Here is a 53,715-nt window from a genome sequence, read left to right on the forward strand (position 1 = left end):
AGTGCGTAATGCACTGAAAGTCTATCCATCGCGACGAGGAGGACGATTCATGAGCAGCCCGTATGAGGACATCAGCAGCACGGTTCTACGCCGCATGAAAGAAGGCGGTTTCGATTTTGCCCAGATCCATCCCATCGAGTTCTATGCGGTGTTCCCGGACGAGGAGCGGGCGCGCAGGGCCGCAGGCAAGTTTCGTGGTGAATCGATCAACACCCAGGTACGCGAAAGCGACGAGGGGTGGCAGCTGGAGTTGAGCAAACTGATGTTCGCCACCTATGGCGGCATCGGCGAGTTCGAGCATGACTTCGAGCTGGCAGTTTCCCCTTTGGGCGGCCAGATACAGGGCTGGGGCGTCAAGCAGGAGCGACTGCTCGCCTGAACCTGTGTATCCGCGGGGCGGCCATGCCGCCCCCATCCATTTTCAGGGTACTTCCACCCCGGACCGCTTGCGGCTGGCCATGTGCGCCAGGTACCCCAGCAACTGGTCCAGTTCTGCGTCGCTGATCACCGTTTCGGCAAAGCCGGGCATACGCGCCTGTGGCCACTGGCGCAGGCTTTGCGGGTTGCGGATGTAACGGCGCAAGAACGTCGGCTGGAAGTACTCGGTGGGGTTGAAGGGCAGGTTCAGGTCGGGCCCGAACTGCGCATCGCCGGCACCGTTGAGTCGGTGGCAGGCCAGGCAGTTTTTCTGAAACACGGCAAAGCCCAGGTTGACCGGGTCGTCCTCACGCAGTTGCGGGTCTGGCAGCAGTGCCGGGAAGCGCGATGCCACAGGGGCCAGGCGGCGAATGGTGGCAAGCTGGAAGGGCCATTGTTCGGGGCTGATCCGGCCTGCCTGCGGTTGGGTCCACACCAGGTAGAAGGGCCCGGCGCTGCCTTTGCCCTTGCTCAGGGCTGGCCATGGGTGGGCGGGGTCCTCGATGGCCAGCCAGGCGCGTGCCGGGCCGTTGCCGAGCAACGGGGCAGCGGGCAGTTCGGCGGCAAAGCCATCCAGCGCCACGGCCTGCAGATGATCGCCGGGGGCTACGCCCTCCAGCAGCGCCACCATGGGCACGGCGCGGTAGTGCATGGTCTTCTTGTAGGAAACGTCACCGTCGATGCGGATATCCTGCGCCTGCGGGTGAGCCAGCAGTTGAGCGGTGCTCCACTGGCGCTCGGCGCCGCCCAGGTTCAGGGTCAGCTGTGCGGCGTGCAGGGGCAGGCTCAACAGCAGGATCAGGGCAAGGCAATGACGCATCGGGTGCTCTCCAACCATTCAGGCCGGCAGGATACACCAGCGTTGCGATGATGCCTGGTTACAGAACGGGTGGGCTTCAGCCGAACAGTCGTGTGAGGTTGGGCACGATCAGCAGCAGCGTCGTGGCGAAGAGGATGAGGCCGGCTTGACGTACTTTGGAGTGCTTGAACATGGCGGTCTGCCTTTTTGTTGTTATTCCTGAATGCCGTGTGGCGTCCTTGGCCAGGGTCCGTGATAACCCGCGAGCGCTGTCGAAATGTCCGCGTTGCCCCCGCATCGGACCTGCTTTGCTTCGATATACAACTAACCTTAGGGTCAACGTCACCCGTGTTTTAGAACGCTTTCGTATTAAATGGTGGGTTCTAAGGCACTACGGCTATGAGGCCAAGGGCCATCCGGCGACCATCCCTTCAGCTAGACACGTGCGTGCGCTCCGGGGTATGGCCTGCGCAGTGTGACCGTTCGTCCGAGTGAACACTTGCCTCCGAGCGCCATTCGCGGCAGGCTCTAGCGACACTTTGTGCCTCATGTCGTTCGGGACTAAATCTATGTCGTTACGCATCTGCATCCTGGAAACCGATGTCCTGCGACCCGAGCTGGTCGATCAGTATCAGGGCTACGGACGGATGTTCGAGCACCTGTTCACCCATCAGCCGATTGCCGCCGAATTTCGCGTGTACAACGTGATGAACGGTGAATACCCCGACGACGACGAGGTGTTCGACGCCTACCTGGTGACCGGCAGCAAGGCCGACTCGTTTGGCGACGACCCGTGGATCGCCAGGCTCAAGACCTTTCTGCTGGACCGCTACAAGCGCGGCGACAAGCTGCTGGGCGTATGCTTCGGCCACCAGTTGCTGGCCCTGTTGCTGGGCGGGCGCAGCGAGCGCGCGCACCAGGGCTGGGGGGTGGGAACCCACCGCTACGTGATGGCGGCCAAGGCGCCGTGGATGAGCCCGCAGGTGGAGGAACTGACCCTGCTGATCAGCCACCAGGACCAGGTTACCCAGTTGCCCGAAAACGCCACGGTGATCGCCTCCAGCGACTTCTGCCCCTATGCCGCCTATCACATTGGCGACCAGGTGCTGTGCTTCCAGGGCCACCCCGAGTTCATCCACGACTATTCCCGTGCCTTGCTCGAGCTGCGCCAGCAGCACCTGGGCCCGGAGGTCTACAGCAAGGGCGTGGCCAGCCTCGACCAGCAACACCAGGGCACCACGGTGGCCGAGTGGATGATGCGCTTTGTCGCGCACAAGCCACAGGGCAGCGCCGCCTGAGGCCTACAGCCAGCCGGAGCGCTTGAAGCTGGCGAACAGTGCCGTGCAGCCCAGGGCGATGACCCCCAGCACGGTGAAGTAGCCGTAGTGCCAGCTCAGCTCCGGCATGTTCTGAAAGTTCATCCCGTAGATGCCCGCCACGGCGGTGGGGAAGGCCAGGATCGCCGCCCAGGCGGCGAACTTGCGCTGGGTGATGCTCTGGCGTGACGACTCCAGCAGCATGCCGATCTCGATGGTCTGGCTGGCGATGTCGCGGATGCTCGACAGGTCTTCCATCTGCCGCGTCACGTGGATCTGCACGTCGCGAAAATACGGGCGCATGTTCTTGTCGATGAAGGGGAAGGCCAGGCGCTGCAGCTCTTCGCTGATCTCGACCATCGGTGCCACATAGCGGCGCAGGCGCAGGATGTCGCGACGCAGGCCGTGCAGGCGGCGGATATCGTCTTCCTGCAGCGAACTGCTGAGTACGTTGTTTTCCAGCTCTTCGATCTCGCTGTGAATCGCCTCGCTCACCGGCTGGTAGTTTTCAGTGACGAAGTCGAGCAGTGCATACAGCACGAAGTCTTCGCCGTGCTCGAGCAGCAGCGGCCGGGCCTCGCAGCGCTGGCGTACCAGGGCATAGGATTTGGAGTGGCCGTTGCGGCAGGTGATGATGTAGCCGTTGCCGGCAAAGATATGCGTTTCGATGAACTCCAGCCTGCCGTCCTGGCGTACCGGCGAATAGGTCACGATGAACAAGGCATCGCCGAAGGTTTCAAGCTTGGGCCGGCTGTGCTTTTCCAGCGCATCCTCGATTGCCAGTTCATGCAGGTTGAACTGGCGCTGAAGATTGGCCAGTTCCTGCGCGGAGGGCTCTTCCAGCCCGATCCACACGAAGTGCCCCGGTTTGCTGGCCCACTCGGCGCCCTCGTCGAGGCTGATGTTGGTGACTTTTCTACCGGCGCTGTAGACCGCTGCCGCTACGACTCGACCCATGGTTGTGCCTTTCCCCCGTTGTCATGCCCCTAGCTTGGTATGACTACGACAAATCGGCAACTGCGCGGCTGGCCTGCAGTTCTTTTTCCATCAGGTCGATGCAGCGCTGCATCTGTTCGCGGCACTGCTCGGCCAGGGCGGGAACATCCTGGTGGGTCATGCCGGTGGTGGAGATCGGCGCCAGCGAGCGGATGATCACCTTCTGCTTGCGCCAGCCGTTGAGGTTCAGGCGCCTGGCGTAGCGGCTCACGCACACCGGCACGATGGGCACGCCGGCTTCGATGGCCATGTGGAACGCGCCTTTCTTGAAGGCCAGCAACCGATCGCCGGCGTTGCGCGTGCCCTCGGGGAATACCCAGATCGAGGTGTCCTGTTCCTGCAGGGTGCGGGTGGTGGTCTGCATGGCGCGTCGGGCCTGGTAGGCGTTGCTGCGATCGACCAGCACATTGCCGCCCAGCCAGAACAGCTGGCCGAACAGGGGGATCCATTTGAGGCTCTTCTTGCCGATGCACACCGTGCGCGGCGGCACCACGTGACCGAGCACGAACAGGTCATGGTTGGATTGGTGGTTGGCCACGATCACGCAGCCCGGGGGCTGGTCGAACAGCGGGCCGACTTCGGCCTGTACCTGCAGGCGCATCAGCCAGGTGGCGGGCCAGCCATACAGGCGCGCGAACACGCGGCTGTTGTCGGGGTTGAAAGGCCGACACAGGCCGATGAGCACACCCAGTATGCCTACCAGAACAAAATGCAGGCCCAGGAGGGGCATGCGGATCAGAAACAGCATTGTGGTTAACCCCGGACAAAACGCGGCGCAGTGTACGGTTGTGCACAGCCCGGGGCAAACTTAAAGCTTCGCCGGCAAGGCCGGCTCCTGCAACGGTTGCGTCCCCTGCAGGAGCCGGCCTTGCCGGCGAATGGCGCGACCCGCTATCAGACCGGGTGTTCCTGGTCGCGAATGATCGCGTCGTCCAGCAGGTCCAGCAGCGCCTTGCGCACCTTGAGCTTGGTCTTCTTGTGCGCGTTCATGTTGATGGTCTTGAGTTGCTGCGCCGCTGCCAGGGCGGTTGCGTGCAACTGCTCCACCGGCACCACCTTGTCGAGGAAGCCGGCATCCACGGCACTGGCCGGGTCGAACATCTCGGCATTGATGACCGAGCGGTGGAAGGCCGAGCGACGCAGGCGATCACGCGCCAGCTCGATGCCGGCGTGGTGCATGGTCATGCCGATCTGCACTTCATTCAGGCCGATGCGGAACGGGCCTTCGACGCCGATGCGGTAGTCGGCCGACAGCAGCAGGAATGCACCCTTGGCCACGGCGTGGCCAGGGCAGGCGACGATCACCGGGAACGGATGCGACAGCAGGCGCCGGGAGAGCGTCGAGCCGGCGGTCACCAGCGCGATGGAGGCCTGTGGCCCAGAGGTCATCACCTTGAGGTCGTAGCCACCGGAGAGGATGCCCGGCTGGCCGGTGAGGATGACGACGGCGCGATCCTGCACGGCACGGTCCAGTGCATCGTTGAAGGCTGCGATCACGTCCGGTGAAATGGCGTTGACCTTGCCGTTGTTCAGGGTCAGCGTCGCGATGCCGTCTTCCAGTTGGTAGGTAACCAGCTCACTCATGACAGAGTTCCTTTAGGTGGAGTGGGGCTGACGTTACCCAGCTGCCGCGGTCAGGTAAAGCACCAAGGCTGACCGATGAGTCAGGCGCAGCACGCCGGCCCAGGCACCACGGGCTTCGTGCATGGACCACAGCCGAACCACGCCAGAGATTGGCAGCTTTGCCACTGCTGGCTTAAGCGCATGAATATTCTGAAAAAAACCTTTGCCATTCAAAGTGCTTTCGACTACATTAGCGCGCCTCGACAGGCTGAACAGCTTGGCGAGAACCGGTGAAGTGTCCGAGTGGCTGAAGGAGCACGCCTGGAAAGTGTGTATACAGGAAACTGTATCAAGGGTTCGAATCCCTTCTTCACCGCCATATTCAGATACGCGAAGAGCCCCCGAACTTGAAAGAGTCCGGGGGCTTTTTGTTGGGCCATTGAAAAGGAAGTTTCAGATGCTTGCAGAGTGCTTTTCCGAACAGCAGATTCTTGCCGCCGAGCAATTGATTGCTCTTGTCAGCCCCACGCCCGAAATGGCCGCCGAGCATCTTCAGGCGTTTCGCGAGCTGGAGCTGGACGAGGATGACATCGAAGAGTTCGAGGACGATCCCAAGCAACTGATGTGGATGGTCAAGGACATCGCCGACTGGGAGTCGGTGTTCTACGTCGACTGGAAGGACACCGAGTCGTTCGTGCAAAGCGTCCAGCAACTGGCAGAAGCACGTGACGCCCAGGTGACCTTTGGCGTGGATGACCCGGAAGATGAAGACTTCCTGGAAAACCACAGCGTGTCGCAACTGATGGTGCTGGCCCATGCTGAGCTTCAGAAGCAGGGCCTGGTGCTGTGGAACTGGTCGACGCTGGAGGACTGCTACAGCGGCTTCATCACCACCCCGGCCGCGGCGGCCGACCTGAGCGAAATCGCCGGGATACTGGAAGTGCAGTTCCGCGAGGGTAGCGAGCCGTTCTGATCGGCGGCGCGCTGTTCGCCAGCCAGGCTGGCTCCTGCAGGCAAGGCGAACGCCTGTGCAGGAGCCGGCCTTGCCGGCGAACGCATTCTCAGAAGCTCACAGCAGCCGACACCCGCGCAGTTCGCGGCGCGCCCTGAAACAGGTAGCCGTCGCCCAGATACTCCCCCGCGTCCCTCCAGTAGCGCCGATCGAACACGTTATCCACTGTCAGGCGCAGCACCGTGTCATACCCGCCGATGCGCGTGCGATAGCGGCTGCCAATGTCGAACACCGCATAGCCACCCACCGCCACCGTACCTGCCTGGTTGGCATACTTGCTCGCGCTGTAGCGCGCCCCACCCAGCAGCGCCAACCCCGGTACTCCCGGGAGGCTGTAGTCGGCCTGCAGCGCCGCGCGCAGATTCGGCACGTTCAGCGCCTGATGGTCGTCGTACGCCCGCGTGCCGCTGCCGCCGACCCGTGCACGAATGGCCGCGGCACTGGCGTTGATCTGCAGGTTCGACGTTACCCAGCCGCTGGCCGCCAGCTCCAGGCCGGTGTTCTTCTGCTGCCCCTGCTGCACGTAGGTGAAGTCACCGCTGCCATCCGGCTGGGCGTACTGATACCCCTGGCGCAGCTGGAACAGCGCCGCGCTCAGGCTCATGCGCTGCCATTCACGCTTGATACCCAGTTCGAGCTGGCGTGACGTGGTGGGGGCCAGTATGTCCTGGCTGTTGAGCGCGAACAACGGCGCGGCATTGCCCGACGACAGCCCCTTGCTGTAGCTGGCGTACAGCGAAATGTCCGCGCGCGGCTTGTAGATCAGCGCGGCGTTGGGCAGCAGTTCATATTGCCGGGTATGCCGGCGCAGGTTGCCGTCTTCACCAAAGGCCTGCTCGTCCAGGCGTACAACGCGCGCACCGAGTACCGTCTGCCAGTGTTCGTCGAAGCTGATCCGGTCGCTGGCGAACAGGCCGTACTGGCGGCTGTCGAGGCGGCGTTCGCGGTGGCCCGGGCTGCCGTCGAAGGGCTCCAGTGCCGGCGTAGGCTGGTAGATGTTGCCGCTGCCGATCCACTCGTTGAACGTCGGTCGCTGGTCGACAGTGCGCCGTTGCGCGCTGCTGCCGACCGTCAGCTCGTGCTCTAGGCCCGCCAGGGCAAACTGGCCGTTGAGGGTGACCTGTGCCTCGTCGGTGCGCCGGGTATCGTCCGGGCTGCGGTAGTCGTAGATGTCGTAGTCGCCCTCGGGGCTGAAGTAGTTCGGCACCTTCGAGCCTGCGCAGCTGGCGGCGCCGTAGCAACCCCAGGCGAACGCGCTGTAGTCGTCGATCACCACGCGGCTGCGCGAAGCGCTCACGCTGCCGGTCCAGGTGTCGCTGAAGCGGTATTCGAAGCGACCGCCCAGGTTCAGCGAGTCGATCTGCACCGGCTTGGCCCAGTGCTGATAGGCCAGGCGATCGTCGGGGTCGATGCCGTGGGGCAGGCGGTTGCCGCCGAGCAACTGGTAGCCGGGCACCGAGCGCTGCTCGCGCTGCTGGTACTCGACATCCAGTTGCAGCAGCGCATCCGGGTTCACTTGCCAGTCGAAGGCCAGCGAAGCGAAGTCGCGCTGGCCGTCGGCATGGTCGACGTAGGAGCGGATATCTTCATGGGCCAGGTTTGCGCGCAGGCCGAACTGGCGTTCGCTGCCAAACCAGCCGCCCAGGTCGGTGGCGATGTAGCGCTCGCCCAAGGCCGTGCTCGATACCGTGAGCGAACGGATATCCTGCGGGCGCTTGGTCACATAGTTGATCAGCCCGCCGGGTTCGGCTACTCCGCTTTGCAGGCCCGACAGCCCCTTGAGCAACTCGACCTGCTGCTTGTTCTCCAGCGCCACGTTCTGCTCGCCGGCGATGGTCTGGCCGTTGATGGTGTAGCTGTGGGCGGCGTCCAGTTCGAAGCCGCGCACGTTGAAGTTCTCGTAGTAGCCGATGGGCGCATAGCTCTCGCCGACCGAGGCATCGCTTTGCAGCACCTCGCTGAGCAGGCGCACCTGGCGGTCCTGCAGCAACTGTTCGGTGAACACCGACACCGAGGCGGGGGTGTCGAGCAGCGGCGCCGCGCCAAAGCCGGTTACCGAGGCCTGGCGCGGCTGGTAGCCGTCCTCGAGCACATCGGACACGTTCAGGGGCGCGAGGGTGATGCCGCTGTCGGCCAGGGTGGTGGACGAGCTCAGGGCCAGGCCGAGGCTCAGCAGCCCCAGGGGCAGGCGAGGGTGGTGCAGGGTCATGCGCAGGTTCCTTGAGGGCCAGCAACAGGCGCGCCGGCAGGCGGGGCGCCATGTTACCTGAAGGGGGCCTGCGGGTAGGAGCCAGCCTTGCTGGCGAACGCCGTTACGCGGCCTTCACCTGAGCCGAGCGGCGCTCCACCCACAGCCACACCACCAGCGCCACGCCGCCGATCACCAGCCCCGCCACCACGATGCCGTTCCAGCCGTGGGCCTGGAACAACTGCGTACCCAACAGCGAGCCCAGTGCGCCACCGATGAAGTAGCAGGTGATGTACCCGGCATTGAGTCGGTTGCGCGCCTCGGGGCGCAGGGCGATCACCGCGTTCTGGTTGCTCACGTGCACCAGCTGTACCGCCAGGTCGAGCACCAGCACGCCAATCAGCAGGGCGGCGAGCGACACCTGGGCGAAGGCCAGCGGTACCCAGGCCAGCACCAGGGCCAGCAGCCCCACGGTGGTGCCCAGCGAGCCCTTGCCGCGGTCGGCCAGGCGCCCGGCCCAGTTGGCGGCCAGCGCGCCGGCAGCACCGGCCAGGCCGAACAGCCCGATCACCGCATCGGAGTAGTGGTAAGGCTCGGCTGCCAGCAGAAACGCCAGGGGTGTCCAGAACAGCGCGAACAGGCAGAACGACAGCAGCCCCAGCAACGAGCGCAGGCGCAGCACCGGCTCATCCACGAACAGGCGGAACACCGAACCGATCAGTGCGGGGTACTTGAGCCCGGCGTGCTGGTGGCGCTCGGGCAGGGCCCTGGCCAGGGCGATGGCGCTCAGGGCCATGAGCGCAGCGGCCAGCAGGTAGATGCTGCGCCAGTCACCCAGGGTCGCCATGAACCCGGCAGCGGTGCGCGCCAGCAGAATGCCCAGCAGCAGACCGCTCATCAGCGTGCCGACCACTCGCCCGCGCTCGGACGGGTCGCTCAGGCCGGCGGCCATCGGCACCAGTACCTGCGCCACCACCGAGAACAGCCCGGTCAGGGTGGTGCCGATCAGCAGCCACATCAGGCTGGGGGCGAAGGCGCTGATCAGCAGGCCGACCGTGGCGATGGCGATCATGCTGACGATCAGGCGGCGTTGTTCGAACAGGTCACCCAGCGGCGCCAGCAGCAACAGGCCGGCGCCGTAGCTCAGCTGGGCGGCAATCACGATGCTGCCGGCGGTGGCGGTGGTCAGGCCGAAATGCTGAGCGATGCTGTGCAGCAAGGGCTGCGCATAGTAGTTGCTGGCCACGGCCAGGCCGGTGGCGGTTGCCATCAGCAGAATCAGGGCGCGGCTCAGGTGAGTTGTGGCGGGGGCCATGGACCGTCTCGTTGTCAGGGGGGAAGGGGAGTGCATTATCGAAAATGCGCTAGCATGACGCCAATGAATCGTTTAGATCCCATCAATCTCTTGTACAGATGGAAAGATGAACCTCAAGCAGATCGAATACGCGCTGGCGGTGGCCGATACCGGTAGTTTCACCCGTGCGGCCGAACGTTGTCATGTGGTGCAGTCGGCTTTGAGTCATCAGGTGGCGCGCCTGGAGTCGCAACTGGGCACCTTGCTGTTCGAGCGCAGCTCGCGCCGGGTGCGCCTTACACCTGCCGGCGAAGCCTTCGTGCTCAGCGCACGCACGGCGCTGGAGGCCACCCGGCGCATCGCCGAGGACGTGGCCGCAGCCTGTGGCGAAGTGCGCGGGCGCTTGTCCATCGGCGAGATCAGCTCGCTGACCGAGCTGGACCTGGTGGACCTGCTGGCCGGTTTTCACGGGCAGTACCCGCAGGTGGACATTCGCTGGCTGATCGGCAAGAGCGAGCTGCTGATTGCCGATGTGCGTGAACGGCGCCTGGATGTGGCGTTCATCGGCGTCTGGCCGGGGGAGCCTCTGGCGGGGGTCGCGTCGCGCCTGCTGGCGGCCGAGGAGCTGGTGGCGGTGCTGCCGCTGCAGCACCCGCTGGCAGGCATCGGGCGTCTGGCGCTGGAGCAACTGGAAGACCAGCCCCTGGTGGACTTCCAGGCTGGCAGCGGCGCGCGTCGACAGACCGACGAGGCATTTGCCGCCGCAGGGGTGCGTCATCGGGTGCAGTTCGAGGTGGGCAGTATCGGCCTGATCGAGAAGTTCGTGCAGCGTGGCCTGGCCCTGGGGCTGGTACCGGCAAGGATCGCCGCAGGCTTCAAGGGCATTGCCGCAGTACCGGTGTGCGATGCCCCGGTGCGCCACCTGTACGCGATCTGGTCGACCACCCCGACGCCGGCGGCGCGGGCCTTCGTCCAGTTGCTGGAGCAGAACCTGGCGGCAAGGGCAAGCCATTAGCCGTGGCAGCCTCTTTGCTGGCAAGCCAGCGAAGTGCTTCAGAGCACTTCCACCAGTTCGTAGACCTGGCGCCCATTGCCCAGTACCAGCACCACCTCGTCGCCCTCGAGCTTGCCCATCAGGCTTTGCCCCAAAGGTGAGCGCGGGGTGATCACCGTGATCAGCGCCTGCCCTTCGCCGATTTTCAGCCCTGCCGCTTCCGGCCCCAGGAACACGCGCTGCTGGCGATCCTGTTCGTCGGCCAGCAGCACCAGGTTGCTCAGTTGCACGCCGGCCTCGGGGTCGTAGTCGCGCAGGGTCAGTTGCTGGTACGCCAGCCGTGCCTGGCGAATCTCCTCCATGCGCCGGGCCTGCCCGGTGGCCAGGTACGAGGCTTCCAGGCCGAGGGTGTCGTACTTGTTCTCGGCGATGTTCTCCTCGGCAGTGGCCGCTTCATACGCGGTCTGCGCAGCACGTTGCGCCACGTCGAGGTCGACGCCCAGGCGCTCGATGATGCGCGCCAGCAGGTCGGTCTTGTTCATCTCAGTTGCAGAACTCAAGGACATTGGCGCGGCTTTTCTCGGTGGGGGCGGTACGGTTCTGTTGCAGCCAGAACTGGCATCTGGGGTTGGACAGGTTGCGCGGGCTGCCCTGGGCCTGCTCCTCGGCCTGCTGCACCGCCTGATCGTGCAGGATCTGCTTGTACTGCTCGAACATGCGGTTCTGCTCCGGCGACTGCTGCGGCGCAAGGGCCGGCGCGGGCGGGGCGATCACCTCGTGCAGGGGCTGGCGCAGGTCGGGCAGGTACTGCCAGCCCAGCCACAGGGTCAACATGATGGCGACGAAACCCAGCCACAGGCCGATGGCCACGCACAGGATCAGTTGCAGCGGGTTTTGCGAAATTTTCAGTTCACGGCGACGCGCACGGTACGACATGGCAGCCTCCTGGCCAGGACAATGGCGGCGATTGTCGCATGCAGCGCGGGTTTTATTCAGCCTCGCTACTGTTGTCTGCAATGATTAACCCGGACAATCGGCGCTTTTTGTTTCCGGCTCAACGCGAGGTGCCTGCCATGAAACCGACCTGGGATATCTTCTGTTGCGTCGTCGACAACTACGGCGACATCGGCGTCACCTGGCGCCTGGCCCGGCAACTGGTGGCCGAACACGACGTGGCGGTGCGCCTGTGGGTGGATGAACTGGCGGCCTTCGTGCGCCTGTGCCCCGAGGCGGACGCCCAGGCCCGGCAGCAATGGCAGCAAGGCGTCGAGGTGTGCCTGTGGCCGGCCGACTGGCAGCCGACGGCAGTGCCGGACGTGGTGATCGGCGCCTTCGGCTGCCACTTGCCAGCGGCCTATGTCCAGGCCATGCAGGACCGCACCGTGCCGGCAGTGTGGCTGAACCTGGAGTACCTGAGCGCCGAGGACTGGGTGGAAGGCTGCCACGGCCTGCCGTCGCCCCAGGCCAATGGCCTGCGCAAGGTGTTCTTCTTTCCGGGGTTCACGCCCGGTACCGGCGGTTTGCTGCGCGAAGCCACGTTGCTGACGCGGCGCAAGGCGTTCGAAGACGACCCGCAGGCCCGTCAGGCATTCCTGCGCGGCCTGGGCGTGAGGGTGCATGAGGGTGCACGGCTGATCTCGTTGTTCGCCTATGAGAACCCGGGCCTGGCCAGTTGGCTCGATGTGCTGGCCGCCGACACCCGCCCCAGTCACCTGCTGGTGCCCGAGGGGCGCATCCTGGGGGATGTGCAGGCCTGGCTGGGCGAGAGCGGGCTGGGGGTGGGCAGTGTGACGCAGCGTGGGGCGCTGACGGTGCAGATCCTGCCCTTCGTCAGCCAGGATGACTATGATCGGCTGCTGTGGTGCTGCGAGTTCAATGCGGTGCGCGGCGAGGACTCGTTCGTGCGTGCTCAGTGGGCCGGGCGGCCACTGCTGTGGCATATCTATGTGCAGGAAGAGTACGCCCACTGGGAAAAGCTCGAGGCCTTTCTGGACCATTACACCCAGGGCCTGTCGGCCCCGGCAGCCGCCGCGCTGGTGGCGCTGTGGCGGGCCTGGAACATGGATCGCGACATGGGCCAGGCGTGGCGCGAGCTGCTGGCGCACTGGCCGGAACTGAGCGCCCACGCCGAGCGCTGGTGCGCCGCGCAGGCCGCTCAGCCGGACCTTGCCACGGCGCTGGTACAGTTTTGTCGAAATTCGCTATGATATGCGGCCTCGATTTTTGTAAATCCATCCAAATTCGGATATCTCGCAATGAAAACTGGTAAAGAGCTGAAACCCGGTACCGTGATCCGTATCGACAACGACCCTTGGCTGGTTCAGAAAGCTGAATTCACCAAATCGGGCCGTAACAGCGCGATCATGAAGACCAAGCTGAAAAACCTGCTGACCGGCTACAAGACCGAAACCGTCTACAGCGCCGACGACAAGCTGGACGACGTGATCCTCGACCGCAAAGAAGCGACCCTGTCCTTCATCAGCGGCGACACCTACACGTTCATGGACACCACCGACTACACCATGTACGAGCTGAACGCCGAAGACATCGAAAGCGTTCTGCCTTTCGTTGAAGAAGGCATGACCGATGTGTGCGAAGCCGTATTCTTCGAAGACCGCCTGGTTTCCGTAGAGCTGCCGACCACCATCGTGCGTCAGGTCGACTACACCGAAGGTTCCGCCCGTGGCGATACCTCCGGCAAGGTCATGAAGCCTGCCAAACTGAAGAACGGTACCGAGCTGTCGGTTGCCGACTTCATCGAGATCGGTGACTGGATCGAGATCGACACCCGCGAAGGTGGCTCCTACAAGGGCCGCGCCAAGGTTTAAGCCTGGCGATCTGCGCGAACACGAAAACCCGGCCAAGGCCGGGTTTTTTTATGCCCTGCGTGCGCGGCTGCGACGCCGTCAGAGGCTGTTCTGCAGGTTGTCGCGCAGCGCCAGCAGCTCGGCCTGCAAGCGTTGCAGGCGCTCCAGCGAGTGGCCGCTGGCGCCCAGGATGCACGGCGGGATCGAGCGTGCCTGCGCTTGCAGGGCACGCCCCTGGGCCGTCAGTTGCACGATCACCACGCGCTCGTCCTCGCGGCTGCGGGTGCGCTTGAGCAGGCCTTCGGCTTCCAGGCGCTTGAGCAAGGGCGTGAGCGAGCCGGGGTCGGTCAGCAGGCGATGGCTGATTTCGCCGACGGTCAGCCCGTCCTGCTCCCATAGCACCAGCATGGCCAGGTACTGCGGGTAGGTCAGGCCCAGTGCCTGCAGCAGTGGCTTGTACACCTTGGTCATGAGCAGTGACGTGGAGTGCAGGGCGAAGCACACCTGATTGTCGAGCAGCAGCTCATCGTAAACGGGCGCTTTGGAGGTGGCGTTCATGCGGCTCCTTTCTATCTATCTGGTCCATGAAATGGTGGCGCGCATGCTCTGCGCGCTATTGCCAGCGCAGCTCGCTCTGCAGTGCCAGGTCCCAGGGGGGGATGGGGCTGAAGCGGCTCTTGAGGAATTCGAGCAGCAAACGGCTGCGAGAGTTCGTTTCATGTTCAAGGCGCAATGCATAGACACCGCTGGTTTCGGCCGGGGGCAGCCCGTTCTCGCAGAACAGCGGCAGCAGGTCGCCGCGCAGCAGGTACTCGCTGATCAGCCAGGTGGGCAGGTGCGCGATGCCCAGGCCCGCCAGGGCGCCGAACAGCAGGGTCTCGGCGTTGTTGGCGCTCATGCGCATGCGCGAGGGGCGCAGCAGACGCATCTGCCCGTCCACCGCGAAGCGCCAGGCGAAGGGTGGGGCCAGGCCATCCCAGTCCAGCCCGTCGTGCTCTGGCAGGTCGCAGGGGCTGGCAGGCACGCCGCGGGCCTGCAGGTAGGCGGGGCTGGCGCAGGCAATGCGCACCATGTACGCCAGCGGTGTTGCCACCAGCCGGGTATCGGCCAGAGGGCCTGCACGCAGCACCAGGTCGACTTCGCCCAGGTGCGCGCCCTGCAGGTCGACGAAGCTGTCGATCAGGCGCAGTTGCACGTCCAGGCCTGGGTACGCCACCAGAAAATCGGCGATGGCCGGTGCCAGGTGGCGGCGGCCGAACGCCGAAGGCGCATCGATGCGGATCAGGCCCTCCGGTGCATTGCTCAGCGACACGGCCTCGGCGCGGGCCAGACGCAGCTCTTCGACGATACGCCGGGCGCGTTCGGCGAATGCATTGCCGGCGGGCGTGGGGCGTACCGCATGGGTACTGCGCACGAACAGGCGGCTGCCCACGGCGGCCTCCAGGGTATCGATGCGTCGGGCCACCGCCGAAGGGGTCAGCGGGTGGCGCCGCGCCGCGGCAGAAAAGCTGCCGCTTTCGAGCACATCGAGAAACAGGCTCAGGTGTTGGGTGAGGGCGTCCGGGGTCATGGTGGTTGCTTGTGCGAATTGGGCACAGCCATTGTGCGTTGCTGTGCGTTTCCCCGCTAGCCCGCCATCGGTAGCATGGCGCTATTGCAGAGCAGAGAGGCGAGCATGGTCGAGTGGTTGATGTACATCGTATTGGGAGCAGGGCTGGGTACCCTGGGCGGGCTGTTCGGGATCGGCGGCGGCCTGATCGCGATCCCCGTGCTGGGCGTGCTGTTCGGCCTTGACCAGCAATTGGCCCAGGGCACCGCGCTGGTGATGGTGGTGCCGAACGTGTTGCTGGCGCTGTGGCGCTATCACCAGCGCAATCGCATCGAGCTGCGTCATGCATTGCCCTTGTCGCTGGCCGGCTTCGTGTTCGCCTGGCTCGGCTCGATCTGGGCGGTGGGGTTGGATGCACAGGCCATGCGCGTCGGCTTCGTGGTGTTTCTGGTGGCGCTGACGGTGTGGAACCTGGTGCGCATGTTCACTCGCAACGCGCCGCCTTCGACCGAGTTGCGCCAGCCCTGGCCCTGGCTGGGTGTGCTCGGCGGGGGTGCCGGTGTGGTCGGCGGGCTGTTCGGGGTAGGGGGCGCGGTGGTCGCCACACCGGTGCTGACCAGTGTGTTCGGCACCACCCAGGTGGTTGCCCAGGGCCTGTCGCTGGCACTGGCGGCGCCCAGCACCTCGGTCACGCTGCTGACCTACGGGCTGCACCAGCATGTGGACTGGAACATGGGCATCGCGCTGGCACTGGGCGGCTTGCTGAGTATCAGCTGGGGCGTGAAGCTGGCCCATGCGCTGCCGGAAAAGGTCCTGCGCTCGTTGTTCTGTGTGTTTCTGGTGGTGTGCGCGTTGATGCTGGGCTTCAGGGTCTGAAGCCCGCCACGGGTCGAGCCGGCACGGCCATCGAGGGCCGTGCAGGTGTCAGCGCCGTACCTGCTTGAGCGTTTCGGCGATCAGGAACGCCAGCTCCAGCGACTGGTCGGCGTTCATGCGCGGGTCGCAGTGGGTGTGGTAACGGTCGGACAGCGCGTCTTCGGTGATCGGCCGGGCGCCGCCGATGCATTCGGTGACGTTCTGACCGGTCATCTCGATGTGAATGCCACCGGCATGGCTGCCTTCGGCCTGGTGCACCTGGAAGAACTGCTTGACCTCGCCCAGGATCTGCGCGAAATCGCGGGTCTTGTAGCCGCTGCTGGCCTTGATGGTATTGCCGTGCATCGGGTCGGAGCTCCACAGCACCTTGCGCCCCTCGCGCTCGACGCTGCGGATCAGCCCCGGCAGGTGCTCGCCGACCCTGTTGGCCCCCATGCGCACGATCAGGTTGAGCCGGCCCGGGTCGTTGGCCGGGTTGAGGATGTCGATCAGGCGGATCAGCTCCTCGGTGTTCATGCTCGGGCCCACCTTGACTCCGATCGGGTTGTTCACCCCGCGCAGGAACTCCACGTGGGCGCCGTCCAGCTGACGGGTGCGATCACCGATCCAGAGCATGTGCGCCGAGCAGTCGAAGTAGTCGCCGGTCAGGCTGTCGCGCCGCACGAAGGCTTCCTCGTAGTTGAGCAGCAGCGCCTCGTGCGCGGTGAAAAAGCTGGTTTCGCGCAGTTGCGGCGAGCTGTCCATGCCGCAGGCGCGCATGAAGGCCAGGGTCTCGTCGATGCGGTCGGCCAGCTGGCTGTACTTTTCGGCCAGCGCCGAGTTGGCGATGAAGTCCAGGTTCCACTTGTGCACCTGGTGCAGGTCGGCGAAACCACCCTGGGCGAAGGCGCGCAGCAGGTTGAGGCTGGCGGTGGACTGGTGATAGGCCTGCAGCAGGCGCTCCGGGTCGGGCACGCGGCTGGCAGGGTCGAAGCCGATGCCGTTGACGATGTCGCCCCGGTAGGCCGGCAGGGTCACCTCGCCGATGGTTTCGTCATTGGACGAGCGCGGCTTGGCGAACTGCCCGGCCATGCGCCCCACCTTGACCACCGGGCAGCCGGCGGCAAAGGTCATGACGATGGCCATCTGCAGCAGCACCTTGAAGGTGTCGCGGATTTTCGCTGCCGAGAACTCGGCAAAGCTTTCGGCGCAATCGCCGCCCTGCAGCAGGAAGGCACGGCCTTCGGTCACTTCGGCGAACTGGCGGCGCAGCTCGCGCGCCTCGCCGGCGAACACCAGCGGCGGGTAGCTGGCCAGGGTCTGCTCGACCTTGAGCAGGTGCGCTGCATCGGGGTAGTGCGGTTGCTGCTGGATCGGCAGGGCACGCCAGCTATCGGGACTCCAGGGTTGGCTCATCACAGGCTCGGTTTCTATCGGAAAAGGGCTGTGAACATGCTAACACCTGGACCCTGCCTTGTTGCATCGCCTGTATTGACGGACAATGGTCGTTTTTGCTTGGGCACATGCAGGTGTCGGGAGAGAGCATGACAGAGGAACGGGTAGAGCGGCTGCTGGCGCAGGTGCACGACGAGTTCGGCACCATCAGCGTGCTGGAAGTCGAGGACTACCGCTTTCTCGAGTTTGGCGAGGCCATCGAGCAGAGCTGCGTATTCACTGCCGACCCGAGCTGGCTGGAGTACGACTATACCCGCGCCATGCTGGTGGGCGCGCTGTGCCACTGCGAGCCTGAAAGCGCGCTGTTTCTCGGCCTGGGTGCCGGTACCCTGACCCAGGCCTGCCTGAAGTTCCTGCCCCTGGAGGACGTGGAGGCCATCGAGCTGCGTCCCGAGGTGCCGCGCCTGGCCATCGAGTACCTGGGGCTGGACGATGATCCGCGCCTGTACATCCGCGTGGGTGATGCGGTCGAGCTGCTGGAGACGGCCGAGCCTGCCGACCTGATCTTCGTCGACCTCTACACCGACCACGGGCCCGGCGTCGGCCACCTGGCCTGGAAGTTTCTCGAAGACTGCCAGAAGCGCCTGAACCCCGGCGGCTGGCTGGTCATCAACCAGTGGGCCACCGATGACGGCAAGCCGCTGGGCGCTGCGCTGTTGCGCGGGCTGTATCACCGCCATTACTGGGAGCTGCCGGTGAAGGAGGGCAACGTCATCCTGCTGGTGCCCGCCGACCTCGACCAGACCCTCGACCGGGAGGCGCTCACCGCGCGCGCCCGGGCTCTTGAACCGCGCCTGGGCTACTCCCTGCAGCGCCTGATCGAGGTGATCCGACCGGCATCTTGAATAAAACGTTTCAGCTCCGGCCGCGCCGCCAACAGACGCGTGGGCCTCGATCATCGGCAAGGGCTGTCGATTCGAGGCCTCCGGGCTTCTCTTCCCTGTAAAAAAGTCTCACGCGATGCAGGAAATCGGGTATAGTACGCGCCGGTCTTTTACCGGACCTCGTTCAGGTAGTGCAATTCCCCGAAGCCAGCTTCGGCTGCGCGTCCGCACCGCGGACTCTGCCTTGACGTTCCTTTTTTTCTTCAATCGTTTTCGCAAATCCCCGCCGACAAAGCTGCCAGGGTGACCTTCGGGTCTTACAAGGCATGTGCAGCTTTGGAGCATGGGTCTTTGCGGATGCACTTAGAGGCAGACCCATGACCCAGGAAACCGGCGGCTTCGCCGCTCTCGATCTTCATCCAAGTATTGTTGCCGCCGTTATCGCCACTGGCTACGAAGAGCCATCGGCCATTCAGCAGCAATCGATCCCGATTATTCTTGCCGGTCATGACATGATCGGTCAGGCGCAGACAGGTACCGGTAAAACCGCTGCCTTCGCTCTGCCAATCCTGCACCGCATCGACCCGAGCAAGCGCGAGCCGCAAGCCCTGATCCTGGCGCCAACCCGTGAGTTGGCGCTGCAAGTAGCTACCGCATTCGAAACCTACGCCAAGCAGATGCCGGGCGTTACCGTGGTAGCGGTATACGGTGGTGCCCCGATGGGCCCACAACTCAAAGCAATCCGTAACGGCGCGCAGATCGTCGTCGCTACCCCTGGCCGTCTGTGCGACCACCTGCGTCGCGACGAGAAGGTGCTGGCTACCGTCAATCACCTGGTGCTCGACGAAGCTGACGAAATGCTCAAGCTGGGCTTCATGGACGACCTGGAAGTCATCTTCAAGGCCATGCCGGAAACCCGCCAGACCGTACTGTTCTCGGCCACCCTGCCGCAGTCGATCCGTGCGATCGCCGAGCGTCACCTGCGTGACCCGAAACACGTCAAGATCCAGACCAAGACCCAGACCGTGACTGCCATCGAGCAGGCACACCTGATGGTCCACGCCGACCAGAAGGTCTCGGCGGTACTGCGCCTGCTGGAAGTCGAAGAGTTCGATGCACTGATCGCCTTCGTACGTACCAAGCAAGCCACCCTGGACCTGGCCAGCGCCCTGGAAGCCAAAGGCTACAAGGCTGCCGCGCTCAACGGTGACATCGCCCAGAACCAGCGTGAGCGCGTCATCGACTCGCTCAAGGATGGTCGCCTGGACATCGTCGTCGCTACCGACGTCGCTGCCCGTGGTCTGGACGTACCGCGCATCACCCACGTGTTCAACGTCGACATGCCGTACGATCCGGAGTCCTACGTTCACCGTATCGGCCGTACCGGCCGTGCCGGTCGCGAAGGTCGTGCACTGCTGCTGGTCACCCCGCGTGAGCGCCGCATGCTGCAGGTGATCGAGCGTGTGACCGGCCAGAAGGTTGCCGAAGTTCGTCTGCCCAACGCCCAGGCCGTACTGGACGCGCGCATCAAGAAGCTCACCAACAGCCTCGCGCCGCTGGTTGCCGATGCAGAAGCTACCCACGGTGATCTGCTCGACCGCCTGACTGCCGACATCGGTTGCAGCCCGCGTGCCCTGGCCGCGGCCCTGCTGCGCAAGGCCACCAATGGCCAGGCGCTGACCCTGGAAGCCGTCGAGAAAGAGCAGCCGCTGGTGCCGACTTCGGCCCCGCGTGGTGATCGTCCTGCCGGTGAGCGCTCCGAGCGTGGCGAGCGTGAGCGTCGCGCGCCGATGCCACTGGGTGAAGGTCGTGCACGCTGCCGTACCGCGCTGGGTGCGCGTGACGGTATCGCGGCCAAGAACCTGCTGGGTGCGATCCTCAACGAAGGCGGCCTGGCCCGCGAAGCGATCGGTCGCATCCAGGTGCGCGACAGCTTCAGCCTGGTCGAGCTGCCGGAAGATGGCCTCGAGAAGCTGCTGACCAAGCTCAAGGACACTCGCGTTGCCGGCAAGCAGCTGAAGCTGCGTCGTTATCGCGAAGATTGATCTTCGAGTGAAATGAAAAATCCCCGACTGGTTCGGGGATTTTTTTTGCCTGGGCGGCCTGTTTCGCTTATAGGGGCCGGCCTTGCCGGGGAAAGGGCTGCCGCCTCAGTCGAACCGATAGATATCCATTCCCAGTGCTCCCAGGGTAAAGCCCTGGTGCTCGATCGCGAACCGTTCGCCCGCGCCGCGGGCAAAGTACAGCGGCAGCAGGTGTTCGTCGCTCGGGTGGTTGCGCACCGCAAACGGCGCCTGCCGGCGATAGTCATGCAGGGCCGACATGTCGCCCGCAGCCAGCTTGTCGATCATCCAGTCGCGAAACGCCAGTGCCCAGGGCTCTACGCTCTCGGGGCCGGCATGCCAGTCGAGTTCGCGCAGGTTGTGGGTAATGCTGCCGGAGCCGATCAGCAGCACGCCTTCCTCGCGCAGGGCCGCCAGTGCCTGGCCTACGTGTTGCTGGTACGCCGGGCCGTGCTGGCTGGGCAGTGATACCTGCACCACCGGTATGTCCGCCGCCGGGTACATCAGCGACAGGGGCACCCACGCGCCATGGTCGAAAGGCCGCTTGGCGTCGAGTGTTGTGGGCAGCCCGGCTTCATTGAGCCGTTGCCTTACCTGTTCGGCGAGCTGTGGGTCGCCGGGGGCTGGGTACTGCACGGCATACAATGCGGCCGGAAAGCCGCCGAAGTCGTGCCAGGTGGGTGGGTGCGGGTTGCTTGTCACGCGCAGTTCGGTGGTTTCCCAGTGCGCAGACATCACGACGATCGCTCTGGGGCGCGGCAGTTGCGCCGCCAGGCGGGCAAGTGCCGGACCGCTGGCACCCGGTTCCAGTGCCAGCATGGGAGAGCCATGGGAGATAAACAGGCTGGGCAGCATCGGGGTGGTCCTGAAGGTTAATATGCAGCCATCTTCAGGCAGATCATTGATCTAAATCTAATATAAGTTTTTGCGGTATTTAATCGAATTTATCGAGGTAAGGTTATGCAGCCCGCGTTCTGGCACAACCGCTGGGAGAACGATCTGATCGGCTTTCACCAGCAGCAGGTCAACCCGTATCTGCAGCAGCATTGGCCCGCACTGGGCATTGCGCCTGGTGACCGTGTACTGGTGCCGCTGTGCGGCAAGAGCCTGGACATGGCGTGGCTGGCCGCGCAAGGCCACGACGTGCTTGGGGTAGAGTTGTCCGAGCGGGCGGTGAAGGACTTTTTTTCCGAGCATGAGCGGGAGCCGCAGGTTTCGCAGCAGGGGGCCTTCACGGTCTACCGCAGCGAGGGCATCGAGTTGTGGTGTGGCGATTTCTTCGCACTGACCGCGGGTGACGTGCGGGGCTGTACGGGCCTTTACGACCGTGCCGCGATCATCGCCTTGCCGCCTGCCATGCGCGAGCGGTATGTGGCGCATCTGCAGCAGCTCCTGCCGTCGCCTTGCAAGGGCCTGTTGATCACTCTGGACTACGATCAGGCGGTTACTGACGGTCCGCCCTTTGCCGTGCCCGATGAAGAGGTCGAGTGCCTGTTCGGCGAGCATTGGCAGTTGGCGATCGCCGCGCAGGACGACGTGTTGGCGCAGAGCCCCAGGTTCATCAAGGCGGGTGCTGATCGGCTGCTGGAGCGGGTGTACCGTCTGCAACGCTGAAATGAAAAAGGGCGACCCGTGGGTCGCCCTTCCTGTTTGCCTGCTGCTCGCTTAGCCGCGACGACGCAGGGCTTCGATACGATCTTCCAGCGGCGGGTGGCTCATCAGCAGGCCTGCCAGGCCCTGCTTCAGGCCACCATTGATGCCGAAGGCATTCAGGGTGTCAGGCATGTGCACAGGCACGCCCTGTTCAGAACGCAGGCGCTGCAGCGCGCCGATCATCGCGTTGGTGCCGGCCAGGCGGGCGCCGGCTTCGTCGGCGCGGAACTCGCGTTTGCGCGAGAACCACATGACGATGATGCTGGCCAGGATACCCAGGACCAGTTCGGCAACGATGGTCGCGATGTAGTAGGCAATGCCCTGGCCTTCTTCGTTCTTGAAGATCACCTTGTCGACGAAGTTGCCGATGATGCGTGCGAAGAACATCACGAAGGTGTTGACCACACCCTGTACCAGCGCGAGGGTCACCATGTCGCCGTTGGCGACGTGGCCGATCTCGTGGGCCAGCACGGCGCGTACTTCATCACGCGAGAAACGCTCGAGCAGGCCCTGGCTGACCGCGACCAGCGCATCGTTGCGATTCCAGCCGGTAGCGAAGGCGTTGGCCTCGTAGGCCGGGAAGACACCCACCTCGGGCATCTTGATGCCTGCCTGGCGGGAAAGCTCTTCGACGGTCTGCAGCAGCCATTGCTCATGGTGGGTGCGCGGCTGGGTGATGATCTGGGTACCGGTGCTCATCTTCGCCATCCACTTGGAGATGAACAGCGAAATCAGCGAGCCGGCAAAGCCGAACACAGCGCAGAAAATCAGCAACTGGTCGAGCTTGAGGTCAACCCCGTTTGCCGCCATGAACCCGTTGAAGCCGAACAGGCTCAGGGTGATGCTGGCAATCAGCACGACCGCAAGGTTGGTGGCCACAAACAGCAAAATGCGCATCATGGTTGTTACGTTCTCCTGACGGATAGAAAGCTTGCGTATGCGGGGTATATAAGGTGCGCGCTCCGTGTATTCAACCGGGCGACTATTTCAAACTGTGTACTTGTGCGGGCAGGCGCGGAGAATGCCAGGTGCGCGAGCCAGAGCGGCAGGCTTGAGGTTGGCCCGTGGCCTGCGCCAGGGCTGGCGCAGGCAGGCATTCGGGCTTACTGCTGGTAGGTCTTGAGGAAATTGCCGATGCGACCGATCGCCTGCTCCAGGTCATCGACACGTGGCAGGGTCACGACGCGGAAGTGGTCGGGCCACGGCCAGTTGAAGGCGGTGCCTTGCACGATCAGCAGTTTTTCCGACAGCAGCAGGTCGAGGGCGAACTTTTCGTCGTTGAAGATCGGGCAGACCTTCGGGTCGATGCGCGGGAAGGCATACAGGGCGCCCATCGGCTTGACGCAGCTGACCCCTGGAATATCGTTGAGCAGCTCCCAGGTGCGGTTGCGCTGCTCCAGCAGGCGACCTGGCGGCAGCACCAGGTCATTGATGCTCTGGTAGCCGCCCAGTGCGGTCTGGATGGCGTGCTGGCTCGGCACGTTGGCGCACAGGCGCATGTTGGCCAGCATGTCGATGCCTTCGATGTAGCTCTGGGCGTGCTGCTTGGGCCCGGACAACGCCAGCCAGCCGGAGCGGAAGCCCGCCACGCGGTACGACTTGGACAGGCCGTTGAAGGTCAGGCAGAGCAGGTCGGGGGCCAGCGAGGCGGTGCAGATGTGCACGGCATCGTCGTACAGGATCTTGTCGTAGATCTCGTCGGAGAACACCACCAGGTTGTGTTGGCGGGCGATTTCCAGCATGCCCAGCAGCAGCTCGCGCGAGTACACCGCGCCAGTGGGGTTGTTCGGGTTGATGATCACCATGGCCTTGGTGTTGGGGGTGATCTTGGCCTTGATGTCGGCAAGGTCGGGGAACCAGTCGGCCTGCTCGTCGCACAGGTAGTGCACCGGGTTGCCGCCGGCCAGGCTCACCGCAGCGGTCCACAGCGGGTAGTCCGGGGCCGGGATCAGCACCTCGTCGCCGTTGTTGAGCAGGGCCTGCATCGACATCACGATCAGCTCGGACACGCCGTTGCCCAGGTAGATGTCCTCGATGCCGACACCTTCGACCTGCTTCTGCTGGTAGTACTGCATCACCGCCTTGCGCGCGCTGAACAGGCCCTTGGAGTCGCTGTAGCCCTGGGCGGTGGGCAGGTTGCGGATCACATCCTGGAGGATCTCGTCGGGCGCCTCGAAACCAAAGGGCGCCGGGTTGCCGATGTTCAGCTTGAGGATGCGGTGGCCTTCCTCCTCCAGGCGTTTGGCGTGCTTGAGCACCGGGCCGCGAATGTCGTAGCAGACATTGGCGAGCTTGTTCGATTTGCTGACCTGCATGATGTGATCCCGATTAGAAAAGATCGCCGCGCATTGCGCTGTGAAAACGTTTGAAATGCGTGTAACGCGGGTGCCAGACTGACGTCTGATGAGGCGCAATAATACGTGCCACCCGCGTTGTCGAAAAGACGCAGTGCGGGGTTTTTAATTCAGCGAGGCCTGGTGATGGAAAAGATCGAGAAAACCCTGGAAGAATGGCGTGCGATGCTCGACCCCGAGCAGTACAACGTGTGCCGCCTGAAGGGCACCGAGCGCCCGTTCAGCGGCAAGTACAACAGCACCCGCACCGATGGCGTCTACCATTGCATCTGCTGCAACAAGCCGCTGTTCGATTCCAGAGCCAAGTTCGACTCCGGCTGCGGCTGGCCCAGCTTCTACGAGCCTATCGCCGACAACGCGATGGTCGAGATCCGCGATACCTCACATGGCATGATTCGCACCGAAGTCACCTGCGCCACTTGCGATGCCCATCTGGGCCATGTGTTTCCCGACGGCCCGCCGCCCACCGGTCTGCGCTACTGCATCAACTCGGTGTGCCTTGACCTGGTGCCGCGACAGTAACCCACCCGAACGCAGGAGACGCGGTCATGGCCGACAACAGTTTGCTCAATATTCCCTGCACCACCCTGCGGGGCGAGCAGAAAACCCTGGCGGATTACCCGGCAAGGGCGGTGCTGGTGGTCAATACCGCCAGCCAGTGCGGGTTCACGCCACAGTACAAGGGCCTGGAGTCGCTATGGCAGCGCTATCGCGAGCGCGGCCTGGTGGTGTTGGGCTTTCCCTGCAACCAGTTCGGCAAGCAGGAGCCGGGCGATGAGCTGGCGATATCGCAGTTCTGTGAAGCCAACTTTGGCGTGAGCTTTCCCCTGTTCAGAAAGGTCGAGGTCAATGGGGCGGGCGCGCATCCCCTGTTCGCCGCGCTCAAGCAGAGGGCTCCCGGCCTGTTCGGTTCGCAGGCGATCAAGTGGAATTTCACCAAGTTCCTGGTCGATCCGCAGTCGGGTGCCGTGAGCCGTTATGCGCCCAGCACCAAGCCCGAGGTGCTGGCGGGCGATATCGAAAAGCTGCTGCGCTAGGTTTCAGGGGCTGTTGGCGGCACCCAGTGATCGATCAGCGCCAGCAACTCTTCGCGGCGAAAGGGTTTGGCCAGGTAGTCGTTCATGCCTGCCGCCCGGCAGCGTTCGCGTTCCTCGGGCATGGCGTTGGCGGTAAGTGCCACGATGGGCAGGTCGGGCCAGCGTCCGCTCTGGCGTATGCGTCGGCTGGCCTCGTAGCCGTCCATCACCGGCATGTTGCAGTCCATCAGCACCAGGTCGAAGGCGGCTTGCTCCAACTGCTCCAGGGCCTCCCCGCCGTGGGCGGCCACGATCACCTCGCAGCCCAGCTTGCCCAGCATGCCCTTGGCGACCAGCTGGTTCACCGGGTTGTCTTCCACCAGCAGGATGCGGGCACGACGCTCGCTGGTCTGGGTGCCTGCCTGGGCGACCGGGCCTGCATCGTCACTGCCCTGCAGAATGCGCTGCAAGGTCTGGTACAGGGCGTTGCGGGCCAGCGGGCGGGCCTGCTGCTGCAGCGGTGCCAACTGGGCGGCTTCTTCCCCCGGCAGGAAGTTGCCATAGGCGGTCACCAGCAGGATTGGCGCCTTGAGTGACGGACGCAGGCCGAACAGGCCATCCAGGTTGTCGGTGACCAGCAGGTCGGGCTCCAGGTCGACCAGGCTGTCGATGCTGTCATGGCGCGAGTACGTCAGCCCCCAGCGTGGCAGCAGGCTCTGCAGCAGTTCGGCAAGGCCGCTGCTGGCGCTGCTGATCGCCACCACCTTGCCGCGCAGGGGGGCGGGTGCAATCGCCGGGGTGTGGGAGGCCAGCGGCAGCTCGACACTGAACTGGCTGCCGAAGCCAGCTTCCGAACTGATGCTCAGGCGCCCCTGCATGGCTTCGCAAAGATTGCGGGTCAGCGCCAGGCCCAGGCCGGTGCCGCCATACTGGCGGGTAATGCCGGCACCGGCCTGGGTGAAAGGCTGAAAGATCCTGACCTGGGCTTCCAGCGGGATGCCGATGCCCGTGTCGCAGACCTCCAGGCGCACGCCGCCGGGGTAGGTGCCCAGGCGAACGTCGACACGCCCGAAACGGGTGAACTTGAGCGCGTTGGACAGCAGGTTGCTGACGATCTGGCGCACCCGCGTGGGGTCACCCAGCACGCTGCTGGGAAACTGCGGATCGATCAGGCAGGTCAGCTCCACGCTGGGCGCCGCGTTCTGCGACAGCAGGTTGGCGGTGTCTTCCACCAGGGCGCCGAGGTCGAAGGGGATGCGCTCCAGCTCCAGCTGGCCGGCGTCGAACTTGGACAGGTCGAGAATATCGTTGAGCAGTTCCACCAGTACCTTGCCCGAGTCGTGGGCGATGGACAGCTGCTGGCGTTGTTCGGCGTTGAGCGGGCTGTCCAGCGACAGCGCGATCATGCCCAGCAGACCATTGAGCGGGGTGCGGATCTCGTGGCTCATGTTGGCCAGGAATGCGGCACGGGCCTGGGCCATGTCCAGCGCTCGGCGTCGCGCCTGCTCCAGTTCCTCGTTGGACTGGCTCAGGCGGGTGTTGCTGGACTTGAGTTCGTTGGTACGGGCCGAAACGATGTTTTCCAGCTCGTTGAGGTAGTCGGTCAGGCGGTTTTCGGCGTTGCGCCGCTGCTGGATCTCGGTGGCCATGCTCACGAACTGCTGGTTGGCGACCTTGACCAGCACGCCGATCTCGTCCTGTTCGTGACCGGGCGGGAAGGCCAGCTTGTTCTGGTTGGGCGCGCGTGCATTGCTGTTGCTCAGGGCGCTGATCACCCGCACCAGCGGCTTGGTCAGCATGAAATAGAACAGTGCCAGCAGGATGCCGGTCAGCACCAGGCTGCGCACGAACCCGTTGAGCAGCGTTACTTCGGCCCGCTTCAGAAAGCGGCTGCCGAAGGCGAAGGTGTCGACTTCAAGATACAGGGTGCCGAGGTATTCGCTGGGCATCTGGTCGAGCATCAGGCGATCCTGGAACTGCCGGCTCTGGCCGAAGAGAAAATCACTCAACATCCGATAGCTGCTTTGTTCGCGCGGGCGCTGCACATCGGACAACACGCTGTCGGTGTTGTCGATCAGGCGCGCACGGGTGATGGCGGGGGATTTGAGCAGGCCCAGGGTCAGTTCGTTGGCCAGTTCCGCATCGAGGTTGTAGGCAATGCGCGAGGCAGGGTTGTGGCTGATTTGCAGCAGTGCCTGCATCTCGCGATTGATAGAGGCGTCTTCGCTGGCATAATCGATGCCGATCTGGATGAGACTGAGCAATGTTCCCAGGATGAAACCGACCAGGACCGTCAGCCGGGCTTGCTTGTAAGACAGGCGATTGGTGAACTTGATATCCATGTATCCCGAGCCAGTTCCACTTTCCGTGCGCTGCGCAAGCATAGCCGATCACCCCCGGTAGCTGGCAGGTACTGTCGCACATTCAGGCTTTCCCAAGAATCTGTGTCGAGGACATAACGTGGACTCTCGCTTGAATGCTTTCCTGGAGCGCGCCGAATCGGTATTGGCGCGTCTGGAACCGCTGCTGCCGGCATTGCGCCCCAGCATCGATTGGACCCAGTGCCTGGCTGCCCGTTGGCAGCGCGAAGGGCGCAGCGGTTTTCTGCTGCCGCTCGAGGTCAGCCTGGACATGCGCCTGACCGACCTGATCGGTGTCGACAGGCAGCGTGAACAACTGGGCCGCAATACCCGCCAGTTCATCGACGGCATGCCGGCCAACCACGCGCTGCTGTGGGGCTCGCGCGGCACCGGCAAGTCGTCGCTGGTGCGTGCCTTGCTGGCAGAGTACGCCCCACAGGGGCTGCGCCTGATCGAGATCGAGCGTGACCACCTGGCGGACCTGCCGCGGGTGGTGGAACAACTGCACAAACTGCCACAGCGTTTCGTGCTGTTCTGCGATGACCTGTCGTTCGAGGCCGGGGAGGGCGACTACCGCGTGCTCAAGAGCGTGCTGGACGGCTCCCTCGAGCAGGCGCCGGACAACGTTCTGCTGTATGCCACCTCCAACCGTCGGCACCTGGTGCCGGAAAAGCAGAGCGACAACGAGAACTGGAAGATGGTCGACGGCGAGCTGCACCCCAGCGAGGCCGTCGAGGACAAGATTGCCCTGTCGGACCGCTTCGGTCTGTGGCTGTCGTTCTACCCGTTCACCCAGGAGCACTTCCTTGATGTGGTCGAGCACTGGATCACCCAGTTGGCGCTGGCGCCAGGTCTGGTCTGGGCGCGGGATGAAGAGCTGGACAAGGCCGCGATCCGCTGGGCAACCGGCCGCGGCAATCGCAATGGCCGCTGCGCCTATCAATTTGCCCGCTATTGGGTGGGCCTGAAACTGCTGGAGCAACAGTAATGATCGATTTGAATGCAGTGGGGGGCGGCCAGTGCGGCTATGACCTGCTGGCGGCGCAGCTGGAGGCACTACTGGACGGGGAGCGGGATTTCATTGCCAACGCTGCGCAGCTTTCCGCCTTTCTGTACAGCCAGGTCGAAGACCTGAACTGGGCAGGTTTCTACCTGGCGCGCGGTGAAGAGCTGGTACTGGGGCCGTTTCAGGGGCAGGTGGCGTGTGTACGCATCCCGTTCGGGCGCGGGGTGTGCGGGGCTGCGGCGGCTACACGCCAGACCCAGCGTGTGGAGGATGTGCATGCCTTCCCGGGGCATATTGCCTGTGACAGCGCCTCCAACAGCGAGTTGGTGATCCCTCTGGTCAAGGACGGAGCGCTGATCGGCGTACTGGACCTGGACAGCCCTGTACTTGCACGCTTTGGTGAGCAGGATCAGGCCGGGCTGGAGCGTCTGGCGCGGATTTTCCTGGATTCGACGGACTGCTGAGGCGGGTAGAGGCGTTGCGCCCATTCGCCAGCAAGGCTCCTGTCGGGGGGTGCTGGCGAATGGGTTGTGTTGCAATCAGTCGTAGATGACTTTCTTCTTCCAGTCTTCTTCGGTGTCGGACTTCAGCCCTTCGGTCAGTGGGTTGACCTCGTCTTCGGTTGGCTGGTTCTGGCTCAGTACCATGGCGTTGGCGCGTGCCAGCAGTTTGTCCATATAGTCGAGCTGCTCGCGGTAGAGCACCGGATCAGGTTGCTTGCGCAGGTACTGCACGCCCCGTTCGAACGCCAGGCGGGCCTGCCCCGGCTGGTTCTGCTGCAGCGCATGCTGCCCCAGGTTGTTGAAGAACTCGATGTGCAGCAGCACCAGGATATGGCGAATTTCCTTTACCCAGTACTTGGCTTCGTTGGTCGGCAGGAAGCCTTCCTGGGAGGCGCGCACCACCTGGCTGTGCAGGGCTTCGAGCAGAAAGCGTACATCCTTGGCACGGGCTTCGGTCTGGATCGGGCCGGGAGGGTTGTTCACCGGTATGCCATCGCCCAGGGCAATCAGGCCCTGGAGCTCGCTGATGCGTGCCTGGATTTCACGGTTGTGCTTGTCCAGGGCCAGGCGGCGCTGGTTCAGGTTCAGTTCGAGGCGGGTCAGCAGCAGCTTGAGTGCCGGGGTCATCAACTGGCCGGGAAAGGTTTCGGTGATTTCGCCACAACGACGCAAGCGGTCGGCCAGCTCGATCTTGAGGCGGGCTCGTTCCAGCTTGTTGCTCTCGACTACATTGTTCAGGTAGCCAATCACGATCAAGAGTGCGATACCCGCTACTATAAGCAGGGTGATCAGAAGTGGTGTCACCGTTAACGCCTCATACAGGAAGGTTTGCCGTTTGAGTGTAGTGGCTTCGCTTTTGCCCGGATAGAGCTGTTTGGCAGTTGAGCAGGGCGGATTGCTGGCATTTTGCCTTGAGGTGCCGCCAGCACTGGGCCGCGTCGCGTATGTGCGTCAGAAAATAATCGTCAAGGCTCAGGCGCGCTGCGGCCTCCGTGGCAGCGTAAAGCAGGGCGAAGTCATTGATTTAAATAAATTTATATCTAGGGGTTGACGACTTCTCAAAGCACCCCTAGAATGCGCGCCACTTGCAGCGTAAAGCACACAGCGAAACGCGGCAGGGAGTGAATGTTGTAGCGTGTCCCCTTCGTCTAGTGGCCTAGGACACCGCCCTTTCACGGCGGTAACAGGGGTTCGAGTCCCCTAGGGGACGCCATTGCGGGAATAGCTCAGTTGGTAGAGCACGACCTTGCCAAGGTCGGGGTCGCGAGTTCGAGTCTCGTTTCCCGCTCCAATTTTAAGCAGCTTTGCTTCAGGGCAGGGCTGAGTGAAACCAGAAAGCATCTTCGGGTGTATTTCTGGAGCTGAAACACTACACCATGGTGTTTCAGGCAGTGTCCCCTTCGTCTAGTGGCCTAGGACACCGCCCTTTCACGGCGGTAACAGGGGTTCGAGTCCCCTAGGGGACGCCATTTGCGGGAATAGCTCAGTTGGTAGAGCACGACCTTGCCAAGGTCGGGGTCGCGAGTTCGAGTCTCGTTTCCCGCTCCAAATTCAAAGAAAACGCCGTTCGTATGAACGGCGTTTTTTTTTGCATAAAAAACGCCGCGCGATGGCAGGGGGCAGCATGAAAATAATCTGTGTGCCGTTGAGCCGAGGCGCCATGTCGCGGCTGGATACCGATACCTGTACGGACGCAGACCTGCTAGATGTTCAGCTGGATGCAGAGGAATTCGAAGCCGTGTGGCGATCGGGGCTTTTCACGCAGGCCAATAGAGCGCTGGCGCTGAACATCGATGAGTACGAAGATGAAAGGATTCTAGGCACTGTGCAGTTGGCGGCATTCAGTGCGTTGGTGTCGGCCTGTATCGAAGCCTGCCCCGAGGTAGGTGCACTGCTGAAGGTGGAGGCGCAGGTGCGAACGGCACTCGAGCTCGATACCGGCGTGTACTTTTTCTTCTGAGCCCGTTCAAGCACACGCAGTCATGTGAATGCGCTTTGTGCGGGACGTGGTCATGGGGGCTACCTGCCAGTTCTGCTGGTCGCGCTGACAGGTAGCTTGCGCATCAGTGCTTGCTGTCGTCGCCCGACATGCTCAACAACTGCTTCTCCTGGTTCCAGTCGAACGGTTCGTCGTTCTGCTCGGCTTCGTAGCGGCGTTCTTCCAGCTCCTGGTACATGGCCAGTTCTTCTTCCGGCATGTAGTGCAGGCAATCGCCGCCAAAGAACCACAGCAGGTCGCGGGGGATAAGGTGCGCGATCTGCGGGTAGCGCTGGATGACCTGGCAGATGAGGTCCTGACCCAGGTAGGTGCTCTCCGGGTCGACCGGCAACTGTTGCATCAGGTCGTCGAAACGCTCCAGAAACAGCGCGTGGCTTTCTTCCGGTACCTGTTCGGCCTCACCCAGGGCTGCAAGGATGGTGCGCAGGTGGGTGAGCAGGGCGAGGTGGTATTCCAGTTGAGCAGTGGCGTTGGCCATGCGGGCGATCCTCTAGAGCAAAATCGGGCGCGGGAGTATAAGGCTCCCCGCGCCCGATGTCCCGTTTGAGTGATGCTCAGCGCACCTTGCCCTCGGTGGGCAGCAGCTCGTCCTTGCTGAACGCATCCACGTCGATCACACGGCGCCGTGCGGCTTCGGCCTCGTGCAGGCTTTGAGCTTCGCCGGCCTGCAAGGTGTTGGCGTGCAAGGCTGCGTCGATCAGCGATTCGCCGGGAGCCGGCGCCAATTGGCCGCCCTTGTGGGCCTGGTGCAGCTTCTTGTGCAGCGGGGCGCTGGCCCTTAGCAGGTCGCTGGCCTGTTGCAACGCGCCCACCGGGTCGCTTGCATCGGTGGGGCGATAGCAGCCAGCCAGCAGTTGTTCGAGTGCCGGATCACCCTTGGCGCGACCCAGCAGCGCAGCAACCTCGGCATCCAGTTCGTCCGACGGGCCGGTATGACGGCGCCCGAACGGGAACACCACCAAGCGCAGCGCGCCACCGAGGAACCGATTGGGGAAGTTGTCGAGCAGGCGGTCCAGGGCTTTTTCGGCCTGGCCCAGGCTTTCTTCCATGGCCCAGCGCAACAGCGGCCGCAGGTACTCGGGCGAATCGAGATCGTGGTAGCGCTTGAGGGCTGCCGAACCCAGGTACAGGTTGCTCAATACGTCGCCAAGGCGCGCCGACAGGCGCTCACGGCGTTTCAGCTCGCCACCGAGCAGCATCATGCACAGGTCGGCCAGCAGGGCGAAGGCCGCCGCCTGGCGATCGAGTGCGCGAAAGTATCCCTGGCTCAATGCATCGCCGGGTGCCTTTTCAAAGCGCCCCAGGCCCAACCCAAGGACCAGCGTGCTGGCCGCGTTACCCACCGCGAAGCCCACATGCCTGAGCAGCAGGGCGTCGAACTCCTTGAGCGCCTGGTCGTGGTCTTCACGTGCTGCCAGGGCCATCTCCTTGAGCACGAACGGGTGGCAGCGAATCGCCCCCTGGCCAAAGATCATCAGGTTGCGCGAGAGGATGTTGGCGCCCTCGACGGTGATGAAGATCGGTGCCCCCTGCCAGCTGCGACCCAGGTAGTTGTTCGGGCCCATGATGATGCCCTTGCCCCCGTGCACGTCCATGGCGTGCTGGATGCATTCGCGCCCCCGTTCGGTGAGGTGGTACTTGAGGATTGCCGACAGCACCGAGGGTTTTTCACCCAGGTCCACCGCGTTGGCGGTGAGCATGCGTGCGCTGTCCATCAGCCAGGCATTGCCGCCGATGCGGGCCAGAGCCTCCTGAATGCCCTCGAACGCGGCCAGCGGTACGTTGAACTGCTCGCGCACCTGTGCGTACTGGCCCGTTACCAGGCTGGTGTACTTGGCGGCACCGGTACCGACTGCCGGCAAGGAGATCGAGCGTCCCACCGACAGGCAGTTCATCAGCATCATCCAGCCCTTGCCGAGCATCTCCTGCCCGCCAATCAGAAAACTCAGCGGGACGAACACGTCCTTGCCGCTGTTGGGGCCGTTCATGAACGCGGCGCCCAGCGGCAGATGGCGCTGACCGATCTCGACACCTGGGGTGTCGGTCGGGATGAGAGCCAGGCTGATACCCAGCTCCTCCTTGTCACCCAGCAGGTGATCGGGGTCGTAGGCCTTGAACGCTAGACCCAGCAGCGTCGCCACCGGGCCCAGGGTGATATAGCGCTTCTCCCAGTTCAGGCGCAGGCCCAGTACTTCCTCGCCCTGCCACTGGCCCTTGCAGATGACCCCGGTGTCGGGCATGGCGCCGGCGTCGGAGCCGGCCAGCGGACCGGTGAGGGCGAAGCACGGGATGTCGTCACCGCGGGCCAGGCGGGGCAGGTAATGGTTGCGTTGCTCGTCGGTGCCGTAGTGCAGCAGCAGTTCGGCCGGGCCGAGCGAGTTGGGCACCATCACGGTGGAGGCCAGGTCGCCGCTGCGGGTGGCCAGTTTCATCGCGACCTGTGAATGAGCGAAGGCGGAAAAGCCCTTGCCACCGTATTCCTTGGGAATGATCAGGGCAAAGAAGCCATGGGTCTTGATGTGCGCCCAGGCTTCGGCGGGAAGGTCCATGTCCTGGCCGATCTGCCAGTCGCTGACCATGGCGCAGAGCTCCTCGGTGGGCCCGTCGATGAAGGCTTGCTCTTCTGCGCTCAGTTGCACCTTGGGATAGGCCAGCAGGGTGTTCCAGTCGGGGCGGCCACTGAAGAGCTCGCCGTCCCACCAGACCGTACCGGCATCGATGGCCTCGCGCTCGGTCTGCGACATCGGCGGCAAGGTTTTGCGAAACCAGCCGAACAGCGGGGCAGTCAGCCATTTGCGGCGCAGATCGGGCAGCACCAGGGGCACGGCAGTGGCCACCAGCAGCAGCCAGAAGATCGTCAACAGCCAGCCGGGGGCATGGCTGAATGCGCCCATCGCCACCAGGTAGACGGCAACCACGCCCAGTGCGGGCAGGGGGGCAACCCGCCGGTGCGCCAGGTAGGCAATACCGACCACCAGCACCACTAACCACAACAGCAACATATGCTTTCCTCCGTGAGCTCCAGAAATAGCTATCCGACAGAGCTTAGACCGCCTGTGCCAAACAACCCGTCAGAACAGTGACAGGACGTGACCTGTGGAAGTTCGCGTTTTCGGGCCGCGGGCCAGCGATTGTCAGCCTCGCCAGCTCGGGTAGACTGAGTGCCCACCGCCTATGTCAGGAGTCGTCATGCTGAAGATCTGGGGACGCAAGAACTCGTCAAACGTCAGGAAGGCGCTGTGGTGCGCCCAGGAGCTGGGCCTGGATTACCAGTCGATCGATGCCGGTGGCGAGTTCGGCGTGGTCGACGAGCCGCACTACCGTGCCCTCAACCCCAACGGCCGGGTGCCGATGATCGAGGATGGCGAGCTGGTGCTGTGGGAATCCAATACCATCGTGCGCTACCTGTGTGGCCGGTATGCCCCAAACACTGACTGGTACCCCGCCGACCCGGCGGCCCGGGCCAGCGCAGACAAGTGGATGGACTGGACCACGTCATCGCTGGCTACGCCATTTCGCCCGTTGTTCTGGGGCATCCTGCGTACCCCGTCTGACCAGCAGGACTGGGTGCAGATCAACGCCGCGCACAAGCAGTGCGCCGAACTGCTGTCGATCGCCGATCAGGCCCTGGCCACGCAACCCTACCTGTCGGGGGAAGCGATCGGCATGGGCGACATCCCGCTGGGCTGCTTCGTGTACGCCTGGTTCGAGATGCCCATCGAGCGTCCGGAAATGAAGCACCTGCGTGCGTGGTACGAGCGCCTCAGGCAACGGCCGGCCTACCAGGCGGCGGTAATGACCGCGCTGACCTGAACCTGTCGATTACCCTGATAGTCAATATCGATACACTTCACTGTACTTGCGTGGCCTGGGCAAGCACCATGGCCACATTCGTCGCGGTCGGCCCTGTCTGACCGCCTGCCTTGTGAACCCTTCAACCTGGTGTGTAGACCTGCTATGAGTTCTGCTCTGTCCATTCGGCAGCTAACCAAGACCTACGGCAATGGCTTCCAGGCCCTCAAGGGCATCGACCTGGATGTCGCCGAAGGTGATTTCTTCGCCTTGCTCGGCCCCAATGGCGCCGGCAAATCCACCACCATCGGCATTCTCTCGACCCTGGTCAACAAGACCAGCGGCACGGTGAATGTGTTCGGCCATGACCTGGACCGAGAGCCTGCCGCGCTCAAGCGCTGCATCGGCGTGGTGCCCCAGGAGTTCAACTTCAATCAGTTCGAAAAGACCTTCGATATCGTCGTGACCCAGGCGGGTTACTACGGCATCCCGATGAAGGTGGCCAGGGAGCGCGCCGAGCAGTACCTGACCCAGCTGGGCCTGTGGGACAAGCGTGACGTGCCATCGCGCTCGCTGTCCGGCGGCATGAAGCGCCGCCTGATGATTGCCCGCGCGCTGATCCACGAACCGCGCCTGCTGATCCTCGACGAGCCTACCGCTGGCGTCGACATCGAGCTGCGCCGTTCGATGTGGAGCTTTCTGACCGAGCTCAACCAGAAGGGCATCACCATCATCCTGACCACCCACTACCTGGAAGAGGCCGAGCAGCTGTGCCGTAACATCGGCATCATCGACCACGGCACCATCGTGCAGAACACCAGCATGCGTCAGTTGCTGGGCACGTTGCATGTGGAGACCTTCCTGCTCGACCTCAAGCATGACCTGGCCCAGGCGCCGCAACTGGCCGGCTACCCGTGCCGGCTGATCACCCCGCACACCCTGGAAGTGCAGGTGGACAAGGACGTGGGCATCACCGCGCTGTTCGGCCAGTTGGCCCTGCAGAACATCGAGGTGCTGAGCCTGCGCAACAAGACCAATCGTCTCGAGGAGCTGTTCGTGTCCCTGGTGGAAAAAAACCTGGCGAAGGTGGCGGTATGAGTTCGGAACTGCGCGCCAACCTGGTTGCCCTCAATACCATCGTCTATCGAGAAGTGCGGCGGTTCACGCGGATCTGGCCGCAGACCCTGCTGCCCCCGGCGATCACCATGGTGCTGTACTTCGTGATCTTCGGGAACCTCATCGGCCGGCAGATCGGCGACATGGGTGGCTTCACCTACATGGAGTACATCGTGCCGGGCCTGATCATGATGTCGGTGATCACCAATTCCTACGGCAACGTGGTGTCGAGTTTCTTCGGCAGCAAGTTTCAGCGTTCGATCGAGGAGCTGATGGTGTCGCCGGTGTCGCCGCACACCATCCTCATCGGCTACACCCTGGGCGGCGTGCTGCGCGGGTTGGCGGTGGGAGTGATCGTGACCCTGCTGTCGCTGTTCTTCACCCATCTGCAGGTGCATCACCTGGGCGTGACGGTGCTAGTGGTGGTGCTGACCGCGACGATCTTCTCGCTGCTGGGCTTCATCAACGCAGTGTTTGCGCGCAACTTCGATGACATCTCGATCATCCCGACCTTCGTGCTCACGCCGCTGACGTACCTGGGTGGGGTGTTCTACTCCATCACCCTGCTGCCGCCATTCTGGCAGACCGTGTCGCTGGCCAACCCGGTGCTGCACATGGTCAACTCGTTCCGCTACGGCATCCTGGGCGTCTCGGACATCCGCATCGGCGTGGCCATCACCTTCATGCTGGTGGCCACCGCGGTGCTGTACATCGGCTGCGTGCGCCTACTGGTCAGCGGGCGAGGAATGCGCAGCTGATTTCTGCTTGCGCCTGCGCCACTGCCTGCCCACCCACCAGCGCCAGTAGAGCATGGTCAGGCAGTAGGCCAGCGCCCCCAGCAGCACGCCGCACACCACCGAGCCCAGCAGAAAGGGCTGCCACAGCGTCGACAGCTGGTCGGTGATCCATTCGAAGGTGAGTTCCTCAGGCAGCGTGCGTGGCGGTATCTGCATCAGCCATGCCCCCACCTGGTAGGTGCAGTAGAACACCGGCGGCATGGTGATGGGGTTGGTCAGCCACACCAGGCTGACGGCGATGGGCATGTTGCCACGCACCAGAACCGCCAGGCTGGCGGCCAGCAGCATCTGCATCGGGATAGGGATGAAGGCTGCGAAAAGGCCTACGGCCATGGCCCGTGCCACCGAATGGCGATTCAGGTGCCAGAGGTTGGGGTCGTGCAGCAGCCGGCCGAGAAAGCGTAAGGATTTATGTTCCCGAATGCTCGTCGGATCTGGCATGTAGCGTTTGAAAAGTCGACGCGGCATGTGGGCTCTCGGCGTTCTGAAGTGGCCAGTATGCACGGATTGTAAACAGCGCCAATTCAGACTTTGTGACAATTAATAAGCAAGGTGCGGGCCTGGGTGATCTAAGCCTCTGGGGTGAGATCTGCTCAGGAGCTTTACCCATGCGCACAAGGATGTTGGCGCTGGCCTTGGGGCTGTTGGCGCTCAACGTGCTACCTGCCTTGCCGTCGGTCGGCTGGCTCTGGGGCATCGGCATGACGGGAGTGTTATGCCTGGTGTGTCGATGGGCAGTGCCCGGTCTGTTCCTGCTTGGTTTTGCCTGGGCCTGTTGCTCGGCGCAATGGGCGCTGGACGATCGACTGCGGCCCGAGCTGGAGGGGCGCACCCTGTGGCTGGAAGGTCGGGTAGTGGGCCTGGCGCAGCAGGGCCCACATTCGGTGCGTTTCGAGCTGGCCGAAGCCTCCTCGCGCCGCGCCCAGTTGCCGCAGCGGCTGAGCCTGAGCTGGTTTGGCGGGCCGCCGGTCAACAGTGGCGAGCGTTGGCGCCTGGCGGTGCAGCTGCAGCGCCCCTCCGGCCTGCTCAACCCCCATGGGCCTGACCAGGAAGCGGCCATGCTGGCTCGGCGAATCGGTGCCACCGGCCGCGTAAGGGCAGGTGAACGACTGGCCCCGGCCAGCCATGCGTGGCGTGATTCGGTGCGCCAGCGCCTGCTCGGGGCTCAGGCCCATGGGCGCGAAGGTGCGCTGGCGGCGCTGGTGCTGGGTGACGGCGGGGCGCTGGCACAGGAGGACTGGCAGGTGCTCCAGGCAACCGGCACGGTGCACCTGCTGGTGATTTCCGGTCAGCACATCGGCTTGCTGGCCGGTCTGGTGTACGGCCTGGTGGCCGGGTTGGCACGTGTGGGGGCATGGCCCAGGGCGCTGCCCTGGCTACCCTGGGCGTGCGGCCTGGCGTTTGCGGCGGCCCTGGCGTACGGCTTGATGGCGGGCTTTCAGGTACCGGTACGACGCGCCTGCATCATGCTGGCGGTGGTGCTGTTGTGGCGCCTGCGTTTTCGCCACCTTGGGGCCTGGATTCCCTTGCTGCTTGCCCTCAACGGTGTATTGCTGGTGGAGCCATTGGCCAGCCTGCAGCCGGGGTTCTGGCTGTCGTTCGCAGCGGTGGCGGTGCTGGTGTATGTGTTCGGCGGCCGGCTGGGGGCCTGGAACCCCTGGCTGGCATGGTGCCGGGCCCAATGGCTGATCGCGATCGGCCTGTTGCCGGTGCTGCTGGCGCTGGGGCTGCCGATCAGTCTCTCGGCACCGCTGGCCAATCTGGTTGCGGTGCCCTGGGTCAGTATCGCGGTGTTGCCCCTGGCGCTGGCCGGCACACTGCTGCAGGGGCTCCCGTTGCTGGGGGAGGCCCTGTTGTGGCTGGCTGGAGGATCGCTGGCAGCCTTGTTCTGGACACTGGCACAGGTGGCACATTGGCAACCGGCCTGGACACCGGTCGCCTTGCCGATATGGGCATGGTTGATGGTGGGCGGTGGCGCGGTACTGCTGCTGTTGCCGGGCGGGCTGCCGATGCGGGTGCTGGGCTGGCCCTTGCTGCTGCTGGCCGGCTGTGCGCCTCGCAACGAGATCGCCCATGGGCAACTGGAGGTGTGGCAGCTGGATGTCGGCCAGGGCCAGGCGTTTGTGCTGCGTACCCGTCACCATGCGATGCTGTATGACGCAGGCCCGGCCACCCGTGGCAGCGACCTGGGTGAGCGGGTGGTCGTGCCGACTCTGCGCAAGCTGGGGGTGCGCGAGCTGGACCTGGCGCTGATCAGCCATGCCCATGCCGACCATGCCGGCGGCGCCCTGGCGGTGCAGCGCAGCGTGCCGCTGGTGCGCGTGGTGGGCGGCGACCCGGATGAGCTGCCCGGGCAACTGCAGGCCCAGGCCTGCGCCAGTGGCGAGCAATGGCAGTGGGATGGCGTGCTCTTCAGCCTGTGGCGCTGGCAGCAGGCCGGCGACAGCAATCAGCGCTCCTGTGTGTTGCACGTGGATGCCGGCGGGGAAACCCTGCTGCTGACCGGTGACATCGATGCCCAGGCCGAGCGCGCCTGGCTGCGCGAGTCGACAGCCGGCCCGGTCGACTGGTTGCAGGCGCCCCATCATGGCAGCCGCACCTCGTCGAGCCAGGCCTTTCTCGAGCGAACCCGGCCACGGGGCGTGCTGATTTCGCGAGGGCGCCACAATGCATTCGGGCATCCGCACGCACAGGTGATGGCGCGTTACCAGGCGCTGGGTATCACCGTGCACGACAGCGCCCTGCACGGGGCGGTGCGCCTGGTGCTGGGCAGCTTTGGCCAGGCGGTCGGGCAACGCAGCCAGCGGCGCTTCTGGCGGGAGCCGACATGACGCTGTTCGGCCCCGTGGCCCCCTATGGTAAAGTGGCGGACTTTTTCGAGGGGGTCGCTACTGTGTGGGAATTGGTCAAGTCCGGTGGCTGGATGATGCTGCCGATCATTCTGAGTTCCATCGCTGCCATGGCTATCGTCGCCGAACGCCTGTGGACCCTGCGCGCCAGTCGTGTCACCCCGCCGCACCTGCTCGGCCAGGTGTGGCGCTGGATCAAGGACAAACAGCTCACCAGCGAGAAGCTCAAGACCCTGCGCGCCGACTCGCCGCTGGGCGAGATCCTGGCCGCGGGCCTGGCCAACTCCCGCCATGGTCGCGAAATCATGAAGGAGTGCATCGAGGAAGCCGCCGCCCGTGTCATCCACGAGCTGGAGCGCTACATCAACGCACTGGGCACCATCGCCGCCATGGCGCCGCTGCTGGGCCTGCTGGGCACCGTGCTGGGCATGATCGATATCTTCAGTGCCTTTACCGGGTCCGGCATGACCACCAATGCCTCGGTATTGGCGGGGGGGATCTCCAAGGCATTGATCACCACGGCAGCCGGCCTGATGGTGGGTATCCCGGCGGTATTCTTCCATCGTTTCCTGCAACGGCGCATCGATGAGCTGGTGGTGGGCATGGAGCAGGAGGCCATCAAGCTGGTGGAAGTGGTCCAGGGGGACCGTGATGTCGACCTGAGCGAGGGCAAGGCGTGAAATTCCGGCGCAAGCCACGGGAGACCGTGGACATCAACCTCGCTTCGCTGATCGACGTGGTGTTCATCCTGCTGCTGTTTTTCGTGGTGACCACCACCTTCACCCGTGAAACCCAGTTGCGTGTCGAACTGCCCGAGGCGGTCAGCGGCGCTCCGGCGCCCGACGCCGAGGCCAAGCAGCTGGAAATCACCATCAGCGCCGAAGGCGTGTACTCGGTCAACAACCACCTGTTGCCCAAGAGCGACCTGGGCACCCTGACCGAGGCCCTGCAGAAGGAATCACAGGGCGACACCAAGATGCCGCTGTCGATCAGCGCTGACGGCAAGACTCCGCACCAGGCCGTGGTCACCGCCATGGATGCCGCTGGCAAGCTCGGCTTCAGCCAGTTGCGCATGACCACGGTCGAGGCCGCCCAGGGGACACCTTGATGGCGCTTGCCGATCGCCTGTTGCATGCCTGGTATGCCGGCCACCCGGCATTGGTATTGTTGCGCCCGCTCGAGGCCCTGTATCGCCGGGTGGTGCGGGGCAAGCGCGAGCGTTTTCTGGCCGGGCAGGGCGACATCTATCGCGCACCGGTGCCGGTGCTGGTGGTGGGCAACATCACCGTGGGTGGCACCGGCAAGACCCCGCTTATCCTGTTTCTGATCGAGCACTGTCGCCAGCGCGGCCTGCGCGTGGGGGTGGTCAGCCGAGGCTATGGGGCCACTGCGCCGCAACTGCCGTGGCGCGTGCGTGCCGATCAACCGGCCGAACAGGCCGGTGACGAACCCTTGCTGATCGTGCAGCGCACCGGCGTGCCGCTGATGATCGACCCCGATCGCAGCCAGGCCGTGCGGGCCTTGCTCGACGCCGAGCCGCTGGACCTGATCCTGTGCGACGACGGCATGCAGCACTACCGCCTGGCGCGTGATCTCGAGCTGGTGCTGATCGACGCGGCCCGCGGCCTCGGCAATCGCCGCTGCCTGCCTGCCGGGCCGCTGCGTGAGCCGGTGGAGCGCCTGGATGAAGTGGACGCCGTGCTCTACAACGGCGCCCTCAGCGACCGTGATGATGGCTTTGCCTTCACCCTGGCCCCTACGGCACTGGTCAACCTGCGCAGCGGCGAGCGACGAGGCCTTGAGCATTTTGCGCCGGGCCAGGCATTGCACGCGGTGGCCGGCATCGGCAACCCTCAGCGATTTTTCAACACCCTGCAGGGGCTGGGCTGGCAGCCTGTGCCGCATGCGTTTGCCGACCATGCGGCGTACAACGCCCAGGCCCTGAGCTTCACCCCGTCATTGCCGCTGGTCATGACTGAGAAGGATGCGGTGAAATGCCGTGCTTTCGCCGCCGATGACTGGTGGTATCTTGCGGTCGACGCACTGCCTTCGCCGGCCTTCGTGGCCTGGCTCGACGCGCAGCTGGCGCGTCTGCTGCCCGGGCCTCGCCAGCCCTGACATTTTCTTTTTCCGGCCACAGGCCTGAGGAATATCCATGGACACCAAATTGCTCGACATCCTTGCTTGCCCGATCACCAAAGGCCCGCTCAAGCTCAGCGCCGACAAGACCGAGCTGATCAGCAAGGGGGCCGGCCTGGCGTACCCGATTCGTGACGGTATCCCGGTGATGCTCGAGAGCGAAGCCCGAACCCTGACCGATGACGAGCGCCTGGACAAATGAGCCTGGATTTCACCGTTGTGATTCCAGCGCGCCTGCGCTCCACCCGTCTGCCGGGCAAGCCATTGCTGTCGATTGCCGGCAAGCCGATGGTGCAGCACGTCTGGGAGCAGGCGCGCAGAAGCAGCGCCACCCGAGTGGTGATTGCCACCGATGACCCGAGCATCGTCGCTGCATGCCAGGGGTTTGGCGCCGAGGTGCTGCTGACCCGTGAGGACCACCAGTCGGGCACCGACCGCCTGGCCGAAGTCGCCACCCAGCTGGGCCTGTCGGCAGATGCGATCGTGGTCAATGTGCAGGGGGACGAGCCGTTGATTCCCCCGGCGATCATCGACCAGGTGGCGGCCAACCTGGCGGCGCATCCTGAAGCGGGCATTGCCACGCTGGCCGAGCCGATCGAAGACGTCGAAGTGCTGTTCAACCCCAATGCGGTCAAGGTGAGCACCGACCGCAACGGCCTGGCCCTGACCTTCAGCCGTGCGCCCTTGCCGTGGGCGCGTGATGCGTTTGCCCAGAGCCGCGAGCAATTGCCGGCGGGTGTGCCTTATCGCCGGCATATCGGCATGTACGCCTATCGCGCAGGCCTGTTGCAGGACTTCGTCGCCTGGGGCCCCTGCGGCCTGGAGCAGACCGAGTCGCTGGAGCAGTTGCGTGCGCTGTGGAATGGCGTGCGCATCCACGTGGCCGATGCCTTGCAGGCGCCGCCTGTGGGCGTCGACACACCTGAAGACCTGGAGCGCGTTCGGCGCTTGCTGGAGGCCTGATGCGCGTCCTGTTCGTATGCCTGGGCAACATCTGCCGCTCGCCGACGGCCGAGGGCGTGTTGCGCCATCAGTTGAAGCTGGCAGGCCTCGAAGATCAGGTCGAAGTGGCCTCGGCGGGTACGGGAGACTGGCATGTGGGCAAGCCGCCCGACAGCCGAACCCGCCGCGCTGCGCTGGCGCGCGGCTACGACCTGTCCGCACAGCGTGCACAGCAGGTGAGCGCGCAGGACTTCAGCCGGTACGACCTGATCCTGGCAATGGACACCAGCAATCTCGGCCACCTCAAGGCGCTGCAACCGTCTGCCGGTACCGCCGAACTGGACCTGTTCCTGCGCCGCTACGAGGGTGAGCTGGATGAAGTGCCCGACCCGTACTACGGCGGCGAAGAGGGCTTCGAACAGGTGCTTGATCTCATTGAGCTGGCTTGTAGCAAGCTGGTGGTCGAGCTGAAGGGCCGGCTATGAGCGTGCAGGTGCAATCGCAGGTTTCACTCAAGCCTTACAACACCTTCGGAATCGAGGTGAAGGCGCAGTATTTCGCCCAGGCACACAACGATGACGAAGTGCGCCAGCTGCTGGCGCACGCAGCCGAACAGCACCTGCCGGTGCTGGTGATCGGTGGCGGCAGCAACCTGCTGTTGACTGCCGATATCCAGGCGCTGGTGCTGCGCATGGCCAGTGTCGGTGTGCGGATACTGTCGGATGATGGCCAGCGCGTGGTGGTCGAGGCAGAGGCGGGTGAGCCCTGGCATCCCTTCGTGCAGTGGACCCTGGCCCAGGGACTGTCGGGGCTGGAAAACCTCAGCCTGATCCCCGGTACCGTCGGGGCGGCGCCGATGCAGAACATCGGCGCCTATGGCGTGGAGATCAAGGACGTGTTTGGCGGGCTTACGGCGCTGGATCGGGAAACCGGCCAGTTGCACGAGTTCGCGCTGGAACAGTGCGATTTTGCCTACCGTGACAGTGTGTTCAAGCGTAATCCCGGGCGCTGGCTGATCCTGCGGGTTCGCTTCGTGCTCAATCGCGCCGAGCACCTGCACCTGGACTATGGCCCGGTACGCCAGCGGCTGAGTGAGCAGGGCATCGGTCAGCCGACCGCACAGAATGTCAGCGATGCCATCTGCAGCATTCGTCGCGAGAAACTGCCAGACCCGGCCGAGCTGGGCAATGCCGGAAGCTTCTTCAAGAACCCGGTGGTGAGCGCCGAACTGGCGCAGCGCGTGCGCGAGGCGTATCCGGATGCGGTAGGTTATCCACAGGCCGATGGTCAGGTAAAGCTGGCGGCGGGGTGGTTGATCGAGCAGGCGGGCTGGAAGGGGTTTCGCGAGGGCGATGCCGGGGTGCACCGTTTGCAGTCGCTGGTGCTGGTGAACTACGGGCAGGCCAGTGGCAAGCAGTTGCATGCGCTGGCGCAGCGGATTCAGGCTGATGTGCTGGCGCGCTTCGGCGTCGCGCTGGAGATGGAACCCAACTTGTATTGACTGGGCGGCTTGTTTGCTGGCAGCGCCGATTCCTGCGGATTCGGCGTTGTCGGTGACACATCCACCACCAGGCATCAGGCAATAAAAAGCCCCGCCAGTTTGCACTGGCGGGGCTTTTTAATGGCCGTCAGACGAGCGGTTTATGCTCTTCTGCAGCTTCCTGCGACTGCTCGGCAGCAGCAGCGGCCGCTGCGGCTTCAGCTTCGCGCTTGCGGCGACGCACTTCACGCGGGTCGTTCGGTGCACGGCCGTTGGCCAGCGTGACGACCGGTGCCTCAACCTCGGCAGGCTCGGCGATCGGTGCCTGTGCCTCGGCGACCGGTGCTGGCTCAGCGGCAATAACCGGCTCGGCTTCGACTGCAGCCGGCGCTTCTGGCTCGCTCGGCAGGGCGATGACCGGCTCGGCAGCTACAGGTGCCTCGACGGGCGCTTCGACAGCTGGCGCCTGCTCATGGGCTTGAGCCGGTGCTTCCACCAGAGCCTCTACCTTGGCCTCGGCCTCGATCTGGGCCTCGACTGGTTGCGGAGCAACTTCGACGACAGGCTCGATGCTCGACTCGACTGCCTGCACCGGTGCTTCGAACGGTTGTTCGATCACAGGGGCGATGGCCGCTTGTTCAGCAACAGGTTCTTCGGCAGCGGGCTGTTGAACGGTTTCGTTCGACTCGGTGCTGGTTTCGACAACCACTGGCTCGACGGTGCCGGCCTCGAAAGGCGTTTCGGCCACGACGGCTGGGGTGTCATCGACAGCGGCAGTTGCACGCTCGGCCTGAGCGTTGGCCTGGGCCTCGGCGTCGGCACTGATGTTGCTGGTGGCAACGGCGGCAGTCACGGCCAGGCCGGCAGCAAGTTCCACGCCCGAAGGCTGCGCATTGCCTTCGCTGCGTTTTTCCGCAGCAGCAGGTTGTTCGCCAGCTTGTTCGGCGCCTTCTTCGGTGCCGTCTTCGCTGCCTTCGACCACATTGCCGTTGGCATCACGCTGACGCTCACGACGGTTGCTGCGACGACGCTGACCGCGCGAGCGACGACGTGGACGATCGCCTTCGGCGCCTTCCTGGTTGTCATCCTGCAGCAGCTCTTCGTTTGGCAGTTGCTCTTCGGCCGCATCCTCGACCGGCTCGGCCGGGCGTGGCTGACGCTCTTCGCGTGGCGGACGCGGTGCGCGCTCCTCGCGAGGGGCACGTTCTTCACGTGGTGCGCGCTCTTCACGCGGTGCACGCTCTTCACGTGGCTGACGCTCTTCGCGCGGGGCGCGCTCAGGACGTTCTTCGCGGACGGCCGGGGCCGGGGTGGCATCCAGAGGCTCACGCAGTTCGCGTACCGGGCGATCTTCGCGTGGGCGACGGTCTTCGCGTGGGGCACGCGGCTGACGTTCTTCACGCGGGGCGCGTGGTGCGCGTTCCTCGCGGGTCGAGGTCTCTTCACGGGCTTCGCGAGGCTGGCGTTCTTCACGCGGCTCACGTGGCGCGCGCTCGGCACGCTCTTCGCGTGGCTTGCGCTCTTCATCGCGACGACCGTTGCGGTTGCGGCTCTGCTGGCGACCGTTGCGACGCTCCTCGTTGCGCTGAGGACGCTCGGTGGCAGGCTTCTCGGTTACCACCGGTGCGGCGGCCACAGGTTCTTCCTTGCCGGCGAACAGGCTGACCAGCGACTTGACCAGGCCCTTGAACAGGCTTGGCTCTGGCAGGGCGTGTACCGGGGCGGCTGGGGCAGCAGGGGCTTCCGGAGCCGGTACCGGAGCATTGGCGCGGGCCGGTGCAGTCTTGACCGCGGCTTCCTGGCGAACCAGGGTGCGGGTGGCGGCAGCCGGTTGCACTTCTTCGGTTTCGGTCGCAGCGATTTCGTAGCTGGACTGGTTGTTCAGGGCTTCCGGGCTGTCGTCGCGCAGGCGCTGCACTTCGAAATGCGGGGTTTCCAGGTGGTCGTTCGGCAGAATGACGATACGCGCCCGGGTGCGCAGTTCGATCTTGGTGATCGAGTTGCGTTTTTCGTTGAGCAGGAACGCGGCGACCGGGATCGGCACCTGGGCACGCACCTCGGCAGTGCGATCCTTCAGGGCTTCTTCCTCGATCAGGCGCAGGATTGCCAGCGACAGCGACTCGACGTCACGGATGATGCCGGTGCCGCTGCAGCGCGGGCAGACGATGCCGCTGCTTTCGCCCAGGGAAGGGCGCAGGCGCTGGCGGGACATTTCCAGCAGGCCGAAGCGCGAAATGCGGCCGACCTGTACGCGGGCACGGTCGGCTTCCAGGCACTCGCGCACCTTTTCTTCGACGGCGCGCTGGTTCTTGGCCGGGGTCATGTCGATGAAGTCGATGACGATCAGGCCGCCGATGTCACGCAGACGCAGTTGGCGGGCGATTTCCTCGGCCGCTTCCAGGTTGGTCTGCAGGGCGGTTTCCTCGATGTCGCTGCCTTTGGTGGCGCGCGCCGAGTTGATGTCGATGGACACCAGGGCTTCAGTCGGGTCGATCACGATCGAGCCGCCCGATGGCAGGTCGACGACGCGCTGGAAGGCGGTCTCGATCTGGCTTTCGATCTGGAAGCGGTTGAACAGCGGCACGCTGTCTTCGTACAGCTTGATCTTGCTGGCGTACTGCGGCATCACCTGGCGGATGAAGGTCAGGGCTTCTTCCTGGGCGTCGACGCTGTCGATCAGCACTTCGCCGATGTCCTGGCGCAGGTAGTCGCGGATGGCGCGGATGATGACGTTGCTTTCCTGGTAGATCAGGAACGGCGCTGCGCGGTCGAGGGACGCTTCCTTGATGGCGGTCCACAGTTGCAGCAGGTAGTCCAGGTCCCACTGCATCTCTTCGCTGCTGCGGCCCAGGCCGGCAGTGCGAACGATCAGGCCCATGTCGGCAGGGGCAACCAGGCCGTTGAGCGCTTCGCGCAGTTCGTTGCGCTCTTCGCCTTCGATGCGACGGGAGATGCCGCCGGCACGCGGGTTGTTAGGCATCAGGACCAGGTAACGACCGGCCAGGCTGATGAAGGTGGTCAGGGCGGCGCCCTTGTTGCCGCGCTCTTCCTTCTCGACCTGGACGATGACTTCCTGGCCTTCGCTCAGCACTTCCTTGATGTTCACCCGGCCTTCGGGCGACTTCTTGAAGTATTCGCGGGAGATTTCCTTGAGGGGCAGAAAGCCGTGGCGCTCGGAGCCGAAATCGACGAAGGCGGCTTCAAGGCTGGGCTCGATGCGGGTGATCTTGCCCTTGTAGATGTTGGCTTTTTTCTGCTCGCGTGCACCGGACTCGATGTCCAGATCGTAGAGGCGCTGGCCGTCTACCAGAGCAACACGCAACTCTTCGGGTTGAGTCGCGTTAATCAGCATTCTTTTCATGTAGTACCGTCGGTTTCCGGGCTGCCGGAAACGGCGTTCGGCACACACGACTTCTCACGGTCGGTGTCAGGGTGCGTCAGGGGTGGCGGACCATCCCGTGTCCAGCGGCTTGCGGTCGGACTGGTCGCCCAGTGCTGCCGAAGTCGCGACGACGCGTCCTGCTAGCTGTGGTGTCAAATGCACTCAGTCAGGAGGAGGAATCAGCCTTCGGCCGTGGACACCCTGGGGCATCTTGATCAAGACCGGGTCCGGTCGCGGGCCAGAGGGCCTGTGGACTGGACGCAGTGCTACACGGTCCGACGGTTGTGCATCTCCACCCTACACGTATCCCTGATAATTCGGGTGCTGCCGCGCGCTGAATCCGCAACGGGTTGCAGTTATCGCCAGCTCCATACGGGAGCCCGCGCTTTCTATGGCTAAGGCTGGTATTTCCGAAGCATTCGCCGTGACTGCGTGAAAGCGACTGCACTGAAGGAGTGGGCATCGAAAAAAACGTGCAGGAGGGTCAAACACCGCTCTTGTTGTTTTTTATCGGTCTTCTCTCATCGGCGCTGGTAGCGATTCCAGGCACTTCTGTAAACTGGCGAAAGCCCCGTCGGACGGCCTCGCGTCCTCGAGAATTGCGTAGGTCAGGGCCGGCTCAAAGCCATTGGTCCGCTGGCCAGCCGCTTTTGGCGGCGTTCGCGACTATAGCAGCAATCATTAAGTGCTTCAAATCCATAAAAAATTGTTATGATTCGCAAATGACGACTACTACCCCTCCGACCTCCGGCGTCCAGCTGATCGAGGTCGCGCCGGAACTTGCCGGCCAACGGATCGACAACTTCCTGATCACTGCACTCAAGGGCGTTCCCAAGACCTTGATTTATCGCATTTTGCGCAAAGGCGAAGTGCGGGTAAACAAGGGACGGATCAAGCCAGAGTACAAATTGCAGGCCGGCGATATCGTGCGCGTGCCGCCCGTTCGTCTGCCTGAGCGTGACGAGCCGGTGCCGCTGGCACAGGGCCTGCTTCAGCGACTCGAAGCGGCCATCGTGTACGAAGACAAGGCCCTTATCGTGCTCAACAAGCCTGCTGGCATCGCCGTGCACGGCGGCAGCGGGCTGAACTACGGTGTGATCGAAGCCTTTCGTCAGTTGCGCCCGGATACCAAGGAGCTGGAGCTGGTGCATCGGCTCGATCGCGATACCTCCGGTCTGCTGATGATCGCCAAGAAGCGCAGCATGTTGCGCCATCTGCATGCCGCGTTGCGCGGTGACGGCGTCGACAAGCGCTACATGGCGCTGGTGCGTGGTCACTGGGCCACGGCCAAGAAGCAGGTCAATGCGCCGCTGCTCAAGAGCAACCTGCGTTCCGGCGAGCGGATGGTGGAAATCAACGACGAAGGCAAGGAGGCGCTCACCCTGTTTCGCGTGCTGCGCCGTTTCGGCGATTTCGCGACCATGGTCGAGGCACGCCCGATTACTGGCCGTACCCACCAGATTCGCGTGCATGCCCTGCATGCCGGGCATTGCATCTCCGGCGACAGCAAGTATGGCGACGAGGATTTCACTCGCGAGATCCGCGAGCTGGGCGGCAAGCGCCTGTTCCTGCATGCCTATGCGCTGACCGTGCCGTTGCCCGATGGCGGCGAGCTGAAGCTGGAGGCGCCGGTGGACGACATGTGGGCCAAGACCGTGGAGCGTTTGAGTGCGCCGTGATTACGACCTGCTGATCTTCGATTGGGACGGCACGCTGGCCGATTCGATCGGGCGCATCGTCGAAGCGATGCATCGCTCGGCCGAGCGTGCCGGCTATGCGCTGTGCTCGGACGAGGCGGTCAAGGGCATCATCGGCCTGGCGCTGCCCGAGGCGATCAGCACGCTGTACCCGCATCTGGATCAGCCTGAAGTCATGGCGTTTCGTCAGCATTACGCCGACATCTATATGGCCCTGGATACCCAGCCGTCGCCGTTGTATCCCGGCGTGGTCGAGGCCCTCGAGTCGTTCAGGGCCGATGGCTATCGCCTGGCAGTCGCTACCGGCAAGGCGCGTCGCGGCCTGGACCGGGTGCTGGTGGCCAATGGCTGGGAAACGTTCTTCGACATTACCCGGGCTGCCGACGAAACCATGGGCAAGCCGCACCCGCGCATGCTCGAGGAGATCCTGGCCCATTGCCAGGTGCCGGCGAGCCGTGCGTTGATGGTGGGCGATTCGTCGTTCGACCTGCTGATGGCGCGCAATGCCGGCATGCATTCGGTGGCGGTGGGGCATGGGGCGCTCTCGCTCGAGGCGTTGAGCGTTTACGAGCCGCAGTTGTCCATACAGCACTTTTCACAATTGCAGGCGTGGCTAGGCCGAACCGCTGCAATCGAATTTCCAGGGTAGGTGAGCATGACTGACGAGTGGAAGGCGCCTGACGCCGAAAAGAACGAAGAGCGCACCAGCTGGAAGCTGCTCGAGAAGACCTTGCTGGCGGGCGTGCAGGAGCAGCGTCGGGCCCGGCGCTGGGGTATTTTTTTCAAGCTGCTGACGTTCGTGTACCTGTTCGGCATCCTGGCCCTGTTTTCGCCGCTGATGGATATCGACAAGACCGCCGCCCGTGGCGCGAGCCATACGGCGCTGATCGAGGTGCGCGGGATCATTGCGGACAAGGAGCCGGCCAGCGCCGACAACGTGATAGCCAGCCTGCGTGCGGCCTTCGACGACGCCAAGACCAAGGCGGTGGTGCTGCGTATCAACAGCCCGGGCGGCAGCCCCGTGCAGTCTGGCTACATCTATGACGAGATTCGTCGTCTGCAGGCCGCCAAGCCGTCGGTCAAGGTGTACGCGGTCATCAGCGACCTGGGTGCGTCGGGTGCCTACTATATCGCCAGTGCGGCTGACCAGATCTATGCCGACAAGGCCAGCCTGGTGGGCTCGATTGGTGTGACGGCAGCTGGCTACGGCTTTGTCGGCACCATGGAGAAGCTGGGTGTCGAGCGTCGTACCTATACGGCGGGTGAGCACAAGGCCTTCCTTGATCCATTCCAGCCGCAGAAACCGGACGAAACGGCCTTCTGGCAGGGTGTGCTGGACACCACCCACAAGCAGTTCATTGCCAGTGTGAAGCAGGGGCGCGGCGAGCGGCTCAAGGACAAGGAGCATCCCGAGCTGTTCAGCGGGCTGATCTGGTCGGGTGAGCAGGCCGTGCAGCTGGGGCTGGTGGACGCCCTGGGCAATGCCGATTATGTGGCGCGTGAGGTGGTGGGGGAGAAGACCCTGGTTGATTTCACCGTCGAAGAGTCGCCGTTTGATCGCTTCTCCAAGCGCCTGGGTGCCAGCGTCGCCGAGCACCTGGCTATGTGGATGGGCTTTCAGGGGCCGGCACTGCGCTGAGAGTGCTGATTAATGAAAAACCGGCCAGATGGCCGGTTTTTTTATTGCCGGTATTGCCTTGCCTTCACGGTATGCTCACCCCTTCCTTGAGCAGCATGTCGACCAGTCGGATCAGCGGAAGTCCCACCAGGCTGGTGGCATCGCAGCCGTGGGTGCTTTGGAACAGGCTCACCCCCAGCCCTTCGCACTTGAAGCTGCCGGCGCAGTCATAGGGTTGCTCGGCGTGCAGGTAGCGTTCGATGCGTGGCAGGTCCAGTTCGCGCATGTGCACGGTAAATGGCACGCAATCGACCTCGCAATGGCCGCTCTGGGTATTGAGCAGCGCCACGCCGGTCAGGAAGGTGACGTGATTGCCGCTCGCAGCCAGCAATTGCTCGCAGGCCTTTTCGAAGGTGTGTGGCTTGCCCAGAATCTGTTCGCCCAGTACGGCAACCTGGTCGGAGCCGATGATAAGATGCCCCGGATGGCTGGCAGCCAATGCCTCGGCCTTGTGCCTGGCCAGGCGCTTGACCAGCTCTGGGGCGGGCTCTTCGCCGATGCGCTGTTCGTCGATATCGGGCGCTGCCCAGGCAAAGGGCAGTTGCAGTCGCGCCAGCAATTCGCGCCGGTAGGGTGAGCTGGAAGCCAGTAACAAGGGCAGCATGATGAACTCCTGAGCAGGTGCGCCGATTCTAACATGTTGAACGGGGCCGAATTTCCTTTGACAGGGGCGGGGGGCATCCCTAGAATGCTGCGCCTATGTTGAATGACCCGATTCCACCTCACGTTGACCCGCGCAAATTGGCCGATCGTGGTGTTTCTCTCGAAGGAGCGCTGCTACTCGCCGATTTGGAGAGACTCTGCGACCCGCTTTCCGACGATGTCGGTACGGTGCAGGCTAAATTCGATTTTGAGCGAGACGAACAGAAAACGGTGGTTATCCACAGTGCTCTGACCGTCGAGGTCAAGATGGTTTGCCAGCGTTGTCTTGAGCTGGTCACCCTGCCGATCCACAGCGAATCTACATATGCTGTGGTGAAAGAGGGTGCGAATACCCAGTCGTTACCGAAAGGTTATGACGTGCTGGAACTGGGCGAAGATCCTTTGGATCTGCAAGCATTGGTCGAGGAAGAGCTTCTGCTCGCCTTGCCCATCGTGCCTGCTCATCATCCGGAAGAATGCCAGCAGCCGGCGGGCGCCGATGAGCCCGAACCGAGCAAGGACGAGGTAACGCGGTCCAACCCGTTCAGTGTATTGGCGCAGTTAAAGCGTGACCCAAACGTTTAGGAGTTAATCAATTATGGCTGTTCAGCAGAACAAAAAATCCCGCTCTGCCCGTGACATGCGCCGTTCGCACGACGCTCTCTCGGAAAACGCTCTGTCCGTAGAGAAAACCACTGGTGAAGTGCACCTGCGTCACCACGTATCGCCAGAAGGCGTATACCGTGGTCGCAAAGTGATCGACAAGGGCGCTGACGAGTAATCCTTGTCCGCTCAGATCGCGATTGACGCAATGGGCGGGGACTTCGGTCCCCGCAGCATTGTTCAGGCCAGCATTGCTTGCCTGTCGGCTACTCCCTCGCTGCACCTGACCCTCGTCGGTCAACCCTCCCTCCTTGAAGATCTGATCGCTGGCCAGTCGGCAGCGGATCGCGCGCGCCTGCATATTGTGCCGGCCAGCGAAGTGATCGGCATGGACGAGCGGCCGTCCCAGGCGCTGCGTGGCAAGCCCGACTCGTCGATGCGCGTGGCCCTCGAACTATTGCGTGATGGCAAGGTGCAGGCCTGCGTGAGCGCCGGCAACACCGGCGCGCTGATGGCGTTGTCGCGCTATGTGCTCAAGACCCTGCCCGGCATCGATCGGCCTGCGATGGTGGCGGCCATACCGACCCAGACTGGCTATTGCCAGCTGCTTGACCTGGGGGCCAACGTCGACTGCAGCGCCGAGCACCTGTTCCAGTTCGCCGTGATGGGCTCGGTGGCGGCGCAAGCGCTGGGCATTTCCCGGCCGCGTGTGGCGCTGCTCAACATCGGTACCGAAGACATCAAGGGCAACCAGCAGGTCAAGCTGGCTGCGACGCTGCTGCAAAATGCCCGCGGCCTCAACTACATCGGCTTTGTCGAAGGCGATGGCCTGTACCGTGGCGAAGCGGATGTGGTGGTGTGCGACGGCTTTGTCGGCAATATCCTGCTCAAGTCCAGCGAAGGCTTGGCCACCATGATCGGTGGGCGCATCGAGGCGCTGTTCAAGCGTGGCCTGATGGCGCGGGCGGTAGGTGCCCTTGCGATGCCGCTGCTCAGTCGCCTGAAGGCCGACCTTGCGCCGGCACGCCACAATGGCGCGAGTTTTCTCGGCCTGCAGGGCATCGTTATCAAGAGTCATGGCTCGGCGGGTGTGCAGGGTTTCCAGAGCGCGATACAGCGGGCGCTGATCGAGATCCAGGAGAACCTGCCGCAGCGCTTGCACGGCCGTCTGGAGGATCTGCTGCCTTAGGCATCGGCACAACGACGTGCATAAATGTGACCGCTTGGTTCTCGTTACCATCCAATTGTCAGTTTTCTCGCGCTCAGCCCCGGCTGGGCGCTATTTTCGACGACAAGATCATTAGGGGCTTGTTCAATGTCTGCATCCCTCGCATTCGTCTTTCCTGGCCAAGGTTCGCAGTCGCTCGGCATGCTTGCCGAGCTGGGCGCCCAGTACCCGCTGGTCATCGATACCTTCCGTGAGGCCTCCGAGGCTCTCGGTTACGACCTGTGGGCACTGACCCAGCAGGGCCCGGAAGAACAACTCAACCAGACGGACAAAACCCAGCCGGCCATCCTGACCGCCTCGATCGCCCTGTGGCGCCTGTGGCTGGCCGAAGGTGGCGCGCGCCCTGC

Annotated in this window: 54 protein-coding genes, 5 tRNA genes and 1 pseudogene (1 of these 60 only partly in view); 39 read left to right on the forward strand and 21 right to left on the reverse strand. The window is 63.8% G+C overall.

Going from position 1 to position 53,715, the window contains the following annotated elements; genetic code table 11:
• The first annotated feature begins 49 nt into the window (after positions 1–49).
• A complete protein-coding gene (locus tag ACPRTJ_RS17770; protein WP_043862720.1) occupies positions 50–379 on the forward strand; it encodes a ribonuclease E inhibitor RraB in 330 nt (109 codons plus the stop codon).
• Between the two features lie 42 nt (positions 380–421).
• Here ACPRTJ_RS17770 and ACPRTJ_RS17775 read toward each other — a convergent pair whose 3' ends face one another.
• On the reverse strand, positions 422–1,237 hold the full coding sequence (locus ACPRTJ_RS17775; RefSeq protein ID WP_229590037.1) for a c-type cytochrome: 816 nt from the start codon (positions 1,235–1,237) through the stop codon (positions 422–424).
• 548 nt (positions 1,238–1,785) lie between these two features.
• Between ACPRTJ_RS17775 and ACPRTJ_RS17780 the strand changes: the two genes are divergently transcribed.
• Positions 1,786–2,514, forward strand: a complete 729-nt coding sequence (locus ACPRTJ_RS17780; RefSeq protein WP_043862722.1) for an amidotransferase — start codon at positions 1,786–1,788, stop codon at positions 2,512–2,514.
• 3 nt (positions 2,515–2,517) lie between these two features.
• Here the strand turns inward: ACPRTJ_RS17780 and ACPRTJ_RS17785 are convergent, their stop codons facing one another.
• From ACPRTJ_RS17785 to ACPRTJ_RS17795, 3 genes are all read right to left on the reverse strand, one after another.
• The gene (locus ACPRTJ_RS17785; RefSeq protein ID WP_043862723.1) at positions 2,518–3,489 is read right to left on the reverse strand and encodes a magnesium and cobalt transport protein CorA; all 972 of its coding nucleotides are present in this window, start codon (positions 3,487–3,489) and stop codon (positions 2,518–2,520) included.
• A gap of 43 nt (positions 3,490–3,532) precedes the next feature.
• Positions 3,533–4,276, reverse strand: a complete 744-nt coding sequence (locus tag ACPRTJ_RS17790; protein ID WP_043862724.1) for a lysophospholipid acyltransferase family protein — start codon at positions 4,274–4,276, stop codon at positions 3,533–3,535.
• A gap of 146 nt (positions 4,277–4,422) precedes the next feature.
• Entirely contained in the window at positions 4,423–5,112 is a 690-nt protein-coding gene (locus ACPRTJ_RS17795; RefSeq protein WP_043862725.1) for a crotonase/enoyl-CoA hydratase family protein, read from the reverse strand.
• Between the two features lie 75 nt (positions 5,113–5,187).
• On the opposite strand from ACPRTJ_RS17795, the gene ACPRTJ_RS17800 reads away from it, so the two are divergent.
• From ACPRTJ_RS17800 to ACPRTJ_RS17810, 3 genes are all read left to right on the forward strand, one after another.
• The gene (locus tag ACPRTJ_RS17800; RefSeq protein ID WP_143516616.1) at positions 5,188–5,385 is read left to right on the forward strand and encodes a hypothetical protein; all 198 of its coding nucleotides are present in this window, start codon (positions 5,188–5,190) and stop codon (positions 5,383–5,385) included.
• Positions 5,381–5,470, forward strand: a tRNA-Ser gene (locus ACPRTJ_RS17805). The genes ACPRTJ_RS17800 and ACPRTJ_RS17805 overlap by 5 nt, the downstream gene beginning before the upstream one ends.
• 78 nt (positions 5,471–5,548) lie before the next feature.
• The gene (locus ACPRTJ_RS17810) at positions 5,549–6,064 is read left to right on the forward strand and encodes a DUF6630 family protein (RefSeq protein ID WP_043862726.1); all 516 of its coding nucleotides are present in this window, start codon (positions 5,549–5,551) and stop codon (positions 6,062–6,064) included.
• Between the two features lie 88 nt (positions 6,065–6,152).
• Here the strand turns inward: ACPRTJ_RS17810 and ACPRTJ_RS17815 are convergent, their stop codons facing one another.
• Both ACPRTJ_RS17815 and ACPRTJ_RS17820 read right to left on the reverse strand, forming a co-directional pair.
• Positions 6,153–8,312: a TonB-dependent siderophore receptor gene (locus ACPRTJ_RS17815; protein WP_426427157.1), complete on the reverse strand. Its 2,160-nt coding sequence runs from the start codon at positions 8,310–8,312 to the stop codon at positions 6,153–6,155.
• Positions 8,313–8,415: 103 nt separating this feature from the next.
• A complete protein-coding gene (locus ACPRTJ_RS17820; protein ID WP_043862728.1) occupies positions 8,416–9,606 on the reverse strand; it encodes an MFS transporter in 1,191 nt (396 codons plus the stop codon).
• 106 nt (positions 9,607–9,712) lie between these two features.
• Here ACPRTJ_RS17820 and ACPRTJ_RS17825 point away from each other — a divergent pair, with 106 nt between their 5' ends.
• Positions 9,713–10,600, forward strand: coding sequence for a LysR family transcriptional regulator (locus ACPRTJ_RS17825; protein ID WP_043862729.1), 888 nt, complete (start codon positions 9,713–9,715; stop codon positions 10,598–10,600).
• 38 nt (positions 10,601–10,638) lie between these two features.
• On the opposite strand, the gene ACPRTJ_RS17830 is transcribed toward ACPRTJ_RS17825, so the two are convergent.
• The gene (locus ACPRTJ_RS17830; protein ID WP_043862730.1) at positions 10,639–11,121 is read right to left on the reverse strand and encodes a GreA/GreB family elongation factor; all 483 of its coding nucleotides are present in this window, start codon (positions 11,119–11,121) and stop codon (positions 10,639–10,641) included.
• A 1-nt stretch (position 11,122) separates the two neighbouring features.
• A complete protein-coding gene (locus tag ACPRTJ_RS17835; protein ID WP_058541059.1) occupies positions 11,123–11,515 on the reverse strand; it encodes a hypothetical protein in 393 nt (130 codons plus the stop codon).
• A 137-nt stretch (positions 11,516–11,652) separates the two neighbouring features.
• On the opposite strand from ACPRTJ_RS17835, the gene earP reads away from it, so the two are divergent.
• Both earP and ACPRTJ_RS17845 read left to right on the forward strand, forming a co-directional pair.
• Complete coding sequence (gene earP / locus ACPRTJ_RS17840) at positions 11,653–12,786, forward strand: elongation factor P maturation arginine rhamnosyltransferase EarP (RefSeq protein ID WP_104572089.1); 1,134 nt, start codon at positions 11,653–11,655, stop codon at positions 12,784–12,786.
• Between the two features lie 48 nt (positions 12,787–12,834).
• Positions 12,835–13,407 (forward strand): elongation factor P, encoded by a 573-nt coding sequence (locus ACPRTJ_RS17845; RefSeq protein WP_043862733.1) that lies wholly within the window; start codon positions 12,835–12,837, stop codon positions 13,405–13,407.
• A gap of 78 nt (positions 13,408–13,485) precedes the next feature.
• On the opposite strand, the gene ACPRTJ_RS17850 is transcribed toward ACPRTJ_RS17845, so the two are convergent.
• Both ACPRTJ_RS17850 and ACPRTJ_RS17855 read right to left on the reverse strand, forming a co-directional pair.
• On the reverse strand, positions 13,486–13,944 hold the full coding sequence (locus ACPRTJ_RS17850; RefSeq protein ID WP_043862734.1) for a MarR family winged helix-turn-helix transcriptional regulator: 459 nt from the start codon (positions 13,942–13,944) through the stop codon (positions 13,486–13,488).
• Between the two features lie 55 nt (positions 13,945–13,999).
• Positions 14,000–14,956 (reverse strand): LysR family transcriptional regulator, encoded by a 957-nt coding sequence (locus tag ACPRTJ_RS17855; protein WP_054915829.1) that lies wholly within the window; start codon positions 14,954–14,956, stop codon positions 14,000–14,002.
• Between the two features lie 105 nt (positions 14,957–15,061).
• Here ACPRTJ_RS17855 and ACPRTJ_RS17860 point away from each other — a divergent pair, with 105 nt between their 5' ends.
• Positions 15,062–15,811, forward strand: a complete 750-nt coding sequence (locus ACPRTJ_RS17860; RefSeq protein WP_043862736.1) for a sulfite exporter TauE/SafE family protein — start codon at positions 15,062–15,064, stop codon at positions 15,809–15,811.
• Positions 15,812–15,859: 48 nt separating this feature from the next.
• Here the strand turns inward: ACPRTJ_RS17860 and ACPRTJ_RS17865 are convergent, their stop codons facing one another.
• Positions 15,860–17,206 carry a class II 3-deoxy-7-phosphoheptulonate synthase gene (locus ACPRTJ_RS17865; RefSeq protein ID WP_426427158.1) on the reverse strand — a complete coding sequence of 449 codons (1,347 nt, stop codon included), beginning with the start codon at positions 17,204–17,206 and terminating at the stop codon, positions 15,860–15,862.
• Between the two features lie 128 nt (positions 17,207–17,334).
• On the opposite strand from ACPRTJ_RS17865, the gene ACPRTJ_RS17870 reads away from it, so the two are divergent.
• Both ACPRTJ_RS17870 and ACPRTJ_RS17875 read left to right on the forward strand, forming a co-directional pair.
• A complete protein-coding gene (locus tag ACPRTJ_RS17870; protein WP_043862738.1) occupies positions 17,335–18,090 on the forward strand; it encodes a spermidine synthase in 756 nt (251 codons plus the stop codon).
• A gap of 322 nt (positions 18,091–18,412) precedes the next feature.
• Positions 18,413–20,114: pseudogene (locus tag ACPRTJ_RS17875) on the forward strand (DEAD/DEAH box helicase).
• 105 nt (positions 20,115–20,219) lie between these two features.
• Here ACPRTJ_RS17875 and ACPRTJ_RS17880 read toward each other — a convergent pair.
• Complete coding sequence (locus ACPRTJ_RS17880; RefSeq protein WP_426427159.1) at positions 20,220–20,987, reverse strand: DODA-type extradiol aromatic ring-opening family dioxygenase; 768 nt, start codon at positions 20,985–20,987, stop codon at positions 20,220–20,222.
• Between the two features lie 105 nt (positions 20,988–21,092).
• On the opposite strand from ACPRTJ_RS17880, the gene ACPRTJ_RS17885 reads away from it, so the two are divergent.
• Positions 21,093–21,746: a thiopurine S-methyltransferase gene (locus ACPRTJ_RS17885; protein ID WP_426427160.1), complete on the forward strand. Its 654-nt coding sequence runs from the start codon at positions 21,093–21,095 to the stop codon at positions 21,744–21,746.
• 51 nt (positions 21,747–21,797) lie between these two features.
• On the opposite strand, the gene htpX is transcribed toward ACPRTJ_RS17885, so the two are convergent.
• Both htpX and ACPRTJ_RS17895 read right to left on the reverse strand, forming a co-directional pair.
• Complete coding sequence (htpX, locus tag ACPRTJ_RS17890) at positions 21,798–22,685, reverse strand: protease HtpX (protein ID WP_043862742.1); 888 nt, start codon at positions 22,683–22,685, stop codon at positions 21,798–21,800.
• Positions 22,686–22,888: 203 nt separating this feature from the next.
• Positions 22,889–24,100: a pyridoxal phosphate-dependent aminotransferase gene (locus ACPRTJ_RS17895; protein WP_043862743.1), complete on the reverse strand. Its 1,212-nt coding sequence runs from the start codon at positions 24,098–24,100 to the stop codon at positions 22,889–22,891.
• Between the two features lie 165 nt (positions 24,101–24,265).
• Between ACPRTJ_RS17895 and msrB the strand changes: the two genes are divergently transcribed.
• Together msrB and ACPRTJ_RS17905 are read left to right on the forward strand one after the other, a co-directional pair.
• Positions 24,266–24,661 (forward strand): peptide-methionine (R)-S-oxide reductase MsrB, encoded by a 396-nt coding sequence (gene msrB, locus ACPRTJ_RS17900; protein ID WP_043862744.1) that lies wholly within the window; start codon positions 24,266–24,268, stop codon positions 24,659–24,661.
• A 26-nt stretch (positions 24,662–24,687) separates the two neighbouring features.
• On the forward strand, positions 24,688–25,176 hold the full coding sequence (locus tag ACPRTJ_RS17905) for a glutathione peroxidase (protein ID WP_426427161.1): 489 nt from the start codon (positions 24,688–24,690) through the stop codon (positions 25,174–25,176).
• On the opposite strand, the gene ACPRTJ_RS17910 is transcribed toward ACPRTJ_RS17905, so the two are convergent.
• Positions 25,173–27,539 (reverse strand): response regulator, encoded by a 2,367-nt coding sequence (locus ACPRTJ_RS17910; RefSeq protein WP_081315148.1) that lies wholly within the window; start codon positions 27,537–27,539, stop codon positions 25,173–25,175. The genes ACPRTJ_RS17905 and ACPRTJ_RS17910 overlap by 4 nt on opposite strands.
• A gap of 76 nt (positions 27,540–27,615) precedes the next feature.
• Here ACPRTJ_RS17910 and ACPRTJ_RS17915 point away from each other — a divergent pair, with 76 nt between their 5' ends.
• Positions 27,616–28,503, forward strand: a complete 888-nt coding sequence (locus ACPRTJ_RS17915) for an ATP-binding protein (RefSeq protein WP_058541064.1) — start codon at positions 27,616–27,618, stop codon at positions 28,501–28,503.
• The gene (locus ACPRTJ_RS17920) at positions 28,503–28,985 is read left to right on the forward strand and encodes a GAF domain-containing protein (protein ID WP_054915824.1); all 483 of its coding nucleotides are present in this window, start codon (positions 28,503–28,505) and stop codon (positions 28,983–28,985) included. Before ACPRTJ_RS17915 ends, ACPRTJ_RS17920 begins: the two co-directional genes overlap by 1 nt.
• Before the next feature lie 75 nt (positions 28,986–29,060).
• On the opposite strand, the gene ACPRTJ_RS17925 is transcribed toward ACPRTJ_RS17920, so the two are convergent.
• Positions 29,061–29,828, reverse strand: coding sequence for a hypothetical protein (locus ACPRTJ_RS17925; protein WP_043862749.1), 768 nt, complete (start codon positions 29,826–29,828; stop codon positions 29,061–29,063).
• Between the two features lie 333 nt (positions 29,829–30,161).
• On the opposite strand from ACPRTJ_RS17925, the gene ACPRTJ_RS17930 reads away from it, so the two are divergent.
• The 5 genes from ACPRTJ_RS17930 to ACPRTJ_RS17950 all read left to right on the forward strand — a co-directional run bounded on the left by ACPRTJ_RS17930 (position 30,162) and on the right by ACPRTJ_RS17950 (position 30,984).
• Positions 30,162–30,237 (forward strand) — tRNA-Glu (locus tag ACPRTJ_RS17930).
• 2 nt (positions 30,238–30,239) lie between these two features.
• Positions 30,240–30,315: transfer RNA gene (locus ACPRTJ_RS17935), tRNA-Gly, on the forward strand.
• A gap of 102 nt (positions 30,316–30,417) precedes the next feature.
• A tRNA-Glu gene (locus ACPRTJ_RS17940) sits at positions 30,418–30,493 on the forward strand.
• A gap of 3 nt (positions 30,494–30,496) precedes the next feature.
• A tRNA-Gly gene (locus ACPRTJ_RS17945) sits at positions 30,497–30,572 on the forward strand.
• 76 nt (positions 30,573–30,648) lie between these two features.
• Complete coding sequence (locus tag ACPRTJ_RS17950; protein ID WP_063612007.1) at positions 30,649–30,984, forward strand: hypothetical protein; 336 nt, start codon at positions 30,649–30,651, stop codon at positions 30,982–30,984.
• A gap of 103 nt (positions 30,985–31,087) precedes the next feature.
• Here ACPRTJ_RS17950 and ACPRTJ_RS17955 read toward each other — a convergent pair whose 3' ends face one another.
• Both ACPRTJ_RS17955 and ACPRTJ_RS17960 read right to left on the reverse strand, forming a co-directional pair.
• Positions 31,088–31,501 carry a PA2817 family protein gene (locus tag ACPRTJ_RS17955; protein ID WP_043862897.1) on the reverse strand — a complete coding sequence of 138 codons (414 nt, stop codon included), beginning with the start codon at positions 31,499–31,501 and terminating at the stop codon, positions 31,088–31,090.
• A 76-nt stretch (positions 31,502–31,577) separates the two neighbouring features.
• Positions 31,578–34,025 carry an acyl-CoA dehydrogenase gene (locus ACPRTJ_RS17960; RefSeq protein ID WP_043862896.1) on the reverse strand — a complete coding sequence of 816 codons (2,448 nt, stop codon included), beginning with the start codon at positions 34,023–34,025 and terminating at the stop codon, positions 31,578–31,580.
• A gap of 187 nt (positions 34,026–34,212) precedes the next feature.
• Between ACPRTJ_RS17960 and ACPRTJ_RS17965 the strand changes: the two genes are divergently transcribed.
• The 3 genes from ACPRTJ_RS17965 (at position 34,213) to ACPRTJ_RS17975 (ending at position 36,689) form a co-directional block, all read left to right on the forward strand.
• A complete protein-coding gene (locus ACPRTJ_RS17965) occupies positions 34,213–34,836 on the forward strand; it encodes a glutathione S-transferase (RefSeq protein ID WP_100634415.1) in 624 nt (207 codons plus the stop codon).
• Between the two features lie 144 nt (positions 34,837–34,980).
• Positions 34,981–35,913 carry an ABC transporter ATP-binding protein gene (locus tag ACPRTJ_RS17970; protein WP_043862894.1) on the forward strand — a complete coding sequence of 311 codons (933 nt, stop codon included), beginning with the start codon at positions 34,981–34,983 and terminating at the stop codon, positions 35,911–35,913.
• Positions 35,910–36,689, forward strand: a complete 780-nt coding sequence (locus ACPRTJ_RS17975) for an ABC transporter permease (RefSeq protein ID WP_058541067.1) — start codon at positions 35,910–35,912, stop codon at positions 36,687–36,689. Before ACPRTJ_RS17970 ends, ACPRTJ_RS17975 begins: the two co-directional genes overlap by 4 nt.
• Here the strand turns inward: ACPRTJ_RS17975 and ACPRTJ_RS17980 are convergent.
• Positions 36,657–37,196, reverse strand: coding sequence for a DUF2062 domain-containing protein (locus ACPRTJ_RS17980; protein ID WP_043862892.1), 540 nt, complete (start codon positions 37,194–37,196; stop codon positions 36,657–36,659). The two genes, ACPRTJ_RS17975 and ACPRTJ_RS17980, sit on opposite strands and share 33 nt — an antisense overlap.
• A 140-nt stretch (positions 37,197–37,336) precedes the next feature.
• Here ACPRTJ_RS17980 and ACPRTJ_RS17985 point away from each other — a divergent pair, with 140 nt between their 5' ends.
• From ACPRTJ_RS17985 to murB, 8 genes are all read left to right on the forward strand, one after another.
• Positions 37,337–39,559, forward strand: a complete 2,223-nt coding sequence (locus ACPRTJ_RS17985; RefSeq protein ID WP_178083071.1) for a DNA internalization-related competence protein ComEC/Rec2 — start codon at positions 37,337–37,339, stop codon at positions 39,557–39,559.
• Positions 39,560–39,621: 62 nt separating this feature from the next.
• Positions 39,622–40,257 (forward strand): MotA/TolQ/ExbB proton channel family protein, encoded by a 636-nt coding sequence (locus ACPRTJ_RS17990; protein WP_162484877.1) that lies wholly within the window; start codon positions 39,622–39,624, stop codon positions 40,255–40,257.
• Positions 40,254–40,685: an ExbD/TolR family protein gene (locus ACPRTJ_RS17995; protein ID WP_054915817.1), complete on the forward strand. Its 432-nt coding sequence runs from the start codon at positions 40,254–40,256 to the stop codon at positions 40,683–40,685. The genes ACPRTJ_RS17990 and ACPRTJ_RS17995 overlap by 4 nt, the downstream gene beginning before the upstream one ends.
• On the forward strand, positions 40,685–41,695 hold the full coding sequence (gene lpxK / locus ACPRTJ_RS18000; protein WP_043862889.1) for a tetraacyldisaccharide 4'-kinase: 1,011 nt from the start codon (positions 40,685–40,687) through the stop codon (positions 41,693–41,695). Before ACPRTJ_RS17995 ends, lpxK begins: the two co-directional genes overlap by 1 nt.
• A gap of 37 nt (positions 41,696–41,732) precedes the next feature.
• Entirely contained in the window at positions 41,733–41,918 is a 186-nt protein-coding gene (locus ACPRTJ_RS18005) for a Trm112 family protein (protein ID WP_003247142.1), read from the forward strand.
• Positions 41,915–42,679: a 3-deoxy-manno-octulosonate cytidylyltransferase gene (gene kdsB, locus ACPRTJ_RS18010; protein WP_043862888.1), complete on the forward strand. Its 765-nt coding sequence runs from the start codon at positions 41,915–41,917 to the stop codon at positions 42,677–42,679. The genes ACPRTJ_RS18005 and kdsB overlap by 4 nt, the downstream gene beginning before the upstream one ends.
• Entirely contained in the window at positions 42,679–43,143 is a 465-nt protein-coding gene (locus ACPRTJ_RS18015) for a low molecular weight protein-tyrosine-phosphatase (RefSeq protein WP_054915815.1), read from the forward strand. Before kdsB ends, ACPRTJ_RS18015 begins: the two co-directional genes overlap by 1 nt.
• Positions 43,140–44,159 carry a UDP-N-acetylmuramate dehydrogenase gene (murB, locus tag ACPRTJ_RS18020; protein WP_313328024.1) on the forward strand — a complete coding sequence of 340 codons (1,020 nt, stop codon included), beginning with the start codon at positions 43,140–43,142 and terminating at the stop codon, positions 44,157–44,159. Before ACPRTJ_RS18015 ends, murB begins: the two co-directional genes overlap by 4 nt.
• A gap of 127 nt (positions 44,160–44,286) precedes the next feature.
• Here murB and rne read toward each other — a convergent pair whose 3' ends face one another.
• On the reverse strand, positions 44,287–47,499 hold the full coding sequence (rne, locus tag ACPRTJ_RS18025) for a ribonuclease E (RefSeq protein WP_313328022.1): 3,213 nt from the start codon (positions 47,497–47,499) through the stop codon (positions 44,287–44,289).
• A 743-nt stretch (positions 47,500–48,242) separates the two neighbouring features.
• Here rne and rluC point away from each other — a divergent pair.
• From rluC to sppA, 3 genes are read left to right on the forward strand one after another with little or no spacing between them, the layout of a single operon-like run.
• The gene (rluC, locus tag ACPRTJ_RS18030; RefSeq protein ID WP_426427162.1) at positions 48,243–49,199 is read left to right on the forward strand and encodes a 23S rRNA pseudouridine(955/2504/2580) synthase RluC; all 957 of its coding nucleotides are present in this window, start codon (positions 48,243–48,245) and stop codon (positions 49,197–49,199) included.
• Entirely contained in the window at positions 49,189–49,866 is a 678-nt protein-coding gene (locus ACPRTJ_RS18035; RefSeq protein ID WP_054915813.1) for an HAD-IA family hydrolase, read from the forward strand. Before rluC ends, ACPRTJ_RS18035 begins: the two co-directional genes overlap by 11 nt.
• A 6-nt stretch (positions 49,867–49,872) precedes the next feature.
• A complete protein-coding gene (gene sppA, locus ACPRTJ_RS18040) occupies positions 49,873–50,856 on the forward strand; it encodes a signal peptide peptidase SppA (protein ID WP_058541100.1) in 984 nt (327 codons plus the stop codon).
• A 64-nt stretch (positions 50,857–50,920) separates the two neighbouring features.
• Here sppA and ACPRTJ_RS18045 read toward each other — a convergent pair whose 3' ends face one another.
• A complete protein-coding gene (locus ACPRTJ_RS18045) occupies positions 50,921–51,499 on the reverse strand; it encodes a Maf family protein (RefSeq protein WP_043862881.1) in 579 nt (192 codons plus the stop codon).
• A 95-nt stretch (positions 51,500–51,594) separates the two neighbouring features.
• Between ACPRTJ_RS18045 and ACPRTJ_RS18050 the strand changes: the two genes are divergently transcribed.
• The 4 genes from ACPRTJ_RS18050 to fabD form a co-directional block, all read left to right on the forward strand.
• On the forward strand, positions 51,595–52,122 hold the full coding sequence (locus ACPRTJ_RS18050) for a YceD family protein (protein ID WP_426427163.1): 528 nt from the start codon (positions 51,595–51,597) through the stop codon (positions 52,120–52,122).
• Between the two features lie 13 nt (positions 52,123–52,135).
• A complete protein-coding gene (rpmF, locus tag ACPRTJ_RS18055; RefSeq protein ID WP_010223221.1) occupies positions 52,136–52,318 on the forward strand; it encodes a 50S ribosomal protein L32 in 183 nt (60 codons plus the stop codon).
• 3 nt (positions 52,319–52,321) lie between these two features.
• On the forward strand, positions 52,322–53,329 hold the full coding sequence (gene plsX, locus ACPRTJ_RS18060) for a phosphate acyltransferase PlsX (RefSeq protein ID WP_078479736.1): 1,008 nt from the start codon (positions 52,322–52,324) through the stop codon (positions 53,327–53,329).
• 126 nt (positions 53,330–53,455) lie between these two features.
• On the forward strand, positions 53,456–53,715 hold the beginning of the coding sequence (gene fabD, locus ACPRTJ_RS18065; protein WP_100634427.1) for an ACP S-malonyltransferase. It continues 679 nt past the right edge of the window; 260 of the gene's 939 nt are visible here — the first part of the coding sequence; it begins with the start codon at positions 53,456–53,458; the stop codon falls past the right edge of the window.

This window comes from Pseudomonas palmensis, assembly GCF_049942755.1.
Lineage (GTDB): Bacteria > Pseudomonadota > Gammaproteobacteria > Pseudomonadales > Pseudomonadaceae > Aquipseudomonas > Aquipseudomonas palmensis.

Coding starts and splice junctions, on each gene's coding strand:
- murB (WP_313328024.1), top strand. CDS start 43,140: ATGAGCGTGCAGGTGCAATCGCAGGTTTCACTCAAGCCTTACAACACC.
- ACPRTJ_RS17810 (WP_043862726.1), top strand. CDS start 5,549: ATGCTTGCAGAGTGCTTTTCCGAACAGCAGATTCTTGCCGCCGAGCAA.
- ACPRTJ_RS17885 (WP_426427160.1), top strand. CDS start 21,093: ATGCAGCCCGCGTTCTGGCACAACCGCTGGGAGAACGATCTGATCGGC.
- ACPRTJ_RS17775 (WP_229590037.1), bottom strand. CDS start 1,237: ATGCGTCATTGCCTTGCCCTGATCCTGCTGTTGAGCCTGCCCCTGCAC.
- ACPRTJ_RS17785 (WP_043862723.1), bottom strand. CDS start 3,489: ATGGGTCGAGTCGTAGCGGCAGCGGTCTACAGCGCCGGTAGAAAAGTC.
- rluC (WP_426427162.1), top strand. CDS start 48,243: ATGACGACTACTACCCCTCCGACCTCCGGCGTCCAGCTGATCGAGGTC.
- ACPRTJ_RS17770 (WP_043862720.1), top strand. CDS start 50: ATGAGCAGCCCGTATGAGGACATCAGCAGCACGGTTCTACGCCGCATG.
- ACPRTJ_RS17955 (WP_043862897.1), bottom strand. CDS start 31,501: ATGGCCAACGCCACTGCTCAACTGGAATACCACCTCGCCCTGCTCACC.
- ACPRTJ_RS17975 (WP_058541067.1), top strand. CDS start 35,910: ATGAGTTCGGAACTGCGCGCCAACCTGGTTGCCCTCAATACCATCGTC.
- ACPRTJ_RS17855 (WP_054915829.1), bottom strand. CDS start 14,956: ATGACCCCGGACGCCCTCACCCAACACCTGAGCCTGTTTCTCGATGTG.
- ACPRTJ_RS17970 (WP_043862894.1), top strand. CDS start 34,981: ATGAGTTCTGCTCTGTCCATTCGGCAGCTAACCAAGACCTACGGCAAT.
- ACPRTJ_RS17845 (WP_043862733.1), top strand. CDS start 12,835: ATGAAAACTGGTAAAGAGCTGAAACCCGGTACCGTGATCCGTATCGAC.
- ACPRTJ_RS17815 (WP_426427157.1), bottom strand. CDS start 8,312: ATGACCCTGCACCACCCTCGCCTGCCCCTGGGGCTGCTGAGCCTCGGC.
- ACPRTJ_RS17835 (WP_058541059.1), bottom strand. CDS start 11,515: ATGTCGTACCGTGCGCGTCGCCGTGAACTGAAAATTTCGCAAAACCCG.
- ACPRTJ_RS17860 (WP_043862736.1), top strand. CDS start 15,062: ATGGTCGAGTGGTTGATGTACATCGTATTGGGAGCAGGGCTGGGTACC.
- sppA (WP_058541100.1), top strand. CDS start 49,873: ATGACTGACGAGTGGAAGGCGCCTGACGCCGAAAAGAACGAAGAGCGC.
- msrB (WP_043862744.1), top strand. CDS start 24,266: ATGGAAAAGATCGAGAAAACCCTGGAAGAATGGCGTGCGATGCTCGAC.
- ACPRTJ_RS17795 (WP_043862725.1), bottom strand. CDS start 5,112: ATGAGTGAGCTGGTTACCTACCAACTGGAAGACGGCATCGCGACGCTG.
- ACPRTJ_RS17920 (WP_054915824.1), top strand. CDS start 28,503: ATGATCGATTTGAATGCAGTGGGGGGCGGCCAGTGCGGCTATGACCTG.
- ACPRTJ_RS17790 (WP_043862724.1), bottom strand. CDS start 4,276: ATGCTGTTTCTGATCCGCATGCCCCTCCTGGGCCTGCATTTTGTTCTG.
- rpmF (WP_010223221.1), top strand. CDS start 52,136: ATGGCTGTTCAGCAGAACAAAAAATCCCGCTCTGCCCGTGACATGCGC.
- ACPRTJ_RS17850 (WP_043862734.1), bottom strand. CDS start 13,944: ATGAACGCCACCTCCAAAGCGCCCGTTTACGATGAGCTGCTGCTCGAC.
- ACPRTJ_RS17895 (WP_043862743.1), bottom strand. CDS start 24,100: ATGCAGGTCAGCAAATCGAACAAGCTCGCCAATGTCTGCTACGACATT.
- ACPRTJ_RS17780 (WP_043862722.1), top strand. CDS start 1,786: ATGTCGTTACGCATCTGCATCCTGGAAACCGATGTCCTGCGACCCGAG.
- ACPRTJ_RS18015 (WP_054915815.1), top strand. CDS start 42,679: ATGCGCGTCCTGTTCGTATGCCTGGGCAACATCTGCCGCTCGCCGACG.
- ACPRTJ_RS17910 (WP_081315148.1), bottom strand. CDS start 27,539: ATGCTTGCGCAGCGCACGGAAAGTGGAACTGGCTCGGGATACATGGAT.
- ACPRTJ_RS17985 (WP_178083071.1), top strand. CDS start 37,337: ATGCGCACAAGGATGTTGGCGCTGGCCTTGGGGCTGTTGGCGCTCAAC.
- ACPRTJ_RS18005 (WP_003247142.1), top strand. CDS start 41,733: ATGGACACCAAATTGCTCGACATCCTTGCTTGCCCGATCACCAAAGGC.
- earP (WP_104572089.1), top strand. CDS start 11,653: ATGAAACCGACCTGGGATATCTTCTGTTGCGTCGTCGACAACTACGGC.
- ACPRTJ_RS17880 (WP_426427159.1), bottom strand. CDS start 20,987: ATGCTGCCCAGCCTGTTTATCTCCCATGGCTCTCCCATGCTGGCACTG.
- rne (WP_313328022.1), bottom strand. CDS start 47,499: ATGAAAAGAATGCTGATTAACGCGACTCAACCCGAAGAGTTGCGTGTT.
- ACPRTJ_RS17980 (WP_043862892.1), bottom strand. CDS start 37,196: ATGCCGCGTCGACTTTTCAAACGCTACATGCCAGATCCGACGAGCATT.
- ACPRTJ_RS17960 (WP_043862896.1), bottom strand. CDS start 34,025: ATGTTGCTGTTGTGGTTAGTGGTGCTGGTGGTCGGTATTGCCTACCTG.
- ACPRTJ_RS17825 (WP_043862729.1), top strand. CDS start 9,713: ATGAACCTCAAGCAGATCGAATACGCGCTGGCGGTGGCCGATACCGGT.
- kdsB (WP_043862888.1), top strand. CDS start 41,915: ATGAGCCTGGATTTCACCGTTGTGATTCCAGCGCGCCTGCGCTCCACC.
- ACPRTJ_RS18045 (WP_043862881.1), bottom strand. CDS start 51,499: ATGCTGCCCTTGTTACTGGCTTCCAGCTCACCCTACCGGCGCGAATTG.
- ACPRTJ_RS17800 (WP_143516616.1), top strand. CDS start 5,188: ATGAGTCAGGCGCAGCACGCCGGCCCAGGCACCACGGGCTTCGTGCAT.
- ACPRTJ_RS17820 (WP_043862728.1), bottom strand. CDS start 9,606: ATGGCCCCCGCCACAACTCACCTGAGCCGCGCCCTGATTCTGCTGATG.
- ACPRTJ_RS17865 (WP_426427158.1), bottom strand. CDS start 17,206: ATGAGCCAACCCTGGAGTCCCGATAGCTGGCGTGCCCTGCCGATCCAG.
- ACPRTJ_RS17965 (WP_100634415.1), top strand. CDS start 34,213: ATGCTGAAGATCTGGGGACGCAAGAACTCGTCAAACGTCAGGAAGGCG.
- ACPRTJ_RS18050 (WP_426427163.1), top strand. CDS start 51,595: ATGTTGAATGACCCGATTCCACCTCACGTTGACCCGCGCAAATTGGCC.
- htpX (WP_043862742.1), bottom strand. CDS start 22,685: ATGATGCGCATTTTGCTGTTTGTGGCCACCAACCTTGCGGTCGTGCTG.
- lpxK (WP_043862889.1), top strand. CDS start 40,685: ATGGCGCTTGCCGATCGCCTGTTGCATGCCTGGTATGCCGGCCACCCG.
- ACPRTJ_RS17950 (WP_063612007.1), top strand. CDS start 30,649: ATGAAAATAATCTGTGTGCCGTTGAGCCGAGGCGCCATGTCGCGGCTG.
- ACPRTJ_RS17905 (WP_426427161.1), top strand. CDS start 24,688: ATGGCCGACAACAGTTTGCTCAATATTCCCTGCACCACCCTGCGGGGC.
- ACPRTJ_RS17830 (WP_043862730.1), bottom strand. CDS start 11,121: ATGAACAAGACCGACCTGCTGGCGCGCATCATCGAGCGCCTGGGCGTC.
- ACPRTJ_RS17870 (WP_043862738.1), top strand. CDS start 17,335: ATGACAGAGGAACGGGTAGAGCGGCTGCTGGCGCAGGTGCACGACGAG.